This window comes from Nonomuraea sp. NPDC005730 (assembly GCF_040630865.1).
GTDB lineage: Bacteria > Actinomycetota > Actinomycetes > Streptosporangiales > Streptosporangiaceae > Nonomuraea.
Map to the genome: position 1 here is coordinate 489,495 of NZ_JBEXYK010000001.1, position 54,606 is coordinate 544,100.

Here is a 54,606-nt window from a genome sequence, read left to right on the forward strand (position 1 = left end):
GCAGGGGCGCGCCGCTCGACCTGCTCTCCCCCCGGGAGCGCGAGGTCCTGGCCCTGATGGCCGAGGGCCGCTCCAACACCGCGATCGCCGCCCGGCTGGTCGTCACCGAAGGGGCGGTGGAGAAACACGTGTCCGGCATCTTCGCCAAGCTGGCCCTCGGGCCGGCGCCCGAGGACCATCGGCGGGTTCTCGCCGTCCTGACGTATCTGGGTCGCTGATACGGCCTGCACCCGGGGTTGGGGATGCGGGCCGTACCCGCTACCTCACGTCCACGAACTCCTGCGGTGACAGGGAGGTGCGCGTCTTGCTCGTGCCGGGCACCTTGACCTGGAAGTAGCCGTCCTTCTTGCCCTTGAACGTCTTGCTGTACTTGCCGGTCGAGGTGGCCTTGGCGTACCCCATGAACTTGTACGACTTGGTGCCCTTGGTCTTGAAGTACACCTCGACGATCTTGTTCTTGTACGCCTTCGTGCCGCGGTAGACCTTGCCGTAGACCTTGAACGCGCGGCCCTTGGTGACCTTGTTCGGGGCCGAGATCGTCACCCTGGTCTTGGCCTTCTTGGACGCGCCGCCGGTCGGGGCGACGACCGAGAACGACGCCTCGCCCTTGAGCGTCTGGCCGCCGCGGGTGGCGTACACCTCAAGGGTCCAGTCGCCCTCAGTGGTGTCGTCGGTGAAGTACGTGACGCCGCGGTAGTAGCTGTCCGACTCCTTGGCCAGCTCGCCGAGGTCGTAGTACTCGCTGGTGGTGTCGCTGATGAGCTTGGCCGAGACCGTGCCCGCGTCCTTCACCGACGCCTCGACCGTGACCTTGGTGTCCCTGCCCTTGACGAGCTGGACGGGGTCGGGAGTGACGTTCGCGCCGGAGATGCCCTGCTTGCCGGAGACCTTGACGGTGAAGGTGCTCGGGCTGTTCCCGCCGCCGGAGCGGGCGACGTTGACGGTGAGCTTCCAGTCGCCCGCCGGGTCGTCCTTGGTGATCGTCCACTTGCCGGTGACCGTCTTCTCGGTCGCCGGCGACGGGGTGGGGGTCGGGGTGGTGGTGGAGGTGCTCGGCGTGAAGTCGAACGACACCGTCCTGGCCGACTTGCCGGGCGGCTCGATGGAGCCGGTCACGCTGGTGACGGTGCCCGGGTTCTTGAGCTTGAGCGTGACGGTGGCGTCGACGTCCTTCTCCAGCGGGACGTACGCGCTCGCCGACGCGTCCCCCGCGAAGTCGTCCGCCAGCGCGTAGGCCGAGGCCGACGCGCCGGTGGCCGAGAGACCGGCGCCTCCGAGGAGAACGGCGGCCCCCGTGGCGGCCGCGAGAAGCAGCCGCACCCTTCTCTTCATCAGTTGGGTGATCCTTTGGCTAAGTCCCATTTGTGGGAAAAGTGATGGTTTGTGCGAAGGAGCCTAGTGTGGCGCGTGTGGCCGCGTCATGAAGATCGCGGGAATGCCCCATGGCCTGGGCAGGTTGCACGATCTGGCACACTGGTAGCTGACCATTTTGCGGTTCCGGTTCACGCCATGCGTGAAGGCGACCCGGCGGCCGCAGCCCGAAAGGACAGCCATGAAGCCCGACATCCACCCCGATTACCACGTGACGCAGGTCTCCTGCTCCTGCGGTAACACGTTCACGACCCGCAGCACCGCGAAGAACGGCGTCATCCACGCCGACGTGTGCTCGGCCTGCCACCCGTTCTACACGGGCAAGCAGAAGATCCTCGACACCGGCGGCCGGGTGGCTCGCTTCGAGAAGCGCTTCGGCAAGAAGGCCACGGGCAAGTAGCTTCACCGACGCCGACCCGGCCGCACCACGTGCGCCGGGTCGGCGTTGTTGGTGAAACGGCATTCAACCCACTGAAGGACCCACGGTGAACCTCGACGAGTTGCTCAAGGAGTATTCCGAGCTGGAGCTGCAGCTTGCCGACCCCGCCGTGCACGCCGACCAGAACAAGGCCCGCACACTCGGCCGGCGCTACAGCCAGCTCACCCCGGTCGTCACCACCTACCGGGAGCTCGACTCCGCCCGCGAGGACCTGACGGCGGCCAAGGAACTGGCCGGCGAGGACGAGGCGTTCGCGGCCGAGGCGGCCGAGATCGAGGAGCGCATCCCGCAGCTTGAGGAGAAGCTCAAGCACCTGCTCATCCCGCGCGATCCCAACGATGACAAGGACATCATCATGGAGATCAAGGCGGGCGAGGGCGGCGAGGAGTCCGCGCTGTTCGCCGGCGACCTGCTGCGGATGTACCTGCGCTACGCCGAGCGCCTCGGCTGGAAGACCGAGATCATCGACACCCAGCCCTCCGACCTCGGCGGCTACAAAGACGTCACGGTCGGCATCAAGGCCAAGGGCGACGAGGGCGTGTGGTCCAGGCTCAAGTTCGAGGGCGGCGTCCACCGCGTGCAGCGGGTGCCCGTCACCGAGTCCCAGGGCCGCATCCACACCAGCGCCGCCGGCGTGCTGATCTACCCGGAGGCGGAGGAGGTCGACGTCCAGATCGACCCCAACGACCTGCGCATCGACGTCTACCGCTCCAGCGGTCCCGGTGGCCAGAGCGTCAACACGACCGACTCGGCGGTGCGCATCACCCACCTGCCCACGGGCGTGGTCGTCTCCTGCCAGAACGAGAAGAGCCAGCTCCAGAACAAGGAGTCGGCGATGCGCATCCTGCGTGCCCGTCTGCTGGCCGTGGCCCAGGAGCAGGCCGACGCCGCGGCGCAGGCCGAGCGCAAGTCGCAGGTGCGGACGGTCGACCGTTCCGAGCGCATCCGCACGTACAACTTTCCCGAGAACCGGATTTCCGACCACCGCGTAGGCTTCAAGGCGTATAACCTCGACCAGGTTCTCGACGGCGAGCTCAACGCCGTCACCCAGGCACTCATCGACGCCGAGATGGCGGAGAAGCTCGCACAACACTCATGACATTTCTGCTGGACGAGATCGCTCTCGCCACCGCCCGGCTCGCCGAGGCAGGTGTGCCTTCGCCGCGCACCGACGCGGAGGAGATCGCGGCGTTCGTCCACGGCGTGCGCAGGAGCGAGCTCCACACGGTCAAGGACTCCGACTTCGACGCGCTGTTCTGGGAGGGCATCGCCCGGCGCGAGGCGCGTGAGCCGCTGCAGCACATCACCGGCCACGCCTACTTCCGCTACCTGGAACTCGCGGTCGGCCCCGGCGTGTTCGTGCCGCGGCCGGAGACCGAGGTCATGGCCGGGTGGGCGATCGAGACCCTGCGCGCCATGGACGTGACGGCGCCGCTCGTCGTCGACCTCGGCACCGGCTCGGGGGCCATCGCGCTGTCGATCGCCCAGGAGGTCGCGCTCGCCGAGGTGCACGCCGTCGAGGTCGACCCCGCGGCCTACACCTGGGCCAAGCGCAACATCTCCGAGCTGGGCCAGGGGCGTACGCACCTGCACCCGGAAGACCTCGCCGAAGCCCTTCCCGAGCTCAACGGCAAGGTCGACCTGGTGATCTCCAACCCGCCGTACATCCCGCCCGGCGCCATCCCGCGCGACCCCGAGGTCCGCGACTACGACCCCTCCAGGGCCCTGTACGGCTCCGGCGACGACGGCCTCGGCGAGGTGCGCGCGGTCGAACGCACCGCCCGCCGCCTGCTGCGACCCGGCGGCTGGGTGGCCGTCGAACACGCCGACGAGCAGGGCAGGGCCGTCTATCTGACCTTCCCCGAGGACAACGGCTGGCGCGACGTCCGCCTGCGCCAGGACCTCACCCGAAGGGACCGCTTCGTCACGGCCAGACTCGGCCAGGACTAGGATGCACGCCGTGGGAAGACGCTTTGACTGCTCCGACCTCGACCAGCGCGCCGAGGGCCTGATCGAGGCCGCCACCGCCGTGCGCCGCGGCGAGCTGGTCGTGCTGCCGACCGACACCGTCTACGGCATCGGCGCCGACGCGTTCATGCCGCCGGCCGTCACCGCGCTGCTCGACGCCAAGGGGCGCGGCCGCGACATGCCGCCGCCCGTGCTCGTGGGCACCGTCAGAGCCGCCACAGCGCTCGTGGACGACCTCGGGCCTTATGGGCAGGATCTCATCGACGCCTTCTGGCCCGGGCCGCTCACGCTGGTCTGCAGGGCCAACAGGGCACTTTCCTGGGACCTGGGCGACACCAAGGGCACGGTCGCCGTCCGCATGCCGCTCCACCCGGTCGCCCTCGACCTGCTCAAGGAGACCGGCCCGATGGCCGTCTCCAGCGCCAACCGCTCCGGCGCCCCCGCGGCGACGACGGCGGAGGAGGCCGAGGAGCAGCTCGGCGACTCGGTCGCGGTCTACCTCGACGGCGGCAAGACCACCGACAACACGCCCTCGACCATCCTCGACCTCACCACGGCGGTGCCCCGGATGTTGCGCCGCGGCGCGATCCCCGTCGAGAAGCTGCGCGGCATCATCGGCTACGTCGCCACCGACGACTGACGTATACCGTCTTCTTATCCCGGCTGCGGCGATGCCACGGCCGCGATTACCGTGAGTCCCGGAACGGCGACACGTCCGGGAGTGGCCCATGGGCAAGTTCGACGGCATGGATCCGCAGCTGGTCCGTGACCTGCTGACCGAGGTCAAGCACGCGTCCTCGACGCTGCGCACGGCCGAGGACCAGGTCAGGGCGGTGCTCAGCCGTGCCGGGCTGTCCGCGCGGAGCACCCACCGTCCGGTGCAGGTGGCCGACTCCGCCGATCACATGGTCAAGGACGTCAACGCCCGGCTGGCCGTACTGGAGAAGCGCGCCGACGGGAAGCTGGGCGACACGTCGAAGACGGGTGGCGGCGGCACGGCCGACGAGCCCAAGGAGTCGCGGGGCACCCGCGGCGACAAGTACGGCAACCCCCGCGCCGACGACCCGCCCAAGCACACGAACCCCGCCACCCCCGAACAGCCCGCCGACCCGAAACCCACCCACCCCTCCAGCCCGAAGGACCACGACCCGAAACCCACCGACCCACCCCCGAAAACCCCCGACACCAAGCCCACGGACCCACCCGCACCGAAAGACCACGATCCCAAGCCGACGGAGCCGCCTGCGTCGAGGGACCACGACCCCAAGCCGACGGACCCGGCGACGCCGAAGGACCCGGACAGCAAGACCGGCGACGGTGCCAAGGCCGACGGGGACGGCAAGGCGTGCGACGGTGCCGACAAGGACACCGGGACCAGCGGAAACGACACCAGGACCGACGATCGGACCGGTGACCGCACGGACGGACGCAGCGACGGCCGGACCGGCGACACCCCGGCCGCCGACGACCCCAAGGCGCCCGACCAGGACAGCAGGCGCGACCGGGGAGCGGAGGCCGACACCGGCACGGCGAACGTCCCCGCGAACGACCAGCCGGATGACCCGCACAAGCCGCAGGTCGTGGTGGTCGACGGCGTGAAGGTCCTCCAGGTCCCCATCGACCCGCCCACGGCCGAACAACTGGAGTCCCTGCTCAAGAACGTCGACAACGTGCAGCCCGCCGACATGCCGACCGTGCGCGCCGATGGCGCCGCGACGGCGACGGGCGGAGGCGAAGGGCTGTCGGTGCCGACAGGAGAGGGCGGCACCGACCCCTCGACGACCACCTCAGGCACCACCGGCCACCACCATGGCACCGCCACCGGCCACCCCTACGGCAGGTCAGAGGGCACGGGCGCCCACTTCGGCACCGCAGGCGACACGACCTCCCACAATGGCACCCAAGGTGACGTGGCCACCCACTCCGGCACCACCGGGGACACCTACCGCAACACCACCGGGGACACAGGCGTCCACCAGGGCACCCCAGGGGACGCGGGCAACGCCCACGGCACCCACACCGACGGCGCCTCCTCCACCGGAACCCGCCCCGACGCCACCACAGGCACCGGCACCCAGCCCATCGGCGACACCGGCCGAGCCGACGGCGCAAATGGCCACACGGACACCGGCACAGGCCGAGCCGACGGCTCCGGCGGTGGCGCGATCAGCGACAACGGCCGCTCCGACGGCGGCGTTACGGACACCGGCCGCACTGACGGCACTGCCTGCGCCGACGACAAGGCCACGAACGGCAACCGCACAGACACGGGCACCGCCGACGGCAGCCGTGATGCCGGCAGTGGCAGCGGCGACGGGCGTGCTGATGGGGGCGCGGATGGTGGGCGTGCCGGCGTAGGGACCGGTGGTGGCGGGGGCGATGCGGGTCGCGCTGATGGCGGCGCGGTGAACGGTGGTCGTGACGTCGGTGGCGGGTACGGCGAGGGCGGGCGTGCCGATGTAGGGACCGGTGGTGGCGGGGGCGATGCGGGTCGCGCTGACGGCGGTGCGGCGGACGCCGGTCGCGCTGATGGTGGGGCTGGGGACGCCGGTCGCGCTGATGGTGGTGTCGCGGGCGATGGTCGGGTCGGTGCAGACGGGGGTGGGGCTGGGCGTGGTGACGGTTCTGGTGGGGTGCGGATTCCGCCTACGGCGCCTGGGGGAGGGGCCGCCGTATCTGGTGGAGGAGACGTATCGGCTGGTAGTGGCGATGCCGGGGGGCACGGCGCGGCCGTCTACAGCACCGGGGGGCATGGTGTCGGGAGTCATGGCGATGGTGGGGGACAGGGTTCGGAAGGCGGGAGCGCCGGTGGAGGGTGGGTGAGTGAGGGGGACGGAGTTGTGGCTGTGGATGTGTCCACGGCCGGACCGGAGGCGATCAGGACTCTGATCGACAACGTTCGGGACGTTCAGCCGCTCGACATGCCCTCCGTGGAGGTTCCGCCCGGTGAGTACGGCAAGGGTGACTGGGCGCCCAGGGACATCAGGCCGGACGGTCCATCGGGTGAGGTCGATCCCGGGACGCCGGGAAGGAGCGTGTGATGTACGTCGACCCGCCCGCCCCCAAGCCCAGGAGCAGGGACGAGATGCCGCCCGTCACCGCCGCGGGCCCACTGGACAACCAGCCGCTGGCCTACGAGTTCAACCCCGACTACGAACGTCTCGTCACCGCCTGGAACACCGTCCTGCCCATGCTGGAGAAGCTCAGCACGGCCCTCGACAAGGCGTACTCGCTGGCCAAGAGCCCGCAGACCTGGGACGCGCCGGTCGGCGATCGTTATGTGCAGGACATCCGGGAATGGCGGTCCAAGCTGGCCCTCTACCGTCACGCCGTGCTCACCGCGATCAGTGACGAGGCCGACGACACCCCGAGATGGATCCCCAGCCAGACCGGCGCACCCCACGCCTTCCCCTGAGCTGCGCGGTCGCGGTCTGGCCTTCGCAGGCGACCGCTCTCATGGCCCCCTGACCGTCACGGACCTCCTGCCCTCGCAAGCGACCACCCTCGCAAGCGACCACCCTTGCGGGACAGCTATCTGGGCAAATCGGACATGCGGTCGTACAGTGGAGAAATGGGTGGGGAGCCGTACTACGGGCCCGACTTCGGGCGGTTGCGGCGGCAGGATCCGGAGCTGGCGCAGGTGCTGCTCGACGAGCTCGAACGGGAACGCGCCGGCATCCAGCTGATCGCCGGCGAGAACTTCACCTCCCCCGCGGTCATGGCCGCCCTGGGTTCCACCCTCACCAACAAGTACGCCGAGGGCTACCCCGGCAGGCGCTACTACGGTGGCTGCGAGGTCGTCGACCGGGCCGAACGCCTGGCGGTGGAGCGGGCGCGCAGGCTGTTCGGGGCCGAGCACGTCAACGTCCAGCCGCATTCCGGCGCCAGCGCCAACCTGGCCGCCTACGCCGCCCTGCTCCAGCCCGGCGACACCATGCTCGCCATGGCGCTCCCGCACGGCGGCCACCTCACGCACGGCTCGAAGATGAACTTCTCGGGACGATGGTTCGACGTCGCCTCCTACGGCGTGCGGCGCGACACCGAACTCATCGACCACGACGAGGTGCGGGACCTGGCGCTGCGACACCGGCCCAAGGTCATCGTGTGCGGCGCGACGGCGTACCCGAGGCTGATCGACTTCTCGGTCTTCCGCGGCATCGCCGACGAGGTGGGCGCATGGTTGCTGGCCGACGTGGCGCACCCGATCGGGCTGATGGCGGGCGGGGTGATCCCCTCGGCGGTGCCGTACGCGGACGTCGTGACGCTGACCACGCACAAGGTGCTGCGCGGGCCGCGCGGCGGCGCGATCCTGTGCACGGAGGAGCTGGCCGCCAAGATCGACCGGGCGGTGTTCCCGTTCGTGCAGGGCGGGCCGCTGATGCACGCGGTGGCGGCCAAGGCGGTGGCGTTCGGGGAGGCGCTGCGGCCGGAGTTCGCCGAGTACGCGGGGCGCGTCGTCGCCAACGCCCGCACGCTCGCCGACGCGCTGGACGGGGAGGGCATGCGTCCGGTCACGGGCGGCACGGACACCCACCTGGCCCTGATCGACCTGCGTGAGCTGGGCGTCTCGGGCGCCGAGGCCGAACGGCGCTGCGCGGCCGCCGGCATCACGCTCAACCGCAACGTCATCCCGTACGATCCGGAGCCGGCGGCCGTCACCTCCGGGATACGGGTGGGCACGGCGTGCGTGACCACGCAGGGCATGGGCCCGCGGGAGATGAAAGAGGTGGGGAGTCTGCTGTCGACGGCCGTGCGCGACCCGGCCGTCGCGCCCGAGGTCAGGGAAAGAGTGGCGGCGCTTCTCGCCATCCATCAGCCATATCTCAGCGAATATTAAGCTGGTCTGTGTCGGTTTCCGGTCACAGCTGGCCGGAGCATCCGGGAAACTAGGTCCGTGCGCGAATACCTGTTCATGGCGCTCATCTCGGCAGCGGTGACGTATCTGCTGGTGCCGCTGGTGCGGCGCTTCGCCATCCGCATCGGCGCCATGCCCGAGGTCCGTGAGCGCGACGTGCACACCACGCCGACGCCGAGGCTCGGCGGCCTGGCCATGTACGGCGGCCTGGTGGTCGGCCTGCTGGTCGCCAGCCAGCTGAAACACACCGGCGAGGCGCTGTCGGAGTCCGACGGCAGGGCGGTCACCGCGTTGATCGTCGCGGGCGGCCTGATCACGCTCACCGGCTTCCTCGACGACTGGTGGGGCATGGACGCCTTCATCAAGCTCGGCGGGCAGATCGCGGCGGCGGGCGTGCTGGTCTACTTCGACCTGCGGCTGCTCTACATCCCGCTGCCGAAGGACTGGGGCGGCTCCACCAGCCTCGACTACACGCTGAGCACGATCATCACCATCATGGTCGTGGTCGTCACCATCAACGCCGTGAACTTCGTCGACGGGCTCGACGGGCTCGCGGCCGGCATCGTGTGCATCGCCGCCATGGCCACGTGGGCGTACTCGATCCTGCTGGCCCAGAGCATGAGCGTGGGGAACATCACCACCACGGCGGCCATCGCGGCCGTGCTCATCGGCACGTGCCTGGGCTTCCTGCCGCACAACTTCCATCCAGCCAAGATCTTCATGGGCGACACCGGGGCGATGCTGATCGGGCTGGTGCTCGCCTCCTCGATCGTCACGGTGACACCGCTCGACCCGGCCGCCATCGAGGACATGAACAAGGTCCCAGTGCTGCTGCCGCTGATGCTGCCGGCGGCGGTGCTGGTCCTGCCGCTGATCGACCTGATCACCGCCGTGGTCCGGCGCACGTCCCACGGCATGTCGCCGTTCGCGCCCGACCGCGGTCACCTGCACCACCGGCTGCTGGACATCGGCCACTCGCACCGCCGTTCGGTGCTGATCATGTACGCGTGGGCGTTCCTGTTCGCCTTCGGCATGGTGGCGATGTCGCGCGAGGGCGTGCCGGTGCTGCTGTTCGTCGTGGTCATCGTGCTGGCGCTGGCGGTGCTCGTGCTGATGGCGGCGCCGCGGTGGCGGGGGAGGGGCGGCGCGCACGCCGCCACGCGCGACAAGCAGCCCGACGACGACGGCCCGCCCACCGGCCCGATGCCGCCGATCGGCCCGGACACCCAGGTCAGGCGGCAGATGCCGCCGCAGGGCGGCCCTTCGGCGCAGGAACGCGCGAGTGCCGAGGGCAAACCGGTCATTCCTGCATTTCCGAGCCGTCCGTGATCGGGAACTAGAAACGGCAGGTAAAAGCGGTCTTCCGTGAGCTTGTGATATCTTTCACGAGCAGGGACCTCCGGACGCACATGTTCTGGAGGTAGCAAACGCTCGCTTGACAACATGCTGATGGAGCACCGATGCAGGCCAACGACGTGCGCGTACTCAAGAGCGCCGCTGTTCCGACCTTCGCGGTCGGGGTGGTCGCGGTCATCGTGGCGTTCCTCCTGGCGGGCGGCAAGGGAGCGCTCGGCGCGGCCCTCGGCACCTTGCTCGTCGGGGTTTTCTTCAGCATCAGCGTGGTAGCGGTCTCCTATGCCGCCCGCGTCTCCCCGCAGATGATGGCGATCGCGGCCATGGTCAGCTACCTCGTCAAGGTCATCGCCATCATGGTGGTGCTCTCCGCCTTCCGTGAGACCACCGTCTGGAACACCCAGGCCTTCGCGTGGTCCGTGGTCGTGTGCACGCTCGTCTGGACCGGATTCGAGGTCCGCGCGTTCATGAAGACCAAGATGCTCTACGTCGACCCCGAAGCCTCGGTCCCCGGAAAGGGTGACTCATGAGGCAGGTAAAGGGATGGGGTCCGATATGACTAGTCCTCTACTCGCCTGCTATCGTCGGGGCCGCGATGAGCGCACAGGAACGCCGACCGGAACACGACGGTCGCGACTTCTCCGATGCCATGTGGTCAGTCCCCAGCTATCTGCTCGCCGGGATGGCGGTCTATGGCGGTCTCGGGTGGTTGCTGGACCGGTGGCTCGACATGTCCGCGTTCTTCCCCATAGGCGTGGTCCTTGGGGTCGTGCTCGGCGGCTATGCGGTCTACCGGAAGTTCGGTCGCTAACCCGACGCAGCGATCGCCTCGCTGAGGAAACCCTTGTGATCCACTACGACGTTGAAGGGAACGCCGCGTGATTGCGCTGACGGTCCTCGCCCCCGAAGACAACTTCCGGGCGCCATCGCCCGATGAGCTGTTCAATTCGTTCACGCCGATCATCCCTGGGGTGAGCTGGTTCACCAAGCCGGTGCTGCTGGCGATCCTCAGCGCGCTCGCGGTGATCGCCGTGTGCTGGGTGGCCTTCGCCAAGCCGAAGCTCGTGCCGAGGGGCACCCAGAACGTCGTCGAGTACGGCTACATGTTCGTCCGTGACCAGATCGCCCGGCCGTTCCTCGGCAAGGACGCCGATCGGTGGATGGGCCTGCTGGTCACGCTCTTCTTCCTGGTCCTGTTCTGGAACATCCTCGGTGTGATCCCGCTCGCGCAGTTCCCGGTCGCCTCGCACATCGCGTTCCCGGCCGTGCTCGCGCTCTCGATCTACGCGATCAAGGTCTACCTGGGCGTCAAGCACCAGGGCGGCATCGGCTACTTCAAGAACATGATGTTCCCGCCCGGCCTGCCCAAGCCCATCTACTTCCTCCTGGCGCCGATCGAGTTCCTCTCGAACATGATCATCGCACCGTTCACGCACGCGGTCCGACTGTTCGCGAACATGTTCGCCGGTCACATGCTGCTCGCGTTCTTCAGCATGGTCGGCTTCTGGTTCCTGTTCGAGAAGCTGACGCCCTTGGGTGCTCCCGTCGGCGTGGTGGGCGTGCTCATGACGATCCTCCTTACCGGGTTCGAGATGTTCATCCAGTTCCTGCAGGCGTTCCTGTTCGCGATGCTGGCGGCGATGTACATCGGCGGCGCGCTGCACCCGGATCACTGAGAACCACATACCGGAATATCCATGACCGGTGGGACTCCCTTCACCGGCCGTCCAGTAAAGGAAATAGCAATGAGCGTTCTCGCTGAGGTCTCCGGCAACGTCACCGCCATCGGTTACGGTCTCGCCGCCATCGGCCCCGGCATCGGCGTCGGCATCATCTTCGGTCAGGGCGTGCAGGCCATCGCGCGTCAGCCCGAAGCGTACGGCCTGATCCGCCAGAACATGCTCCTCGGCTTCGTCCTCACCGAGGCCCTCGCCCTGATCGGTCTGGTCGCGCCCTTCATCTTCCAGGGCATCAAGTAGACCGGAAGAATTCTGACGAAAGGCTGCACCCATGATTAAGGCAGCTACGCTCCTCGCGCAGGAGGAAGGTGCGAACCCGCTCCTTCCGCACACGTTCGAGCTCGTCGTCGGTATCTTCTCGTTCCTCGTCGTTCTCCTCGTCGTCGGCAAGATTCTCGTACCGCGTATCCAGAAGACGCTGGCCGAGCGGACCGACGCGATCGAGGGTGGCATCAAGAGGGCCGAGGAGGCCCAGGCCGAGGCGCAGAACCTGCAGCGGCAGTACGCGCAGCAGCTCGAGGAGGCCCGCCGCGAGGCCGGCCGGCTCCGCGAAGAGGCTCGCGAGCAGGCCGCACAGATCAAGGCGGAGCTCCGCGAGGAGGCGCAGGCCGAGGCCCGTCGTCTCGTCGAGGCCGCGCACGCCCAGATCGAGGCCGACCGCGCCGCCGCGTTCGCGCAGCTCCGCACGGAGATCGGCCGTCTGTCCACCGAGCTGGCCGGCCGCATCGTCGGCGAGTCCCTCGAGGACGAGGTCCGCCAGAGCCGGATCGTGGACAGGTTCCTCGACGAGCTCGAGAGCAGCAACGCGCAGGCGGTGCGCTAATGAGAGGTCTGAGCAGGACCTCGTTGGCAGAGGTCGAGGAGCGCTTCAACGCGGTCGCGGGCAGCGCCGACCTTGGCGCGCTCTCCGACGAGCTGTTCGCCGTCGCGGATCTGCTCGACCGCGAGCACGGCCTGCGCCGCGCGTTGTCCGACCCGGCCAGGCCCGCCGAGCAGAAGGCGGGCACCATCCGCACCCTGCTCGGCGGCAAGGTCTCCGAGGCGGCCATCGCCACGACCGAGGCCGCGGTCTCGGTCCGCTGGTCGCGCGCGGGTGACCTGGCCGACTCGCTCGAACGGCTCGGCGTCGTCGCCGCCGCCGCCGAGGCGGAGGGCCAGTCCAGGCTCGACGACGTGGAGGACGAGCTCTTCCGCTTCGGCCGCATCGTCGCCGCAAACCCCGACCTCCGACGTGCGCTCGCCGACGCGGCCGCGCCCGCGGAGGGCAAGCGGCAGCTGCTGGGCGACCTGCTCGGTGGCAAGGTCGCCCCCACCAGCCAGCGCCTGATCACGCAGCTGGCGGTGCACCCGCGAGGGCGTAGCCTGGAGACGGGCTTGGAGGGGTTCGGCCAGTTCGTGGCCCAGCAGCGCCAGCGCCTGGTGGCGGTCGTGCGCAGCGCGGTCGAGCTGTCCGACGCGCAGAAGCAGCGACTGGCCGACTGGCTGCGCACCTCCTACGGTCGCGACGTGCACCTGAACGTCGAGGTGGACAAGCGAGTGCTCGGTGGGTTCTCGGTCCGCATCGGCGACGAGATCATCGACACCACGATCGTGGGACGAATTGAAGAAGTCCGCCGCCGGTTGGCCGGCTGAGGCGCAGTGAGCGCCGAATGAATAGGGAGACAGAGTAGAGATGGCGGAGCTTACGATCCGGCCGGACGAGATCCGGGACGCGCTTGAGCGCTTCGTCCAGGCGTACGAACCGGAAGGCGCCGCGCGCGAGGAGATCGGGACCGTCGTCGACGCCGGCGACGGCATTGCCCATGTCTCCGGCCTTCCCTCGGCGATGGCGAACGAGCTGCTCGAGTTCGAGGACGGCACGCGCGGCCTGGCCCTGAACCTCGACCCCCGAGAGATCGGCGTCGTGGTCCTGGGCGACTTCAGCAACATCGAGGAGGGCCAGACGGTCCGCAGGACGGGCGAGGTCCTGTCCGTGCCCGTCGGCGACAACTTCCTCGGCCGAGTGGTGGACCCGCTCGGCAACCCCCTCGACGGCAAGGGCGCGATCGAGGCCGAGGGCCTGCGCGCCCTCGAACTGCAGGCCCCCTCGGTCGTTCAGCGGCAGCCGGTGAAGCAGCCGCTGCAGACCGGCATCAAGGCGATCGACGCCATGACGCCGATCGGCCGCGGCCAGCGCCAGCTGATCATCGGTGACCGTGGCACGGGCAAGACCGCCGTCGCCGTGGACACGATCATCAACCAGCGCGACAACTGGCTCTCGGGCGACCCCGAGAAGCAGGTGCGCTGCGTCTACGTCGCGGTCGGCCAGAAGGGCTCGACGATCGCCCAGGTGCGCTCCCGTCTCGAAGAGGCCGGCGCCCTGGAGTACACCACGATCGTCGCCGCCCCGGCCTCCGACCCGGCCGGTTACAAGTACATCTCCCCTTACACCGGTTCGGCCATCGGCCAGCACTGGATGTACCAGGGCAAGCACGTCCTCATCATCTTCGACGACCTCACCAAGCAGGCCGACGCCTACCGCGCCGTCTCGCTGCTGCTTCGCCGCCCGCCGGGCCGCGAGGCGTTCCCCGGTGACGTCTTCTACCTCCACTCCCGCCTGCTGGAGCGCTGCGCCAAGCTCTCCAACGACATGGGCGGCGGCTCGATGACCGGTCTTCCGATCATCGAGACGAAGGGCAACGACGTGTCGGCGTTCATCCCGACCAACGTCATCTCCATCACCGACGGCCAGTGCTTCCTGGAGACCGACTACTTCAACGCCGGTATCCGTCCCGCCATCAACGTCGGTATCTCGGTCTCCCGAGTCGGTGGCTCGGCGCAGATCAAGGCGATGCGCAAGGTGGCCGGCACGCTGCGTCTGTCGCTGTCGCAGTATCGCGACCTGGAGGCCTTCGCGGCCTTCGCCTCCGACCTGGACGCGGCCTCCCGCGCCCAGCTGGAGCGCGGTCAGCGCCTGACCGAGCTGCTCATCCAGCCGCAGTACTCGCCGTTCCCCGTGGAGCGTCAGGTCGTGTCGGTGTGGGCGGGCACGACGGGTGAGCTCGACGAGGTTCCGGTCGAGGACATCCGCCGCTTCGAGCAGGAGTTCCTCGACTACCTGCAGAGCAGCCACAAGGGCATCTTCGACAGCATCCGCGAGACCAACGAGCTGTCCGACGACGCGGTGACCAGCCTCAAGGACGCCGTCACGGAGTTCAAGAAGGGCTTCACCACCTCTTCGGGCGAGCTCCTGGTCAAGGACGAGCCGGTGGCGCCGCTCGAGGCCGACGAGGTCGGCCAGGAGAAGATCAAGAAGGTCGTCCGTCCGGCGACGGAGAAGTAGCTCATGGGTGCCCAGCTAAGGCTGCTGCGGCGGCGGATCAAGTCGGTCAAGTCGACCGCCAAGATCACGCGCGCCCAGGAGCTCATCGCCTCCTCGCGGATCGTGAAGGCGCAGATGCGGATGCAGGCGGCGCTGCCGTACGAGCGTGAGATCACTCGCGCCGTCACCGGCGTCGTCAGCAACGCGGCCAGCGTCGACCATCCGTTGACCGTGGCGAAGGAGAACCCCGCCAAGGCGGGCGTCCTCATCGTCACCAGCGACAGCGGGTTCTGTGGCGGCTTCAACGCCAACGTCCTGCGCGAGGCCGAGGCCCTGCGCGGGCTGCTGGAGAGCCGTGGCCTGACGGTGGTGCCGTTCGTCACCGGCCGGAAGGGTGTCACCTGGCACACCTTCCGCAACCGTACGATGGGCGGCCAGTGGGTCGGCTTCTCCAGGAAGCCGGCCTACGCCGACGCCAAGGAGATCGCGCAGACGCTGATCGACTCCTTCAAGGAAGAGGCGGGGATCGACGAGATCCACATCGTCTCGACCGAGTTCGTCTCGATGCTGACCCAGAACGTCGTGGTCAAGCGCGTGCTGCCGCTGGAGGTCGAGGAGACCGAGGCGACGGCCGGCGAGACGATCCCGCCGTACTTCGAGTTCGAGCCCACCGCGGGCGACGTGCTCGAATCGCTGCTGCCGCGCTATGTGGAGTCCCGCATCTTCACGGCGCTGCTGCAGTCGGCTGCTTCGGAGGAGGCCGCGCGCCGCCGCGCCATGAAGTCCGCCACGGACAACGCCAACGAGCTGATCCGCGTGTTCACCATGCAGATGAACCAGGCTCGCCAGGCCGAGATCACCCAGGAAATCAGCGAGATCGTCGGTGGCGCCAACGCGCTGGCTGACGCCGCAGCGGGGAAAGAGTGAAATGACTGCAGAGGCTGTTGAGACTGTTGAGCCCACGTCGGCCGGTGCCGGTCGTGTGGCCAGCGTCAAGGGGCCCGTCGTCGACGTGGAGTTCCCCGTCGAGGCGATGCCCGACATCTACAACGCGCTCAACGTCGAGGTGACCCTCGGCGGCGAGACCAAGACCCTGACCATGGAGGTCGCCCAGCACCTGGGTGACAACGTGGTCCGCGCCATCTCCATGCAGCCCACCGACGGCCTGGTCCGCGGTACGGCCGTCACCGACTCGGGCCACCCGATCTCGGTGCCCGTCGGCGACATCGTCAAGGGCCACGTGTGGAACACGCTCGGCGAGTCGCTCGACGTGCCGACCGCTTCGCTCCAGATCACCGAGAAGTGGGGCATCCACCGGCCGTCCCCGCCCTTCGACCAGCTCGAGTCCCGTACCGAGATGCTGGTCACGGGTATCAAGGTCATCGACCTGCTCACCCCGTACGTGCAGGGTGGCAAGATCGGCCTGTTCGGTGGCGCCGGTGTGGGCAAGACGGTTCTCATCCAGGAGATGATCCGCCGTGTCGCCCGCAACTTCGGTGGCACCTCGGTGTTCGCCGGCGTCGGCGAGCGCACCCGTGAGGGCAACGACCTCTGGCTGGAGATGGAGGAGGCGGACGTCCTCAAGGACACCGCTCTCGTCTTCGGCCAGATGGACGAGCCGCCGGGCACCCGTCTGCGGGTGGCCCTGTCCGCGCTGACGATGGCGGAGTACTTCCGCGACGTGCAGAAGCAGGACGTGCTGCTGTTCATCGACAACATCTTCCGCTTCACGCAGGCGGGCTCGGAGGTCTCCACCCTCCTCGGCCGCATGCCGTCCGCGGTGGGTTACCAGCCGACGCTGGCCGACGAGATGGGTGTGCTCCAGGAGCGCATCACCTCGACGCGCGGTCACTCGATCACCTCCATGCAGGCGATCTACGTGCCCGCCGACGACATCACCGACCCGGCCCCGCACAACGCGTTCGCGCACCTCGACGCGCAGACCGTTCTGTCCCGGCCGATCTCGGAGAAGGGCATCTACCCCGCGGTGGACCCGCTCGACTCCACCTCCCGGATCCTCGACCCGCAGGTCGTGGGCGAGGAGCACTACCGGGTGGCCCAGGAGACCAAGCGGATCCTGCAGAAGTACCGCGAGCTCCAGGACATCATCGCGATCCTCGGTATCGACGAGCTGTCCGAAGAGGACAAGGTCACCGTGCAGCGGGCCCGCCGGATCGAGCGGTTCCTGTCGCACCCGATGTACGCCGCCGAGGCGTTCACCGGCCAGCCGGGCGAGAACGTCCCGCTGGACGAGACGATCGCCTCCTTCAAGGGCCTGTGCGCCGGCGAGTACGACCACCTGCCCGAGCAGGCGTTCTTCATGGTCGGCGGCATCGACCAGGCCGTGGCCAAGGCCAAGGAACTCGAGCGTCGCTGATCGCCCTACGGTAGTGGCACGGGTGGGAGAGCCCGTGCCGCTACCTGATCGGAAAGGAACCTGCTGAAGTGGCGAAGCTACGCGTAGGGGTTGTCTCACCCGAGCGTGAGATCTGGTCGGGCGAGGCCGACATGGTGATCGCCAAGACCGTTGACGGCGAGATCGGTATCATGCCGCAACACGCACCCGTGCTCGGCGTCCTCGTCGAGGGCGGCGTGCTGCGCGTCAAGCGGGAAGGTGAGCCCGAGCTCGTCGCGGCCGTTCACGGAGGGTTCATCTCCGTGGCCGACGATGAGGTGTCGGTGCTCGCCGAGGTCGCCGAGCTCGGTTCCGAGGTCGACGTCGCGGCCGCCCGAGACGCTCTCGACCGGGCTCAGGCCTCGATCGAGGCCAACCAGGAGGACGCCGACGCGGCGATCGAGGCCAAGCGGGCCAGGGCCCGGCTGCGCGCGGCGGGCGAAGAGGTTTAATACATACAACGGGATTCAGGGGGGCGGCCATGGTGGCGACGGTTTCGGTTTTGTTGTTGCTGCTGGTCGTCCTCGTGGTCCTGCGAGGGGTGACGCTCGCCCGTTCGCGCGGCAGCGTACCCTGTCGGCTGAAAGTGGGCAGCCGAGGGTGGCAGAGCGGGGTGGCCCGCTACGCCGACGGTGAGCTCCACTGGATTCCGCTCATGGGCGTCCGACTGAGGCCGCGCCACGCGATCGCGAGGCGCGGCCTCGTCGTTTCCGCCCGGCGTGAGATCGACGGCGGCCTCTACGCCGTCGACTGCGGCGGCACGACGCACGGGCTGTCACTGGCGATGAGCGCCGACGCCCTCACCGGCTTCCTCGCCTGGCTGGAGTCGGCGCCGCCCAGCGCGTACCTCGACGTCGCCTAGCGGGTGCCGCCGGGCTTCCAGAGGATCTCGTTGCCGCCGTGGGCGACCCGGCAGACGATGAAGAGCAGGTCGGACAGCCTGTTGAGGTATTTGGCGGTCAGCGGGTTGACGTCGTCGTGGGCCTCGAGCGCCGCCCACGTGGTGCGCTCGGCCCTGCGTACGGTCACCCGGGCCAGGTGCAGCGCGGCCGTGGCCGGGTCGCCGCCGGGCAGGATGAAGCTGCGCAGCGGCTGGAGCTCGGCGTTGAGCCGGTCGCACTGCTCCTCCAGCCGGTCGATGTAGGACTGCTCCACCCGCAGCGGCGGGAACTCCGGCTCCGCCACCACCGGTGTGGCCAGGTCGGCCCCCACGTCGAACAGCTCGTTCTGGATGCGCACGAGGAGCGCCACGAGGTCGGCGGACAGGGTGCCGTGGGACAGGGCCAGGCCCAGGCAGGCGTTGGCCTCCTCGACGTCGGCGTAGGCGGCCAGCCGGGTGTCGGTCTTGGCCGCGCGGCTCATGTCGCTCAGGTTCGTGGTGCCGTCGTCGCCCGTACGGGTGTAAATGCGGGAGAGGACGACGGGCTTGTCCTTGTCGGCACGCGTCATGAACCCAGCGTAATGACAAATGTCATCCGAACGGGACGCGCTTTCCATGTCACGTCCATGATTTCCACGACTACCAGGGCGAACGCCGCCAAAGCCACAATCTACCCATGACGAGAGAGAGGACCTGATGCTCGAGATCAGCGAGCTGCGCAAGCGCTTCGCGGGCGGTCCCGACAACCCCGGCGGCAAGGTCGCCCTGGACGGGATCAGCTTCACGGTACGTCCGGGCGAGATGTACGGCTTCGTGGGCGCGAACGGTGCGGGCAAGACGACGACGATGCGCATCGTCATGGGCGTGCTCCAGGCCGACTCCGGCGCGGTGCGCTGGCGGGACCGGGCGCTGGGCTACGACGACCGCACGCGGTTCGGTTACATGCCCGAGGAACGCGGGCTGTACCAGAAGATGCGGGTCGCCGAGCAGATCGAGTACTTCGGCCGGCTGCACGGGCTCGCCCCCGCGGCGGCGAAGAAGGCCGCCGACGAGCTCATCGAGCGGCTGGGGCTGACCGAGCGCAGGGGCGACGCGGTGCAGACGTTGTCGCTGGGCAACCAGCAGCGCGTGCAGCTGGCCGTGGCGCTGGTGCACGACCCCGAGGCGCTGGTCCTGGACGAGCCGTTCTCGGGGCTCGACCCTCTCGCCGTGGACGCCCTGGCCGGGGCGCTCCAGGAACGTTGCAGGAGCGGCGTACCGGTGATCTTCTCCAGCCACCAGCTCGACCTGGTGGAGCGGCTGTGCGACTCGGTGGGCATCGTCTCCGGCGGCCGGATGGTCGCGACGGGCACGGTGGCCGAGCTGCGCGCCGCCGAGGGCGACACGTTGCGCGTGGAGGTCCGCGACCCCGCCCCGGGCTGGGCCGATGGCCTGCCGGGCACGGTGACCGTCCACGGCGACCTGCACACCCTGCGGACGACCGAGGGCGACGACCAGGAGATCCTGCGCCGCGCCATGAAGGCCGGCCGCGTCGAGCACTTCGGGGTCGAGCAGCCGACCCTCACCGAGATCTTCAAGGAGGCCGTGGCGTGAACGGACTGATGCTGGTCGCCCGCCGCGAGATCGTCACACAGGTGCGTACGAAGACGTTCCTCGTCGGCCTGCTGGTGACCGCGCTGCTGGTGGCGGCCGTCTCCTTCGCGCCCAAGATCATGGGCGGGAACGACTCGTACACGCTGGGCACGGTCAACTCCCAGCAGCTCCCGCTGAAGGCCGCCGCGCCGGACGCCGAGTTCGAGTGGCGCTCGTTCCCCGACGAGGCCGCGGCCAAGAAGGCCGTGCTGGCCGGTGACGTGGACGCGGTGCTGGTCCACGGCGACAAGGTGCTCACCGACGGCGAGATCGACAGCAAGCTCGGCGTGCTCATGCAGAGCACCAACCGGGAGATGCGGCTCGGCGCGGCCGGGGTGACGATCCCGCCGCTGCAGGTGGTCTCCGTGGGCGTGGACACCCGCTACCAGGCGGCGAAGACCGGTATCGCCGTGGTGCTGGTGCTCGTCCTGTTCATGCTGCTCATGGGCCAGGTCATGATGGTGGCCATGGGCGTGGTGGAGGAGAAGGGCAGCAGGATCGTGGAGATCCTGCTCGCGGCGGTGCGCCCGTGGCAGCTGCTCGGCGGCAAGATCGTCGGACTGGGCGTGCTCGGGCTGATCAACCTGCTCACCATCCTCGCCGTCGGCCTGGTCGCCACGTCGGTGTCGGGGTTCGCCTCCGACTTCCCGCCGGGTCTGCCGGGGCTGGTGGTCGCCGTCCTGGTCTGGTTCGTGCTCGGGTACGCGTTCTTCGCCACGCTCGCGGCCGCGTTCGCCTCGCTGGTCTCCCGCCAGGAGGAGGTGAGCAGCGTGATGTCGCCGCTGACCATGCTCATCATGGCCACGTACTTCGTGGCCTTCTACGCCACCAACGATCCCACGGGCACGCTGGCCACGGTGATGTCCTACATCCCGCCGTTCTCGTCGATGATCATGCCGGTCCGCATGGCGGCGGCCGACGTGCCGATGTGGCAGGTGGCGGCGTCCATGGCGGCGATGGCCGTGGCGGTGCTGGCGGTGTTGTCGTTCGGCGCCAAGGTCTACGAGCGGGCGGTGCTGCGCACGGGCGCCCGGCTGAAGCTCGGCGACGTGCTGCGCGCGGGCTAGATGGACGCGATCACGCGGGCGCGGCGGCTGACCCGCCGGATGCTGAACTCGACGCTCGTGATCATGTGGATCTTCCTGATCGCGTCGACGGTGTTCAGCCTCGGCTCGGGGGCGGCAGGCCCACCGCGCCTCGTGTTCGCGACGATCGCGGCGCTCGGCTTCACCTGGCTCTACGTACGCGTCGTCGCCGCGGTCATGGAGCGCCGGTATCCCACGAGGGAGGTCGTGTGGACCGGCGCTCTGGCGTTCCTGGCGGCGGTGCTCGGCGGGGCCGACCCGATGGGCTGGGGGTTCGTGCCCATGGTCTGGCTGTCCGTGGTGGTGATCGGGCTGCCCGCGCGCAGGGCGCTGGCGCTGGGCGCGGCGACGTGCGCGGCGTGCGTCGGGCTCGGCGGGCTGTCCGTGCTGAGCGGGACGGGCCTGCTGGCGCTGAGCGGTGACTCCTTCCTCGTCTCGCTGCTCGTCATCGCCGCCCTCGACGTCGTGTGGGCCGCGGCGCTGCCCTGCACGAACAGGATGTGGGCCTGGATCTGGTCGCTGGCCGTGCAGGCCCACGAGGGCCGCGAGGCACACACCCGGCTGGCGCTGGCCGAGGAGCGGCTGCGCTTCGCCAGGGACCTGCACGACCTCGTCGGCCACCAGCTCTCCGCCATCGCCGTCAAGACCGAGCTGGCCGTACGCCTGGCCGACGCCGACGGCAAGGCCGCCAGGGACGAGATGGCGGAGGTGAACACGCTGACCCGCAAGGCCCTGCGTGAGCTGCGCCAGGCCGTGCGCGGCTACCGCGAACTTGACTTGACCGCTGAGCTGAATAGCGTGAAGGGAGTGCTCGAAGCGGCCGGCGTCCGCTGCGAGGTGCGCCTGCCGCACCGCGAGCTGCCCCAGGGCGTCGCGCCGGTGTTCGCCTACGCGGTGCGTGAGGCGGTCACGAACGTGCTGAAGCACAGCGACGCGACCTTCTGCGACATCACGCTGCGATTCACCGACCAGGAGGCGGAACTGGCGGTGCGCAACGACGGCGTGGCCCGCAGGCAGGCCGACGACCTGGGCAGCGGGCTGACCGGCATGGGTGAGCGGATGGCCGCCGTGGGCGGGCGCATGACGGCCCGTCCCACCGGCGACGGACAGTTCCTGCTGACGGCTGTCGTGTCACTCCCGATAGATGGGTAGGGGAGGAGAAGCGGGGGTTTCGATCCCGGCGACCACACGCCGTGTGCGTGATTGAGGAGGTGGCATGCGCGTCCGGCGCAATCCACGAGGCCAGACGGTGCGGATCGGCGCCCGGCTCGACGCCGGCACGTCGGCCGGCGTGCGCGAGCGGCTGCACGCCGCGCTCGACGCCGGCGAGGGCGACCTCATCCTCGACCTCTCCAAGCTGGAGATGATCGACGCCACCGGGCTCGGGGTGCTGGTCGGAGCGCATCGGCGCGCGATCAGCGTGCAACGCCGCCTCGTTCTTCGGGGGGTGCCCCCGCGGATCATGCGGATCCTGGCGGTGACCCGGCTGAATCGGGTCCTGCACGTCGAGGTTCCCGCGGCCGCGGTGGCCTGAGGTCACATATCGGGGCCGGGCGCCGATCAGCCGTCGCCCGTGCCCTTTCACGAGCCGAATATAGAGGGAATGTAGATTTCGGCTGGACCTCTATCACGGGCGTGGCCACTCGGAAAGAACTGTGAAAGTGATTATTCTGTGACCACATCACTGCGGGTAATCGGCGGGTCACGACGGACTGAGGCTGCGGATGAAGATGTGCACCGCCACCTCGACCAGATCGTCGATGTCCGGCTGCTGGTCGGCCAGTATCCATTCGATCAGCAGCTCTTGCAGGGCGCCAATTACGCCAAGTGCCACCAGCCGCCGATTCAGTGAGCGGGCCTGCGGGAAATCCGCCGACGCCTCCTCCACGAGCCGGGCGAAGGAGTCCACCGCCCGCTGACGCGAGGCTGTCAGGACGTCACCCGACCTGCGGACCTCCAGGTGCATGATGCGGGCCCGCCGCCAGTCGGCGGCGGCGAACTCGATATAGGCGCGAATCCCCGCCTTGACTCTTCCGTCAAGCGTGCCCGGCGCCTCCTGTAACGCTTTGGCCACAACCGCGAGGCTTTCCTCCACGCACCGCTCGTGCAGCGCCTGGAGCAACTCCTCCCGGCCGCCGAAACATTCGTAGAAGGCGCGGTTGGAGATCCGCGCCTCCGAGCACAATCTTTCGATGGTCGTCGCCGCGAAACCTGGTTTCGCGTATAGCGTGTAGGCGGCCGTCATCAGCCGCTCGCGTCTGTCCGCCAGCCTTTGCTCAGCCGACATTCCCCGGTAAGACCGGTTCACATTCCACCCGTCCAACATGATCGTGGCCCCCAGAGCACACAATTATGGACGGATGATCGGATTTGGGAAAGAGCGCGATGATTATCTTTTACGTCGTCCGTGCAAGAACGTGACAAGCCTGATCAGTCGCTCAAGCTCGTCGGACCCCCTCCTGAACGAGGTCAGGTTCATGCCGGGCAGGGCGAAGCGCTGGCGGGAGACCGCCTTCGGCCTGGTGAACTCGCGTAGACCGTCGGCTCCGTGGATGCGGCCGAACCCCGAGTCGCCGATCCCGCCGAACGGCAGCGCGGGCACCCCGGCGAAGGAGATGACCGAGTTGACGGCGGTCATCCCGGTACGCATCGCGCGTGCGAGCTGCGTCGCCCGGCGGGCGTTCCGCGAGAAGATCGTGCCCGCCAGCCCGTACGCCGAGGCGTTGGCCAGCTCCAGCGCCTCCTGCGCGTCGCGGGTGCGCCGGACGGTGATCGTCGGCCCGAACGTCTCCTCGCGCACGGCCGGGGAGTCCTCGGGCACGTCCGCCACGATGACCGGGTCGACGAACGGCGCCCGTACCGAGCCGGGGCCGCCGGTCACCACTGTTCCGGACTTGGTGGCGTCGTCGATGTGCCGCCGGATGATGTCGATCTGGGCGGGCATGGTGATCGGGCCGTAGTCCTGGCCGGCCCTGACCCGGGCGGCGCGCTCCGACAACTCCCGCATGAACGGCTCGTACACCGCGTCCACCACGTAGACCCGCTCGACGCCCGCGCAGGTCTGGCCCGCGTTCGACATCGCGCCCCACAGGCAGGCGTCGGCCGCGGCGGGCAGGTCGGCGTCGGCGTCCACGATGAAGGCGTCCTTGCCGCCGCACTCGGCCACGATCGGCGTGAGGTTCTCCGCGCACGCCGCCATGACCCGCTTGGCGGTGGCGGTCGAGCCGGTGAAGGCCACCTTCCGCACCCGGGGGTCGGCGGCCAGCGCCGCGCCGGTCTCGCCGAGCCCGGTCACCGTCTGCAGCACCGGCTGCTCGGGCACCGACTCGGCGAACAGCTCCGCCAGCCGCACGCCCACGCCAGGGGTGAGCTCGCTGGGCTTGAACACGACCGCGTTGCCGGCGGCCAGCGCGTACGCGATGGACCCCATGGGGGTGAACACCGGGTAGTTCCACGGGCCGATCACGCCGACCACGCCGAGCGGCAGGTACTCCAGGGTGGCGGCCAGGTTGAGGCCCAGCATGCCGGTCGCCACGCGGCGGCGGCCCAGCACCTTGGCGGCGTTGCGGGCCGCCCAGTCGAGATGCGTGACGGCCAGCACGATCTCCAGCGTGGCGTCGCCCACGGGCTTGCCGGTCTCCTCGTGCACCAGCGCGGCCAGCTCCCGCAGGCGCCGCGTGATGACCGCCTTGTAGTCGAGCAGGCGGCGCCTGCGCTCGCCCGCGGGCAGGGCCGCCCACCACTCCGCGGCCGTCTCTGCCCTGGCCACGGCCTCGTGCACGGCCTGGGCGTCGTTCTTGGGGTGACTGCCGACGACCTCGCCGGTAGCCGGGTTCAGTGAGTCGAACGTCAGCGTGGTCATGGCGTCACGATAAACCGGTAAGCCGTCGCTTACTAGCTCCGGGGTGGGCGCAGCATCCCCCACACCGGCGGCCCGTCCGGCAGCGTGAACCGGTCGGTGACCGCGAACCCGAACCGCTCGTAGAAGGGCACGTTCGACTCCTTGCTGCTCTCCAGGTAGACGGGCAGGCCGCCGCACCTGGCCAGGCCCGCGCGCAGCAGCGCGCCGCCCACGCCGGTGCCCTGGAGCTCGGGCACGGTGCCGAGCTGGGCCAGGTACCAGTAGGGGCCGCCGGGCTTGTGCCGGGCGAACTCCTCCTCCAGCAGCAGGCCCTGGCGCACCCGGTCACCCATGGCCGCCAGCAGGCCGGGCACGGCCGCCTCCGCGTCGGGCCGGTGGCCCGGTGGGTCCCACAGCGCGACCCCCGCCACGGCGCCGCCCCCGCTGAGCGCCGTGTCGGTGAATGCGTGCATGTGCCGGGCGATCGTGGCGAACATCCCCGCCGCGCCGCGGCCGCCGGGCAGCAGCCACCCGACCACCGGATCGTCGTGGAAGGCCCTGGCCAGCGCCCCGCCTGCGGCGTCGAAGTCGCCGGACGGCCTGATCTCCACCGGTCAGCCCTCCGCGAACCACGAGCCGTGGAAGCCCGCCGGCACCCGCCTGGGCAGCCGCACCGACGCGACGTCGGACAGGTCGCTCGCGTCCAGCACCAGCAGCTCGGACGACTCCCCGGAGGTGACGATCGACAGCAGCCACCCCTCGTCCTCGCCCGTGGCGCCCTCGGCCGGCACGAACACGGCCTCGCCGGTGGCGCCGCCGGTCTTCCTGACCTGGGCGGAGCCGTCGCGCAGGTCGTACTTGACGACGGCGTCGGCGCCCACCGTGTAGAGGTGGCGGCTGGGCCGGCCGAGCAGGTCCTCGTTGAACGTGGGGAACTCCACGCCGCGGTCGTCCAGCGCCTCCTCCGTCGCCGTGCCGGTGGCCGGGTCGAGGGTCCAGCGGTGCAGGGCGGCCGCGCCGGCGGCGCCCGCGTGCCGGGCCGGGTCGGCGGTGCCGCCGATCTGCTTCCAGACGGCGGACCACGCGCCGGGGGAGTAGCGGGCGGCGTTCAGGACGACGCGCCCCCGCTCGTCCTCCCAGGCGTTGCCGACATGGAACACGTAGCAGGGGTCGACGTCGAACCAGCGGGTCGGGCCGCCCGTCCGGGGGGTGACGCCGATCCTGGCGCCGTAGTCGTCCTCCCAGGCGTACGGCATGCCGCGGCGGTTCAGGTCGAACACCACCGGCAGGTCCAGCCAGAGCAGGTGATGTTCGGTGACGGCGAAGTCGTGCATCATCGTCGGCCCCGGCACCTCGATCTCCCTGCTCTCCACCAGCTCGCCGGCGGCCGAGAGCCGGTGGTAGGTGAGGAACGGCGGGAAGTACCCGTAGCCGAAGAAGTGCAGCTCGCCGGTGAGCGGGTCGTGCTTGGGGTGGGCGGTCATCGCGGTGGCCAGCCGTCCGCCGAAGTCGCACGGGCCCACGGTGGCCAGCTCGGGCGTCACCTCGTGCGGCAGGCCGTTCTCCACCAGCGCCAGGATGCGTCCGGCGTGCCGGACGACGTGCGTGTTGGCGGTCACGGCGGCGAGGTCGACGCCGGTGTCGGAGACGAACGGCGCGTCGTCGGTGAACTTGCTGGTCCGCACCCACCGGTTGCGGTACCACTCGGCCCGCCCGTCCCGCAGCCGGACGCCGTGCAGCATGCCGTGCCCGGCGAACCAGTGGCCGGGATCCTCGCCCGGCCGTGGATTGGGCCCGTTGCGGAAGTAGCGCCCGGTCAGCTCGGCGGGCAGCGCGCCCGTGACCTCCAGGTCGCGCGCCTCGATCTCGTCGGGTACGGGCGCCAGGTCGCCGCTGAGGTACGCGGGAACGTCCATGAACACTCCAATCTCGATATGTCGAAACTAGAACGTCCATGATAGACGTGTCAATACAGGAACGTCAGGCCATGGGAAGTCCCGGCCCGCAACGAGGCCGGGAGCGCTAGAAGAGGGTCGGGTTCTCCGGCTCGATGCCCCGCAGGGCGGCGTAGTCGAGGGTGACGCAGTCGATGCCCCGGTCGGTGGCCAGCACGCGCGCCTGCGGCTTGATCTCCTGGGCCGCGAACACCCCGCGCACCGGCGCGAGCAGCGGATCGCGGTTGAGCAGCTCCAGATAGCGGGTGAGCTGCTCGACACCGTCGATCTCGCCGCGCCGCTTGATCTCGATGGCCACCGTGGCGCCCAGCGCGTCGCGGCACAGGATGTCGACCGGCCCGATGGCCGTCATGTACTCGCGGCGGATCAGCGAGTAGCCCTCGCCCAGGGTCGTGATGTGCTCGGCCAGCAGCTCCTGGAGGTGGGCCTCGACGCCGTCCTTGATCAGGCCGGGGTCGACGCCCAGCTCGTGGCTGGAGTCGTGGATGATCTCCGCCATGGTCAGGACCAGCTTCTCGCCGGTCTTGCCGTGGGTGACCGTCCAGGTCTCGCCGTCCTCCTTGAGCTTGCACGGCGGATTCATCCAGTTGAGCGGTTTGAAGGCGCGGTCGTCGGCGTGAATGCTGACGCTCCCGTCCGCCTTGATGAGGACGAGCCTCGGCGCCATCGGCAGATGAGCCGTGAGCCGTCCGATGTAATCCACGCTGCACCGCGCGATGACCAGCCGCATGACGGTCCACCTTAGCGGCTCTGGAAAACTGGTCGCATGGCGTTTGAAACGGTGGGAGTTGTCGGGCTCGGCACGATGGGCGCCGGGATCGCCGAGGTCTTCGCGCGTGCCGGGCTTCGGGTGATCGGTGTCGAGGCCGACGCCGAGGCGCTGGCCAGAGGGCGCGGGCACGTCGAGCGCTCCACGGCCAGGGCGGCCGACCGGGGCAAGCTGACGGCCGCGCAGCGGGCCGAGATCCTGGGGCGCATCACGCTGACCACCTCGCGCGAGGACCTGCGCGAGGCCGACCTCGTGATCGAGGCGATCCCCGAGGTGCTCGACCTCAAGATCTCGCTGTTCCGGGACCTCGACCGCGTCTGCAAGCCCGAGACGGTGCTGGCCACCAACACCTCCTCGCTGCCGGTCACCGCCGTCGCCGCCGCCACGGGCCGTCCCGAGCGCGTGGTCGGCATGCACTTCTTCAACCCGGCGCCGGTGATGCGGCTGGTCGAGGTGGTGGGCACGGTGGTGACCGCGCCGGGGGTGGTCTCGGAGATCTGCGAGCTGGCCGGGCGGCTGGGCAAGACCGCCGTACCGGCGGGCGACCGGGCCGGGTTCGTGGTCAACCGGCTGCTGCTGCCCTATCTGAACCACGCCGCCGTCCTGCTGGAGCTGGGCATCGCCACGCGCGACGGCATCGACGACGCGATGCGGCTGGGCGTGGGGCTGCCGATGGGGCCGTTCGCGCTGCTCGACCTGATCGGGCTCGACACCGCGTACGAGGTGATGGAGGTGCTGTTCGACGAGACGCGCGACCGCCGGCACGCGCCCTCGCCGCTGCTGCGCGAGCTGGTCACCGCCGGGCGGCTCGGCCGCAAGAGCGGCCACGGTTTCTACGGGCCGCAGGAGCCGCCCAAGGAGCCGGAGAAGTCCACGGTCATCACGTTCGGCATCGACGGGCCCGACGTCCACGGGCTCGGCGAGCGGTTGTCGGCCTCCGGGTTCGGGCCGTCCGACGCGCCCGACACCGTGCTGCGCTGCACCGACCGCCCGGTGATCGAGCACGCCGTGCGCCTGTCCGACCCCACCAGGATGGTCGGCGTGCACGTCGTCGGCGACAAGGTGGCCGAGCTGGCCGGCACCGCGCTCACCTCGCCCGGGGCCGCCAAGGCGGCGCGCGACCTGATGCGGGTCGCCGGTCTGGTGCCCGTCTCGTGCAAGGACCGGGCCGGGTTCGTGGCCGACGCCCTGCTGTTCCCCTACCTCAACGACGCCGTCCGCATGTACGACGCCGGATACGCCTCCATCGCCGACATCGACGCCGCCATGCGGCTGGGCTGCGGCTACCCGGACGGCCCGTTCGAGATGCTGCGCTACCTCGGCCTGGCCAGGGTCCGCGACGGCCTCAGGGCCCTCTACGCCGAGTACCGCGAGCCCGCCTTCGCCCCCGCCCCCCTGCTCGACCAGCTCGTCACGGCCGGTGTGAGCGAGTTCCCCCGCTCATGAGCCCCCGCCGCGCCCGCCGGAGGGACGACTCCCGCCCTCTCGGCCTTCCCACCGGCAACGACAAGGTGGAGGAATGGCCGGACGGCGACTGGAAGGTGCGCATGCTCACGGGCGCGTCCTCGACCAAGACCTACCGCTGCCCCGGCTGCGACCAGGAGATCCTGGGCGGCAGGCCGCACCTGGTCGCCTGGCCCGACTGGCCGGGCGGCGACGAGGAGCGCCGCCACTGGCATCCGGCCTGCTGGCGCAAGAGACTCGACCGCGGCCCCGGCCGCAGCCGCTACTAGGAGGACCCCCGTGGAGATTCGCGCGGCCACCGTGCTGCCCGCCAGGCGTGAACCGATCGAGCTGCAGACGGGCGACGGCCTGACCCTGGTCGGCGAGCTGGCCCGGCCCCTCGACCGGCCGCCCGTGGCGACCCTGGTGACCCTGCACCCGCTGCCCACCCACGGCGGGTTCATGGACAGCCACGTCTACAAGAAGGCCGCCAACCGGCTGCCCGCGCTCGCCGACCTCGCCGTGCTGCGCTTCAACACGCGCGGCACCAGCTCCGAACGCGGCACCTCCGGGGGCGCGTTCGACGGCGGCGAGGGCGAGCGGTTCGACGTGGCGGCGGCGCTGGAGTACGCCGAGTTCAACGACCTGCCGCGGGTGTGGGTGGTGGGCTGGTCCTTCGGCACCGAGCTGACCCTGAAGTGGGCCCACGACCCCCTGGTCGAGGGGGCGATCCTGCTCTCGCCGCCGCTTCACAGGGCCACCGACGACGACCTCGACGCGTGGGGCCGGTTCGGCCGGCCGCTGGTGGCGCTGGTGCCCGAGTTCGACGACTACCTGCGTCCAGAGGAGGCCCGGCGGCGCTTCGCCAGGGTGCCGCAGGCCGAGGTCATCGGGGTCGACGGCGCCAAGCACCTGTGGGTGGGCGAGCCCTACGTCCGGATCGTGCTGAACGAGATCGTCCGGCGGGTCAACCCGGAGGCGTACCCGCTGCCGACGGACATCTGACGGTCACTTCCAGCCCGCCCTGCGGCCGCGCGACCACCTCCAGCGTGCCGTGATGGGCCTGGACGACGGCGGCGACGATCGACAGGCCGAGCCCCAGCCCGTCGCCGACCGCCCGGCGGCCGCCCGCCAGCCGCTGGAACGGCTGGAGCAGCGTCGCGACCCGGTCGGGCGGGATCACCGGGCCGCTGTTGGCGACGCTGAGCGTGGCCAGGCCCGCCCGCACGTCCGTGGCCACCGAGATCCAGCCGTCCGGCACGTTGTGCCGCGCCGCGTTGTCCAGCAGGTTCGCGACCAGGCGTTCGAGCAGGGCGCGGTCGCCGGAGGCGGGCGCCGGCCGCAGCGCCGCCTCGACGCGCAGCGGTGAGTCCGGCCGCCGGTCGAGCGCCTGACCGGCGACGGCGGCCAGGTCCAGCGGCTCCCGGTGGTCCAGCCCCTGCTGGCTCCTGGCCAGGACGAGCAGCGCCTCGATGAGCCGTTCCTGGTGCCGGCCGGCCGCCAGCAGGCGGTCGAGGACGTGGCGCAGCTCGGCGGCGCCGGCGCCGGGGTCGGCCAGCGCGACCTCGGCCATGGCGCGTTGCAGGGTCAGCGGGGTGCGCAGCTCGTGGGAGGCGTTGGCCACGAACCGCCGTTGCGCGGTGAAGGCGGCCTCCAGCCGGTCGAGGAGGTCGTCGAAGGTGTCGGCCAGCTCCTTCAGCTCGTCGTCCGGGCCGGAGGCGGCCAGCCGCCGGTCGAGCCGGTCGGCCGTGATGCGCCGGACGGTCGCCGTCATGTCCCGCAACGGACGCAGCACCCGCCCGGCCGTCAACCGGCCCAGCAACACCGACGCGAACGCCATGACCACGAGGGCGATCACCGAGTTGACCAGCAGCCTGCGCAGTCCGGCCGCCTGCTGCTCGGCCAGGTACGCCACGTCCACCCGCGGCTCGGGCAGGACCTGGCCGGGCCCCCCGGGCAGCACGGGCGCGGCCGGCGCGGCCGGGACCGGCGAGTGCGCGACCAGCAGGTAGATCAGGGCGACCAGCAGCAGGCCGGCGGCCAGGAACAGGCCGCTGTAGAGCAGCGTCAGCCGCAGCCGTACGGTCCGCCGCACGCCGGGACACCCCCGTCCGGGTCCGGTGCCCGGCCCGCGGGACGGGCGGGATCGGCCATCCGGTACCCGGCCTGCGGAACGGTCTCGATCAGCGGCGGATCGCCGAGCTTGCGGCGCAACCGGCTGACCGTGACCTTCACGGTCTGGGTGAACGGGTCGGCGAACTCGTCCCATCCGCGTTCGAGCAGCTGCTCGGCCGAGACCACCGCGCCGCCCGCCGACAGCAGCAACTCCAGCACCGCGAACTCCTTCGGGCTGAGCGCCAGCCGGCGCCCGTCGCGGGTGGCCACCCGCGTGGCTGGGTCGAGCCGCAGCCCGCCGTGGACCAGCACCGCGGGCAGCGCCGGACGCGCCCGCCTGGCCAGCGCCCGGATCCTCGCCACCAGCTCGGCGAACGCGAACGGCTTGGGCAGGTAGTCGTCGGCCCCGATGCCCAGCCCGCTCACCCGGTCGTCGATGGTCCCGGCGGCGGTGAGCATCAGCACACGCGCCGGATGGCCGCCGGCGGCCAGGCTCCGGCACACGTCGTCGCCGTGCAGGCCGGGCAGGTCGCGGTCGAGCACGACCACGTCGTAGTCGTTGACGGACGCGCGGTCCAGCCCGGCGTGCCCGTCCAGCGCCACGTCGACGGCCATGCCCTCGCGGCGCAGGCCGGCGGCCACGGTGTGGGCGAGCTCCTCGTGGTCTTCGACGATCAGCACCCTCATGGTCCGCCCAGCATGCCCAGAGCGGGGTTACAGCGGGGTAACCGCCGTCGTTCCCGGGCGGTAACCGGGGGCGGGGTTCGCTGTGAGTGTCGGACGAAACGGAGGAGTCATCATGAAGGGTTCGACCATCAGGCGGGTGGTCCTGGCCGCCCTGGTCTTCGCCGCCGTGGCGGGCGGGGCGGGGGCGTCGTACGGGGAGACCGGGCCGGGCGACGGCGGGAAGGCGTTCATCGCCTGCGTGCGCGCGCACGGGCTGCCGGACTTTCCCGGGGTCACCGTCTCCGAGGACGGGCTGATCAACCTCAGCATCGACGGCGAGCGGGTGGACGCGCTGTCGGAGAGGTACGGGGCGGCGGTCAGGGCGTGCGAGTCGCTGCTGCCGCGCGGGGCGCGGCTGCCGGTCGCACCGCAGGCCCCGGCCGCGCCCGCGGCGCCCGTCCTGTCGTGATTTGGGGCGGTACGGGCATGGCGCGGGCCGGGCAAGGTTTGTAGAATCTTGTTCGGTTCCGAGCGAGGAGGCACTGTGGGCGCGTTCGACCTGTCCGGCAGGACGGCTCTGGTCACCGGGGCGTCGAAGGGCATCGGGCGGGCCATCGCGCTCGCCTACGCCGCGGCGGGCGCCGACGTCGCCCTGGTCAGCAGGTCGGCCGAGACCCTCGCCGAGGTCGCCAAGGAGGTCCAGGCGCTCGGCAGGCGGGTCGTCGTGATCCCGGCCGACCTCACCGACCGCGCGGCCGCCGCCGCGGCCGTCGCCGCCTCGATCGACGGGCTCGGGCACCTCGACGTCGTCGTCAACAACGCCGGCGGCTCCAACTTCCTGGTCGAGTTCAAGGACCTGCGCCTGTCCGGCTGGGACAAGCTGATGCGGCTCAACCTCGACTCCGCCATGGCCGTCTGCCACGCCGTCGCGCCCCACCTGCTGGGCCGCGGCTCCGGCTCGGTGATCAACGTGGCCTCGGTGGCGGCGCGCGGCGCTCCGCTGCTCGCCCCGTACGCCGCCGCCAAGGCCGGGCTGGTGGCCCTGACCAAGACGCTGGCGGCCGAGTGGGCGCCCGCGGGCGTCCGGGTGAACGCCCTGTGCCCCGGCTGGACGGCCACCGACCTCAACCGCAACCTGTGGGAGGACGAGGCCGCCGCCGCGGCCACGGTCGCGGGCGTGCCCATGCGGCGGTGGGGCACGCCGGAGGAGATGGCCCAGCCGGCCGTGTTCCTGGCGGGGGAGGCGTCGGCGTACATGACCGGGCAGGTGCTGTTCGTCGACGGCGGGGCCACCGCGATCGGCTGAGCCCTCGTGTGCCGGCGGCCTCAGGCGGTCCCGGGCTCGCCCGGCGGCTCGAACACGAGGACGACGTACGTCTCGAAGGACCGGCTGCCGTTGCCCGCCACGCGGCCGGCGCCCATCCTGGTGGTGCCCGCCCGGACGAGCCGGCCGAAGTCGCCGGTGACCTCCGGCCGGCCGTGGCCGCCCGCCCGGTCGTGCCAGGCGGCGACGGCGTCCCCGGCGGTGGCGTCCCCGGCGTGCCAGAAGAGGCTCTCGCCGGTGCCCGCGCGCAGGCCGTCGTGCCCGGCGCTCAGGCCCTCGTGCTCGGAGCGCGAGGCGGCCCTGGACCTGGCGTACTCGACCAGCAGCGGGTCCATCGTGAGCGGGGGCGCGTGGTGCTTGGCCCGGTGGGCGTTGACCTCGTTCAACGCCTCCTGCAGGAAGGCGTTGTTGGTGGCGTCGGGGAGGGCGGGACGGGTTCCGGCCATCGCTATCACCTCGCCAGGATTGTGCGTGCTGGAACCACCGCAGGGCAATGTCCGGAAGCGGCCGGGCTTATCGCGGTATACCGGCATAGGTCAATAAGTGAATGTCTACGTGAACCGGGCTACCGTGTGGTCCGTGCAGCTCTACACGAGATCGGCCGGGAGCGGACTCCCGGTTGTGCTGCTTCACGCGTTCCCGCTGTCGTCGGCGATGTGGCTGGCCCAGCGCGAAGGGCTGTCGACGGTCTGCCGGGTCATCACCCCCGACCTGCGCGGGTTCGGCGGCTCCCGGCTGGGCGACGACGAGCCCTCCCTCGATCTGATGGCCGACGACGTCGCCAGGCTGCTCGACGACGAGGGCATCGACCGGGCGGTGGTCGGCGGGTTGTCGATGGGCGGCTACGTGACCATGGCGTTCTGCCGCCGGCATCCCGACCGGGTGCTGGGCGTGGTCCTGGCCGACACCAAGGCCGCCCCCGACCAGCCCGCCGCCAGGGACAACAGGGAACGCATCGCGCGCGCCGTGCTGGAGGAGGGGAGCGAGGTGCTGGTCAGCGAGGTGCTGCCGGCGCTCATCGGGCCCACGACCAAGGAACGCAGGGCCATGGTCTTCGGCCGGGTCAAGGGCCTGGTGCAGTCGGCCCCGCCGGGGGCCGTGGCCTGGGCGCAACGGGCCATGGCCGCGCGTCCCGACTCCTTCGGCACGCTGGGCGAGCTCAAGGTGCCCCTGCTGATCGTCGTGGGGGAGGAGGACGAGCTGTCACCGCCCGCCGACGCCGAGGCCATGGCGCGGGCCGCGCCCGAGGGCAGGCTGGAGGTCATCCCGAAGGCCGGTCACCTGAGCGCGGTCGAGCAGCCGGAGGCGTTCAACGCGACGGTGACCGAGTTCCTCAGGACCGAGCTTGGCGGGGCAGCACGATCTCCCGGATGATCAGCGCGATGGCGGCGGCCACCGGGATCGCCAGCAACGCTCCGACGATGCCGAGCAGGGCGCCGCCGAACAGCGCGGCGATCACCGTCACGGCGGGCGTCACGTCCACCGAGCGCTTCATCACCCTGGGGTAGATGAAGTAGTTCTCGACCTGCTGGTAGACCACGAAGAAGATGGCGCAGGCGATGCCGGCCGGCAGCGACTGCAGCAGCGCGACCCCGGTGACGAGCACCGCCCCGATCGTGGCGCCCACCAGTGGGATCAGGTCGGTCAGGGCCACGACGAGGGCGAGCGCGAGCGCGTACTGCACCCCGGCGATCGACAGGAAGATCCAGGTCAGCACGCCCGCGATGACCGAGATGAGCACGTTGCCCGCGACGTAGCCGCCGATGCCGGTGAGGATCTGCTCGGTGATGGCCGACGTACGCGGCCGGCGCGAGGCCGGGACGAGCTTGAGCAGGTACTCCTTGATCGTGTGCAGCGAGCCGAGGAAGTACAGCATGAGCACCAGCAGCGTCACCGTGGTGAACACGCCGTTGAGCACCACCAGCCCCGCGCCCATGATGCCGCTGGCCAGCGCGGGCCCGAGCGTGCTGGTCACGAACTGGCGCACCTGCGCCAGCACGTGGTACTCGGCCTCGATCTGGCGGACCGTCGGATGGTTGCTCAGGTCGGTGATGTAGCCGGGCACGGCCGCGATGAACTCCGACAACTGCTGGCTGACCGGCGGCACCACGGCCAGGCCGAACAGCGCGAACGCCACGACCACCCCGGTGAACACGATCGAGATCGCCGGCCGCCTGCCCAGGCCGCGCCGCTGCAACGCCTCGACCGCCGGGTTGAGGCCCACGGCCAGGAACATCGCCACGACGATGAGGATGATCGTGCTGAGCGACTTCTCGATCATCTGGGCGAGCGCGATGGCGGTCAGCACGCCCAGCCCGCCCACCAGCCCGAACAGGAACGGCCCGCGGGCGAACGGCTTGCCCGGCAGCCCGTACGGCGCCGCCTCCTCGGTGGCCCCGGACTCCTGCGGCGCCTCGGCCTCCTCGGCGGTCCTGGGCTCGGTTTCTGCGGACACGGCGGGCTCCTAGGGGGGACGGGAGGTGTCGGTGAAACAGAAAGAGAGCCTAGCGACCCAAGGTCACCAGGCTCTCTTCCAACCGTTCGCTGCCCCCGTGTGCGGTCTCCCGTCTAGCCCGCCGTCACTCCTGCCACCATTCCGCGTCGTCCTCGCTCTTGGCCTCGACCTTGGGAGCGGGCGTCGTGGGCGGCGCGACCGGCTCGGCGGCCGGCGCGGCGATGGCCGGCTTGGCCGGGGCCGCGGCGACCGCGGGCTCCGGCTCCAGGCCCGGCAGGGCGGCGCCGCCGAGCAGCTGGCGCAGCTGGGCCAGGTGGCTGGTGATGCTGTCGCGCTGCCTGGTCAGCTCGTCGACCTGGCGCTGCATCGTGGTGCGGGTGCGCTCGGCGTCGTTCTTCGCCTCGGTGACGATCGTCTCGGCGCTGGACTTGGCCTCCGCCATTACCGTCTCGGAGCTCTTGCGGGCGTTCGCGACCAGCTGCTTGGCGTGCAGGTCGGCCTCGCGGCGGGTCTGCTCGGCCTGCTGGGTGGCCTTCGTGGCGCGCGACTCGGCCGTGGCGGCCCGCTGCTCGGCCTCGGCGACCATCTTCTGGGTGTTGGCCTGGGCGGTGGCGTGGCGCTCGGCCTCCTGGCGCTCGGCCTCCTCCCGGCGGGAGGCGAGCTGGATCTCGAACTCCGCCTCGTCCTGGGCCCGCTTGGCCTCCGACTCCTCCAGCACCCGCTGAGCCTGCGCGCGCATCTCGTCGGCCTGCCGCTTGGCGGTGGTCAGCACCTCGTCGCGCTCGCGCTTGGTCGAGGCGCGCAGCTGCGCCACCTCGCGCTCGGTGGTGGTGCGGAGCTTGGCGATCTCGCGCTCGGCGTCGGCCCGCTTCTCGGCCACCTCGTGGTCGGCGGTGGCCCGCAGCTTGGCGGCCTCGCGCTCGGTGGTGTTGGTCAGCTCGTCGGCCTCGCGGCGGGCGGTGGAGCGGATCTCCTCGGCGTCCCGCTCGGCGGTGGAGCGCATGTCGTCGCTCTCCCGCGTGGCCTGGGCCCGCTTCTCGGCGGCCTCGGCCTCGGCGGCGGCCCGCAGGTCGGCGGCCTCGACCTTGGCGGCGGCCTTGATCTCGTTGGCCTCGGTCCGGGCGGCCTGCACGAGCTCGGTGGCCTGCTCCTCGGCCAGGCGCAGCAACTGCTCGATGCGGGCGCCGAGACCGGAGTACGTCGGACGCTCCTGCTCCTGCAGCTGGCGCTGGGAGTCGGACAGATCGCGCTGCAGGTTGGTGACCTGCTCCCTGGACTGGCGTAGCTCCAGGTCGAGCTGCTTGAGGTGGTCGTGTACCTGGTGCCGGTCGTAGCCCCTGAGCACGACGTCGAACTCGCGTGCCGGGGCGTCCTCGAAGAAGTTGTTGAGCTGGGCGTCGATGTCGGACTGCATGGAGGCTCGATCCTGGGTTGTCGAGACGGCTACACGGGCCGGACGGGGGGTTCGGGGCAGCCGAGCCAGGAGCCTGTGCCTCGCGGCAGGCTCCCTGTCCGGTGGGAAGCCAGCGTACTCCGCTGGTGCCACCTTCGGGCCCCGTCCAGCTTTCTGCGTGACTAGTTACTTATGAACGATATTTCCGTTTGTTAGCGCGAGGCCGCTTGGACCAACTCGGTGAGCATTCCTCCCACATCTTTGGGGTGCAGGAACGCGATCTGCGACCCCATCGAACCGTGACGCGGACGTTCGTCCAGCACCCTCACGCCCTTCTCGTTGATCTTAGTCATGGCCTCGGCGACGTCGGAAACCCCAAATGCCACATGGTGGACACCTTCGCCCCGTTTGGCGAGGAATTTTCCTACGGGCGAGTCGTCGGAGAGCGGTTCCAGCAGCTGGATGTAGGAGCCCCCGCCTTCGCCGTCGGCGATGTGCAGCATCGCCTCCTTGACGCCCTGCGCCTCGTTGACCTCGCGGGCCACGACGGTCAGCTCGAAAGTCTCCGAGAAGAAGGCGATCTTCTCCTCCAGGTCGTGGCAGGCGATCCCGATGTGGTCGATGCGCATGAACATTGTGTGGCCTACCTCCATAGCGGGCGAGCTCCTACTCGTGGGTATGGTGTCAAAGAACCCCTCGTGAGCACAGGAGGCCGCCGCCAATGTCCAGTTCCGTCATCGTCGCCGGAGCTCGTACCCCCATCGGCAAGTTGCTCGGCGCCCTGTCCGGGCTGTCCGGCGTAGAGCTGGGCGGTATCGCCATCAAGGCCGCCCTGGAACGTGCCGGAGTGGCCCCCGAGGCCGTCGAGTACGTGATCATGGGCCAGGTGCTCCAGGCGGGCGCGGGCCAGATCCCCTCCCGCCAGGCCGCGGTCAAGGCCGGCATCCCGATGACCGTGCCCTCGCTGACCGTCAACAAGGTCTGCCTGTCGGGCCTCGACGCCATCGCCCTGGCCGACCAGCTCATCCGCGCCGGCGAGTTCGACATCGTGGTCGCGGGCGGCATGGAGTCCATGACCAACGCCCCCCACCTGCTGCCGGGCCTGCGCAAGGGCGTCAAGTACGGCGGCTCCGACGTCGTCGACTCCATGGCCCACGACGGCCTGTTCTGCGCCTTCGACCAGTGCGCGATGGGCGAGTCGACCGAGCGGCACAACGCCCGGCTCGGCATCGCCCGCGACGAGCAGGACGCCCTGTCGGCCCGCTCCCACCAGCTCGCCGCCGCCGCCACCAAGAACGGCGTCTTCGAGGAGGAGATCGTCCCGGTCGAGATCCCGCAGCGCCGCGGCGAGCCGGTGGTCGTCCGGGAGGACGAGGGCATCCGCGGTGACACCACCGCGCAGACGTTGGCCAAGCTGCGCCCGGCCTTCGCCGCCGACGGCACCATCACCGCCGGGTCGGCCTCGCAGATCTCCGACGGCGCGTGCGCCGTGGTGGTCATGTCGAAGGCCAAGGCGGAGGAGCTCGGGCTGCCGTGGCTGGCGGAGATCGGCCGGCACGGCAACGTGGCCGGGCCCGACGCGTCCCTGCAGTCGCAGCCGGCCAACGCCATCAAGCACGCGCTGTCCAAGCAGGGGCTGACCACGGACGATCTCGACCTGATCGAGATCAACGAGGCCTTCGCGAGCGTGGTCCTGCAGTCGGCCAAGGAACTCGGCGTGCCGCTGGACAAGGTGAACGTCAACGGCGGCGGCATCGCGCTGGGGCACCCGATCGGGGCATCGGGGGCGCGGATCGTGCTGACGCTGGCGTACGAGCTGAAGCGGCGGGGCGGCGGCCTGGGGGCGGCCGGGCTGTGCGGCGGGGGCGGGCAGGGCGACGCGCTCGTCATCCGCGTGCCCTGACCCGTCCTGGCCCACCCGTTCGTCCTGATCGGGTGGGCCTACGGCGTTTACCGCGCCGGCCGGGCCACCGCCACCCCTGTGCACGGTCGCCGGTCAGGGCGCGGTCAATGAGCCGCGCCCTTGCCCGTGTGCCGCCCGCCCGCCGGGACCAGCTCGCACACGCCGTCGGTGCAGGTGCGCTGCATGCGTCCCATCGAGACGAGCTGCACCAGCGCCATCACCCAGCACGCCGGGCACCCGCGCAGGGCGATCGCGCCGACGACGGCGAGCACCAGGCTGACCGGCCCGGTCCACGGGATCAGCGCGACCGAGGCGATCAGCGCGCCGAAGCCCAGCGCGCCGCGGGCCAGGTGACGGGGCAGTGACGTCCCCGCGGTGGGCTCAGTCATGGAGGGCTCCTTGGGACAGCAGGCCGTGCACGGTTGCACGGGCGCGGTGCAGGCGGGACTTCATCGCGGGCACGCTCAGCCCGAGGGCGTCGGCGACCATGCGGCCGCTGAGCCCCTGGACGTCCCGCATGATGAGCACCCGCCGCTGGTCGGCGGGGAGTGCCGCGATGGCCTCGGCCACCCGCGCGGCCTCCAGCCGTTCGAACATCTCCTCCTCGGCCGACTGCGCGGCGGCCGAGGAGGGCGCGGGCGGCCCGGGGCGCAGCATCAGGCGGGCCCGCCTGATGCATTCGTTGCGGATGATCCGGAACATCCACGAGGCCAGCGCTCCGGACGCGCGCAGGGTGCCGATCTTGCGGTACAGGACGATCAGCGCCTCCTGGGCGGCGTCCTCGGCGTCCTCCGGCGTGGCGCACAGCGTGTGGGCGAAGCGCCGCACGTGCGGGTGGGCGCCCGACACCAGCGCGGCGATCGAGTCGGCGTCGCCGGCCCGGGCCGCGTTGATCAGCTGCTCGTCCGACCACGCGCGCCCGCCGCCGGGCGGCTCCGGGGCCACCTGGCCGGGCCCGGCGGGCCCGGCCAGGCGCTGCGGGTCAGCCACGTTCCTTGCTCCTTCGCCGCAGTACGACCACGCACGTGCAGATCAGTACGGCCGCAGCCCCGGCCGCGATGGCAATCACCATGATGGTCTCCCATTGTCTCGTTCCGTTGTACGGACATGAGAGGCACCGACCCCCGAAAAGGATTCAGGGGACGCGGGTGAAGTCGGCCGTCCAGTTCGTCTCCCAGGTCGTCCCCCCGTCGGGGGAGAACCGCTGCTCCCAGCGGCACGACTCGCCGGTGATGTCCGACCAGACGTAGGCCACCTGGATCGGCCTGCCGTCGTACACGTCGTCGCAGGTGAACAGGCCGACACCGGTGTCGTCGAAGCGGCCCACGACGGGCGGCAGGGACATGCCGGTGGTGCTGCCGGCCCAGTAGAGCGCCCACGTGTCGGCCGCCTTGTCGTACAGGCGTAAGGTCACCCCGGCGGAGCCCTCGCCGGGGAAGGTGACCTCGTCGATGTTGCCCGCGCCGTCCAGGACGCTCCAGCACCTGGTGTGGCCGGTGAACTCGTACCATTCGTCGCTGCCGGCGAGCGCCTTGCGCAGCCGCCGCTGCCGTGAGGTCCAGGTGCCGACGAAGAAGTCGAAGCTGTTGTCCATGCCCGGACGGTATGGGCCGATCCCTGACATCTTCCGTCAGTGTCCTCCGGGCGCCGTACGAGCCCCCGCGACGTACGGCGTAAACGCGCGACACCCCGGTCCCACCAGGAACGGGACCGGGGTGTCGCTGACGCTGCGCTCGGGCCGGCCAGGAATCCGGCGCCGGACGCGCCCCCCTAAGGGGGCATCTCAGCCCGGCCGCGAGGGAGGTTGCGGCCGGGCTGCTTGTGGGCGGTCATGAAGCCAGGAACTTGGCGAAGACCGAGCGGTGGCGACGCTCGGAACGCTGTCCCTTCAGCGCTTCCCGTACGCGCCGCTGCTCGGCGGCGGCCTGACGGAGTTCGGCGGCGTGGTGCTGCATGACGGAGTACTCGAGTTCGGCGTTCATCCGATGCTCCTGCTGGTCGTGTTCCTTGTTCCCTGCACTCTTGAGACTCCTCCTAAGGCCCCTCCCGCCACATCGGGCGGATGTCCTATCTGCCGGGGTCGGGGCAGGTAGGGAGGTACTTAGGCAGACGCGCCCATGGACTAAGGACGCCTCGGCATACCTAGGCGGGAACGCGGACGGACTGCGTCACCCGAGGTGGAGCGGTCCGTGGGCAGGGTAAGGAAGCCCGTCAGGGCTCGTCGGTGAACTTCACGGTCACCTTGGCGAACCCGAGCGACTTGAGCATGCCGGTGAGCATCGACTTGGTGTTGGCGTCGGCCCGCGCCCGCAGGTCGCTGGCCACGGCCGCCTCGGTGATCTTCTTCTCCGCCAGCAGGTAGAGCTCGCGCTGGTCGCCCGGGGAGCCCGACAGGAAGTCCTGGACGCGGTCGAGCAGGCCGCGCTGCTGGGCGAACACGTACGAGCGGCTGTTGTCCAGGTTGGGCTTCTCCAGTTGGGCGCGCGGGAGCCGGACGGTGGCCTCGGTGCGCTCCTTGTTCACGGTCACCGCGCCCGCCCCCATGGCCGAGAAGTCGACGTAGGCGTCGACGCCGCCCGCGCCCACGAACAGCGTGCGGGTGCCCTTGACCGCGTCGGGCAGGAAGTTGGCGTCCTTCTCCAGGTCGACGACGACCTGGAAGGTGCCCGTGGCCGCCTCGAACCGGCTGAGGTCCTTGATGGACTGCAGCAGCACCGGCTGGCTGCGGTCGACGGTCTGCTCTCCGAACGGGTTGAGCCAGGTCCAGGCCAGCCGGCCGCCCACCACGAGCAGGACCGCCAGGACGAGGAGCCCCGCCGCATATCGCCACCTGCGCCGCCGCCGGGGAGCCAGCTCCGGCGGCGTCGTCTGGGAAGTCGTCATGGGGCATGACTACCCGCTCGGCGATCATCAGTGCCACCCGTAGGGTGACATCTTCGTCCTCAGCGGGAGGTGCTCGGGGTGCCGGGGTCGGGATAGACCGGGTAGACGTGGCTGCTCTCGGGCGTGGCGCCGGTGGGGGGCGTGATGACGGCGGTGGGGGCCGGACCGCCGCCGAAGTGCGTGCTGGACAGCCGGCACGCCTGGAAGTCGCTGTAGAACATGCGCAGCCACTCCCTGCGCTGGTGCTCGTCGAGGCCGGAGAACCAGGACGCGGCGTACTGGTGCTCGGGCAGCGGCCCGCCGGGCAGCGGCTCGCCGCGCAGCCAGGCCATCACGATCTCCCGGTAGCCGTCGGCCGGCGTGCCGGGGCAGCGGGCGGCCAGCGCGTCGATGTACTCGTAGGCCGCCTCCTCGGCGAACCCCGCCGACAGGTCGGGCACGTGGATCGGCGCCAGGCCGTTGGAGGGCTTCAGCGGCTCGTCCAGCGGCCGCTGCTCCACCCGCGTGAACGCGGCCGGCGTGCCGGCCAGGCGCGAGGCGATCTGCGTGAACACCGCGCCCAGCTCGGTCTGCCCGGCCCGCATCCCGGGGTGCAGGCAGACCGTGATCGGCCACTCCTGGCAGGCGTAGGCGATGTCCTCGGCCGCGGCCGGCTTGGGGTGGGCCAGCATCCGCGACACGCCCATGCCCGCCGCCAGCACGGCCAGCAGCGCGCACGCCAGCACCAGGGCCTGCCTGGTCACCAGCGCCGCCCAGCCGAGCAGCAGCGCGCAGGTGATGCCGAGCAGCCAGATCGTCTGGTCGAAGAACGGCGCCCCGCCCAGCCCCTGGAACAGGTCGTACGGCTCGCCCGTGCCCGGCACCAGCCGGTCGGCCAGCCCCCGGTCGTCGGCCAGCCAGGAGAAGGCGACGTAGCAGGCCAGCCCCGCGATCGGCGGCGTGAGCGCCTTGGGCACGACCCAGCCGGCCACCCACCCGATCACCGCGTAGAGCGCCAGGCCCGCCATGCCCATGCCCAGGCCGGACAGGCTGAGCCGCCCCGCCTGGTCGGTGAGCACGGTCTTGACCGCCAGCACCAGCACCGTCGCGCCGAACGAGCCCAGCACCACCACCACGATCGCCAGCGGCGCCTTGAGCGCCCGCCACGTCGTGAGCGACCGCCCGCGCAGGGCGCGCCGCTTGCGCAACGCCACCCAGGCGGCGAACGCGGCCGCCACCGGCCCGGTCATCCGCAACGAGCCGATGACCGCGGCCAGGATGTTCTCCCACGCGTCGACGCCGGGTATCAGGACGTTCCACGCCGCGACCAGGCCGAGAGCGAGCAGCACCGCCACTGTCACGGCCGCGCTGTGCTTCAGCTCCTCGCGTGTAACGCCCGAGTGCTCACGCACCCTGTATCCCGTTGATGTTCACCAAGCACCCCCCGTGCCCTCGGCAAAGCGGAAGAATGCCAGCCCAGACCCGTCCCCACGGCAGATGGACTTGGCTTCCGCGTCACCTTACGTGAGAGAACCATAACGGAGCGTGATGATTGACGGTCGGATTCTTGGTCAAGCGGTGAAGCCTGTCGCTCCAGGTAGCCCGACGAAACCGGGACGAGAGGCACGCTACCGTAGCGCTGTGTCCCAGCCGAAGCCGCTCAATCTGCCGTTCGATCCCATCGACCGCGCCGCGGAGAGCTGGCGTGCCCGCTTCGGGCCTTCCTCCGCGATGGCCGCGGTCACCTCGATCATGAGAGCACAGCAGATCCTGCTATCGCAGCTCGACTCCCTGCTGAAACCCCACGACCTCACCTTCGCCCGCTACGAGGCCCTGGTCCTGCTGACCTTCAGCCACACCGGCTCGCTGCCGCTGTGGAAGATCGGCGAACGGCTCATGGTCCACCCCACCAGCGTCACGAACACGGTGGACAGGCTGGAGAAGTCCGGGTTCGTCCGCCGCCTGCCCAACCCCCGCGACGGCCGCGGCGTGCTCGCCGAGATCACCGGCAAGGGCAGGGAGGTCGTGCGCCGGGCCACCGACGACCTGATGGCCGCCGAGTTCGGCCTCACGATGTACGCCGAGGACGAACTCCGCCAGATCTTCGACCAGCTCCGCACGCTGAGGGTGGCGGCTGGTGACTTCGCGGGCCCGTCCATGCGGCAAGATGAGGAGCATGGCGGACTTCTCTAGGCCCGGGTCGCTCTACGGAGCTGTGGACCTGGGCGCGCGCAAACAGGCACTGGAGGCCCAGGTCCGGCGGGAGGCCGCCGGTCCCCAGGGGGCCACCTCGGCCTCGGTCGTCGACGTGACCGAGGAGACGTTCACGACGGACGTCATCGACCGGTCGATGACCGTGCCGGTGGTGCTCGACCTGTGGTCGCCGCGGGCGCCCGGCAGCGCCCAGCTCAGCCCCGTGCTGGAGAAGGTGATCGGTGACCTGGGCGGCCGGGCCGTGCTGGCCAAGGTCAACGTCGACGCCAGCCCCCAGATCGCGCAGGCGCTGCGGGTGCAGGCCGTGCCGACCGTGCTGGCCATCTTCCAGGGGCAGGCGGTCACCGGCTTCCAGCAGGTGCTGCCCGAGCAGGAGGTGCGCCGCTGGCTCGACGAGCTGATGGGCGCGGTCGAGCAGTTCTACCAGGCCAACCCCGACGCCCGGCCGCCGGCGGCCGAGGAGGGGCCGGAGGCGCCCGCCGGGCCGCCCGCCGACCCCGACCTGGTGGCGGCCGAGCAGGCCATCGACGCCGGCGACCTCGACGCGGCCGAGGCGGCCTACCAGCGCCTGCTGGCCCGCGTCCCCGGCGACGAGGACGCCAAGATGGGCCTGGCGGGCGTCGGCCTGATCAAGCGCACCTCCGCGGCCGACCCGGCCGACGTGCAGCGGCGCCTCCAGGACCCGTCCGACGTCGACGCGCAGCTCCTGGCCGCCGACCTGGAGATGCTCTCCGGCGCGGTCGACGAGGCGTTCGAGCGCGTCGTGGCCGTGGTCAAGCGCACGTCGGGCGACGACCGCGACCGGGCCAGAAAGCACTTGCTCGGACTTTTCGACGCGTTGCCGTCAGACGACCCATCTTTGGCAAAAGCGCGTAGAGCATTGGCGAGTGCCCTGTTCTAACCTGGAGGTATGCGGGTCGTCACGATCTCCGCGGCCTACGGCACGGCCGGCAGCCACATCGGCCCGGCCGTCGCCGAACGGCTCGGCGTGCCCTTCGTCGACCGTGCCATCCCCAGCGCCGTGGCCAAGGAACTCGGCTGCACGCTGGAGGAGGCGCTGGCCCATGACGACCGCGCCGAGCACGGGCTCGGCAGGCTGCTGTCGGGCGCCATCCGGCTGCCCACGGTCACCTTCGGCGGCGTGGACATGTACGTCCCCGGTGCGATGCCGCTGCCGCCCGAGGAGTTCGTCCGGCGCACCGAGCGCATGATGAAGGAGATGGCCCTGGCCCAGGGAGGCGTCTTCCTGGGCCGCGCCGGCGCCCTGGTGCTGGCCGACCTTCCCGGCGCTCTGCACGTCAGGCTCGACGCGCCGCTCAAACGCCGGGTCCGCCAGACGGCCACGCTGAGCGGCACGAGCGAGCGCGAGGCGCGGGCCGTCATCGAGGACAACGACCGGGCCAGGACGGCCTACGTCCGCCACTTCTACCGGGCGGATCCGGGCGATCCGTGCCACTATCACCTTGTGCTCGACAGCACGACGATTCCCGTTCCCGCGTGTGTCGATCTCATCGTCACCGCAGCGACGGCACTGGGTTGACCTGATGCCCCCTATCCTTGGATGACTTCTTGGTCAGTCCCGAAGGAGCGATTGACGTGGCGACCGTCCCGAGTGTGTCGTACTCCATAACCGTGCGTCTCGAGGTGCCCGCAGGCGGCAAGGCCGTGAGCCAGCTCACCCACGCCGTTGAGTCGGCCGGAGGCGTGGTGACCGCCCTCGACGTCACCAACGCGGGCCACGAGAAGCTGCGCATCGACGTCACCTGTGCCGCCCGCGACACCGACCACGCGCAGGCCATCGTCGACCAGCTGGAGGCGGTCGAGGGCGTCGTCATCCACAAGGTCTCCGACCGCACCTTCCTCATGCACCTCGGCGGCAAGATCGAGATGAAGTCGAAGGTGCCGCTGCGCAACCGCGACGAGCTGTCCATGGCCTACACCCCGGGCGTGGCGCGCGTGTCGATGGCCATCGCCAGGAACAAGGAGGACGCGCGGCGCCTGACGATCAAGCGCAACTCGGTGGCCGTGGTCACCGACGGGTCGGCGGTGCTGGGGCTGGGCAACATCGGGCCGGAGGCCGCGCTGCCGGTCATGGAGGGCAAGGCGGCCCTGTTCAAGCGGTTCGCCGGCATCGACGCCTGGCCGATCTGCCTCGACACCCAGGACGTCGACGAGATCGTCCGCACGGTGCAGCTCATCGCGCCCGGGTTCGGCGGCATCAACCTGGAGGACATCGGCGCGCCGCGCTGCTTCGAGGTCGAGCGCCGGCTGCGCGAGCTGCTGGACATCCCCGTCTTCCACGACGACCAGCACGGCACGGCGATCTGCGTGCTGGCGGCGCTGACCAACGCGCTGCGCGTGGTGAACAAGTCCATCGAGAACGTCAAGATCACGATGGCCGGCGCCGGCGCGGCCGGGAACGCGGTGCTGCGGCTGCTGCTGGCGGCGGGTGCCCGCAACGTGGTCGTCTGCGACTACCTGGGCGCCGTGCACAAGGGCCGCGACGACCTCGACGACTCCCTGCGCTGGATCGCCGAGCACACCAACGCCGACGGCTACGCGGGCGACCTGCGCGGCGCGGTCAAGGACGCCGACGTGTTCGTGGGCGTGTCCGCGCCCGGCATCCTGACCGGCGACGACATCGCGACGATGGCCAAGGACTCCGTGGTGTTCGCGCTGGCCAACCCCGAGCCCGAGGTCTCGCCCGACGACGCGCGCGAGCACGCCGCCGTGGTGGCGACCGGCCGCTCCGACTACCCCAACCAGATCAACAACGTGCTGGCCTTCCCGGGGGTGTTCCGCGGGCTGCTCGACGCGCAGGCCGGCGGGGTGACCCAGGAGATGCTGCTGGCCGCGGCGGGCGCGCTGGCGGCCGTGGTGACACCGGAGGAGCTGGGCCCCAACTACATCGTGCCGAGCGTCTTCCACCCCGACGTGGCGACGGCGGTGGCCGCCGCGGTCCGCGAAAGCGCCGGCGGCCGAGCCCGAGGCTTCACCGAGGCGTGATCCAGCGGGGCCGATCCAAGGCAGGGTCGGCCCCCGCACCCAGACGGCCCACAGAGCGCACCGTCACGGCGGCGCGCCGGTGAAGGGTCAGAGGGCGTGACATGGAGGGCCATCAGCCGAAGTACGGCGGGTGGCTCGACCACGCGAAGCCGTAAAAGACGAAAAGCGCGAACGGGCCGTGCGGACAGAAGGCTCGAAGCCGTGAGAACGAAGATGCCTACCGGGTGACGGCGGGGATCAGGCGGTAGCTTTCCTGGAAGACCAGGTTGTGGGCGTCGGCGGCGGCGATGGCGCGCAGGGTGGTCAGCTGGCCCGCCGCGTCGGAGTGGTCGAAGACGTTCAGCGGCCAGTCGCCGACCGTGTTGCCGCGCAGGTGCGGGTGGTGGAAGTCGGCGCCGTAGTGGGCCACGATCGCGATCGGCAGGATGTCCTTGTCGCGCTGCTCCGGCCACGTGAGCGACCACATGGCGTTGAGGCCGCCCTCCTGAGACCTGGTGAGCCCGCTGGCCACCACCTGCCCCGTGCCGAGGAGCAGGTCGGCGTTGTACTCGTCCAGCGTCGCCCGCGCCACGGGGTCGAGCAGCTCGACCGCCGTGGCGAACAGGCGTTCCTTGTCCTCCCGCGCGGTGACGCCGCCGTGGACGCCGTCGCGCAGGTCGGTGAAATGCCTGATCAGAGCCTCGTTCATGGCAGTGCGCATGCCTACCCCCTTCCCCCGGGACGGGGGCGACACCCCGTGCGGCGGCGATCCGCCGCACGGGAACGCGCGGGTCAGGCGGCGAACGGCGCCGGACGCCGGTCGCGGATGCTCAGTTCGTAGATCTTCTCGTAGCCCATGGCCATGCCGAGCGCGTCGAAGTTGCGCTTGACGTGCATGCGGCAGTCGGCCGGGTGCAGGCCGCCCGCGGCCGCGACGGCCTCGGCCAGGTCGGCGGGGTCGTCGCAGACGTAGCCGGTGATGCCGTCGACGAGGACCTCGCCCACGGCGCCGCCGCGCAGCGCGACCACTGGGGTGCCGCTCGCCATGGCCTCGATCATGACCATGCCGAACGCCTCCTCCCGGCGGCTGGGGAAGAGCAGGCAGTGGGCGTCGGCCAGCAGCTCGCGCTTGCGCGGGCCGTCGGCCTCGCCGACATAGACGGCGTCGTCGCCGAGCCGGGGACGGATGTGGCTGTCGAAGTACTCGAGCTCGGACGGCTCGTTCAGCCGGCCGGCGAGCAGGATGCGCCGGCCGGCCTGCCGCGCGGCGTCGATGGCCAGGTGGGCGCCCTTACCGGGGCTGAACCGGCCGAGGAAGAGCGCGTAGTCCTCCTTGTGCTCGCGGAAGGGGAAGCTCTTCAGGTCCACGCCGTTGTGCACGGTGCCCAGCCAGTTGAGGTCGGGAGCCTGCATACGCTGGAACGTCGAGGTGGACACCAGGCCGACGGAGTCGCCGAGCCGGCGGTAGCGCTCGGCCTGCTCGCCCGAGGCCGGGCCGTGCACGGTCGTCACCGTCGGGATCCGGGGGTTCAGGGCGGTCACCGAGCCCGCCGGGGAGTGGTCGTGGACGACGTCCACGTCCAGGTCCGCCGGCCGGACGTCGGGGACCGCCGTCCCAGGGACGGGTTCGTCCAGCGGGTGGGAAGGCGGCTGGGTGTAGGCGGCCAGGACGTGCGGTGAAGTGCCCGACCGGCCGGCGCCGATCAGGGTGACCTGGTGGCCCAGTCTGAGCAGGGACCGCGTGAGGTCGTCCATCATGACCTTGACGCCGCCGTACGAGCGGGGCGGGTTCTCGAACCTCGGGGGAGCCACCATCGCGATGTGCAGCCGGGACTTGGCGGACATGACGTCACCTCCATAGGGGCGGCAGAAGAGGGTGTTCAGCCGGTAGGCGCTCCGACGCCTCGATGCGGCCGGGGGGCCTCGGCGACGGATGCGACTTCTCGGATTCCCCGTACCGGCCGCTTCGAACCTGTGATCTGCGGTGACGTTCGTCGCAGCCGCGGCGGCGGGGCGCCGCCGCGGCCCGGGTGGCGGTCAGGCGAGGAGCTGCTCGATGCGGGTGCGGACGTCGGGCGTGTCGAGGCCGCGCACGGTGAGCGTGGTGCGGCGGCGCACGACGTCGTCGACGGTGGCCGCCCATTCGTGGTCGCGGGCGTAGACGGCCTGGGCCCAGATGTCGGGCCCGTCGGGGTGGATGCGCTCGCCGAGCGACGGGTCGTCGCGGATGAGCCGGGCCACGTCGAAGGCGATCGTGCCGTAGTGGGTGGCCAGGTTGCGGGCGACCAGCGGGTCCATGCGGGCGCCCGGCTCGCGTTCGGTCCACAGGCGCATGGCGACGGCGTCCGGGCTGGCCAGGCCCGGCAGGGGCACGGCGGGCAGGATGTCGGCCAGGTCGTCGCCGAGCGGCCGGCCCGGCAGGCGGGAGAGGGTCTCCAGGACGTGCCTGCCGATGTGCCGGTAGGTGGTCCACTTGCCGCCCGCGACCGACAACATGCCGCCCGCGCCCCTGGTCACCACGGTCTCCCGCTTGGCGGCCGACACCTGCCCGGGGCCGCCGGGCAGCACGCGCAGCCCGGCGAAGGCGTAGGTGATGTCCTCGCGGCGGAGCTGGCAGTCGCGTACGGCGTGACCGGCCTCGTCGAGGATCTGGGCGATGTCGGCGTCGGTGGCGCGCACGTCGGCCGGGTCGCCCTCGTACGCCTCGTCGGTGGTGCCGAGCAGCAGGTGGTCCTCCCACGGGATGGCGAAGGAGACCCGGTACTTGTCGATCGGCGTGGTCAGCGCGGCCTTCCACGGGTCGTGGCGGCGCATGACGAGGTGGGCGCCCTTGGAGAGCCGGATGCTCGGCGCGGCGTGCGGGTCCTCCATCCGGCGCAGGTGGTCCACCCACGGGCCGGTGGCGTTGAGGACGAGCCGGGCGTCCACCCCGAACTCGGTGCCGTCGAGGCGGTCGCGCAGCTCGGCCCCCGTCACGTTGCCGGTTACGTTGCCGCCCGACTTGCGCAGCCCGACGACCTCGGCGTGGTTGAGCACGACCGCGCCCGCGTCGACGGCCGCGCGCACGGTCATGACGGCGACGCGGCTGTCGTTCATCTGGTGGTCGCCGTAGACGGCGGCGGCGCGCAGCCCCTCGCTGCGCAGCGCGGGGACGCGGGTCATGGCCTGGTGCGGCGTGATGACCTTGCCCATGCCGTCGCCGAACACCGACAGCGCGGAGTACAGGAAGACGCCGGCGCCGAGCTTGGCCGCGCCGTGCGGGCCGCCCTTGTAGATCGGCACCAGGAAGCTGAGCGGTTTGACCAGGTGGGGCGCGATGTCGGCGGCCAGGGCGCGGCGTTCGCGGTGGTTCTCGGCGACCAGCTTGACGTTGCCGGTCTGCAGGTAGCGCAGGCCGCCGTGGACCAGCTTGGACGACGCGCTGGAGGTGGCCCCGGCGAAGTCGCCCGCCTCGACCATCGCCACCCGCAGCCCGGCCTGCGCGGCCATCCAGGTGACGGAGGTGCCGAGGATGCCGCCGCCGATCACCAGCAGGTCGTACGTGGCGCGGGAGAGCTCGTGCCGGATCTCGGCCCGGTCGGCGCCGATGGCGATGTTCATGACGTGCTCCAGTCCTACTGTTCGACCCAGTCGAGGGTGCGGGCCACGGCCTTCTTCCAATTGCGGTACTCCCGCGCGCGGACCTGTTCGTCGATCTCCGGCCGCCACTCCGACGCCTTGTGCCAGTTGGCGCGCAGGCTGTCGAGGTCGGGCCAGTAACCGGTGGCCAGGCCGGCGGCGTACGCGGCGCCGAGCGCGGTGGTCTCGGCGACCATCGGCCTGATCACGGGGACGGCCAGCACGTCGGCCAGCGTCTGCATGAGCAGGTTGTCGGCCGTCATGCCGCCGTCGGCGCGCAGCGTGGTCAGGTCGAGTCCGGAGTCGGCGTTCATCGCGTCGACGACCTCGCGGGTCTGCCAGGCGGTGGCCTCCAGGACGGCCCGCGCGATGTGGCCCTTGGTGACGAACCCGGTCAGCCCGGCGATCACACCGCGGGCGTCGGAGCGCCAGTGGGGCGCGAACAGCCCCGAGAAGGCCGGGACGAAGTAGCAGCCGCCGTTGTCGTCGACGGTCTTGGCCAGCGTCTCGATCTCGGCGGCGCTGGAGATCAGGCCCAGGTTGTCGCGCAGCCACTGCACCAGCGAGCCGGTGACGGCGATCGCGCCCTCCAGCGCGTACGTGGCCGGGCCGTCGCCGATCTGGTAGCCGACGGTGGTCAGCAGGCCGTGCCGGGAGACGACGGGCTCCTGGCCGGTGTTCATCAGCAGGAAGCTGCCCGAGCCGTAGGTGCTCTTGGTCTCGCCGGGCTCGAAGCAGGTCTGGCCGAACAGCGCGGCCTGCTGGTCGCCGAGCGCGGAGGCCACCGGCACGCCGGCCGCGGTGTGGCCGTAGACCTCGGCGGACGGGCGGATCTCCGGCAGCATCGCGCGCGGCACGCCGAGGGCGGCGAGCAGGTCGTCGTCCCAGCTCAGCGTGTGGATGTTCATCAGCATCGTGCGGCTGGCGTTGGTCACGTCGGTCAGGTGGCGGCCGGTCAGGTTCCACAGCAGCCAGCTGTCCATCGTGCCGAACAGCACCTCGCCGCGCTCGGCCCGCTCGCGCAGGTCGTACGCGTCGAGCAGCCAGCGGATCTTCGGCCCGGAGAAGTAGGTGGTCAGCGGCAGGCCGGCCTTCTCCTTGAACAGCCCCTCGTGCTCGGCGAGCGTGCGGGTGAGCGCGTCGGTCCTGGTGTCCTGCCACACGATCGCGGGGCATACGGGACGCCCGGTCTCCCGGTCCCACAGGACGGTGGTCTCGCGCTGGTTGGTGATGCCCAGCGCGGCGATGTCGAGCCCCTCGGTGGCCTCGGCCATGACGGTCTGGACCGACTGCCAGATCTCCTCGGCGTCGTGCTCGACCCAGCCCGGCTTGGGGAAGATCTGGCGGTGCTCGCGCTGGGCGACGGTGACGATGTTGCCGGCCTGGTCGAAGACGATGCACCGGCTGGACGTGGTGCCCTGGTCGATGGCTGCGATGTAGTGCGGTCGAGGCACGAGGTTCCTCGCTTGGGGGTCGGGGTTCGACATTGTCGAACGATGTGAGCGATGTTACGTGTTTGCCCCGGTGTTGTTCAACCGGTCATCTGGCCAGATCGCGAGTGATCGCGCGGGCGGCGTCGCGGACGTAGGAGACGTACTCCATGGTCAGGGCGCCGTCGGCGGTCAGCCGTTCGACCGCGCCCCGGATGCCGATGGCGCCCACCACGAGGCCGCGCGGGTCCTTGATCGGGGCGGCGATGGCGACCTCGCCCTCGGTGAGCTCCTCCATCTCGGCCGCCCACCCCCTGGCCCGGACCTGCTCCAGCTCCTCCTCCAGCTTGGCGGCGTCGACCAGCGTCCGGTCGGTGTACGCCGGCAGCGGGGGGGCCGCGAGCGACTCCCCGTACGGGTCGTAGGCGAGCAGCACCTTGCCGAGCGCGCTGGCGTGCGTCGGCAGGTAGGTGCCGACCTGGAGGGTCTGCATGCTGTCGTCGGGGCGGAACACGTGGTGAATCACCAGCACGTGCCCCTCGTGCAGGGTGCCGATCCAGGCGCTCTCCCTGCTCCGCCCGGCCAGGGCGTCGGCCCAGTTGATCGAGCGGGTGCGCAGCTCGTTGACGTCGAGGTAGCTGCTGCCCAGGTGGAGCAGCGTGGCCCCGAGCCGGTACTTGCCGGTCGCGGCGTCCTGCTCGACGAAGCCGACGCGGACCAGCGTGCGCAGGATGCCGTGGAGCGTGCCCTTGGGCAGGCCCAGCGCCCTGGCCAGCTCTGCCACGCCGAGCTGGCGGGGGCCCGATGCGAGCAGTCGCAGGATCGCGGCCGCCCGTTCCACCGATTGAATCGTCTCTCCCACGGCGGCCACCCTAGCGCAGATCAGTTCGACATTGCCGAACGCTTGCGGGAAATCAGCACTCCGCCGAACGTCAGCACGGCGTTGACGAGCACCGCCACGATCACCCCCTGGAGCACGGTGCCCATCGCGGCCGTGGCCACGGCGCTCATGACCGGGATGCCCATGGTGATGCCGACCTGCTGGGTCATCGTCGCCAGCCCGGTGGCCAGGCCCTGCTCGGAGTCCGGCAGCCCCGACGTCGCCGTCACCATGAACCCGACGATCGCCACCATGTTCCCGATCCCGCCCGCGAACGTGGCCGCCAGCAGCAGCCAGATCCATCCGGGGCCGGTGCCCAGCAGCGCCAGCGACGCCGTCGCGACGGCCTGGAGCCCGAACCCGGCCGCCAGCGCCCGGCCCCTGCCGAGCCGGCCGAGGACCCGGGGCGCGAACACGCCCCCGAGCACGGTGCCGAGCCCCAGCACCCCGAACGCCAGCCCGGTCGCCAGGGCCGAGTAGCCGAGCACCTTCTGCAGGTAGAGGGTCATGAGGAAGACGAGGGACGTCTCCGTGGCGAAGGCGATCAGGCCGGCCGTTGCCCCAGGTGACGTTGGGCCTGGCCAGGATCGAGACGGGCACCAGGGGCGCGGCGGCGCGGCGCTCGACGTACCAGAAGGCGACGAGCAGGGCGGCCCCGGCGGCGAGCGCGCCGAGGCCGAGGGCGTCGGCGAAGCCGTGCTCGCCGGCCCTGGTCAGGCCGAAGACCAGCGCGAGCAGGCCGGCGGTCACGCTCACCGCGCCGGGCAGGTCCATCCCGGGCCGCTCGGCGGGACGGCTCTCCTGCAGCACCACGGGCGCGGCGACGACCACGGCCAGCGCGACGGGCACGTTGACGAAGAACGCCCACCGCCAGCTCAGCAGCTCGGTCAGCAGCCCGCCGAGGATCGCGCCCGAGGTGAACCCGGCCGACATCAGCGCGCCGTTCAGGCCGAGCGCCCTGGCCCGCAGCGGCCCCTCGGGGAACGACGTGGTCAGCAGCGCGAGCCCGGCGGGCGTGACGACGGCCGTGGCCAGGCCCTGGGCGACCCGGGCGACCAGCAGCATGCCCGGCGAGACGGCCAGGCCGCCGGCCAGCGAGGAGACACCCAGCAGCACCATGCCGGCCAGGAACAGCCGGCGCCGCCCCAACAGGTCGGCGATCCTGCCGAACAGCAACGTGAACCCGGCGGCGGCCAGCGCGAACGCCGTGGCCACCCACTGGAGGTCGGCCAGCGCGAAGCCGAGACCTGAACCGATCACCGGCAGCGCCACGTTCAGAATGGAGAAGTCCACGGCGAGCATGAACTGGGACCCCAGCAGGAGCACCAGAACCAGCCGTTGCGCGGACGTCATGCGATCGGATCGGGGCCGATCGGCGAGTACGGTCATGCCATCCCCCTAATGGGACGTGAGTTCCGTTAAGATGCGGCACGACGATAGCACGAAAGGGGCATTAATGGAACAAGAGTCCCGTTTGGCGGGGACTGTGCGGCCAGGGGGCCGCACCGCGCGCGTGCGCGCGGCCGTGCTGGAGGCCACTCAGGACGAGCTGGTCGAGCACGGCTTCCATGGGCTGACCATGGACCAGGTGGCGGCCAGGGCCGGCGTGGGCAAGACCACGGTCTACCGGCGCTGGGGCAGCAGGGCCGGGCTGGTGACGGACCTGATGACCGAGCTGGCCGAGCAGTCGTCACCGCACGCCGACACGGGATCCATCGAGGGCGACCTGCTGGCC

At 70.7% G+C, this 54,606-nt stretch carries 60 protein-coding genes and 2 pseudogenes (2 of these 62 running past the window's edge); 36 read left to right on the forward strand and 26 right to left on the reverse strand.

Annotated features, from left to right (window positions below; genetic code table 11):
- A protein-coding gene (locus ABZ444_RS02245; protein ID WP_357991440.1) for a response regulator transcription factor crosses the window boundary here: on the forward strand, window positions 1–218 show its 3' portion. The gene continues 418 nt to the left of window position 1, outside the view; the window shows 218 of its 636 coding nt (coding positions 419–636); its start codon lies beyond the left edge, outside the window; it ends in the stop codon at window positions 216–218.
- Between the two features lie 40 nt (window positions 219–258).
- Here the strand turns inward: ABZ444_RS02245 and ABZ444_RS02250 are convergent, their stop codons facing one another.
- On the reverse strand, window positions 259–1,332 hold the full coding sequence (locus ABZ444_RS02250; RefSeq protein ID WP_357991443.1) for a hypothetical protein: 1,074 nt from the start codon (window positions 1,330–1,332) through the stop codon (window positions 259–261).
- 220 nt (window positions 1,333–1,552) lie between these two features.
- Between ABZ444_RS02250 and rpmE the strand changes: the two genes are divergently transcribed.
- From rpmE to ABZ444_RS02345, 19 genes are all read left to right on the forward strand, one after another.
- Window positions 1,553–1,771 (forward strand): 50S ribosomal protein L31, encoded by a 219-nt coding sequence (rpmE, locus tag ABZ444_RS02255; RefSeq protein WP_352320396.1) that lies wholly within the window; start codon window positions 1,553–1,555, stop codon window positions 1,769–1,771.
- 85 nt (window positions 1,772–1,856) lie between these two features.
- Window positions 1,857–2,909, forward strand: a complete 1,053-nt coding sequence (gene prfA / locus ABZ444_RS02260) for a peptide chain release factor 1 (protein ID WP_357991445.1) — start codon at window positions 1,857–1,859, stop codon at window positions 2,907–2,909.
- Window positions 2,906–3,760, forward strand: coding sequence for a peptide chain release factor N(5)-glutamine methyltransferase (prmC, locus tag ABZ444_RS02265; protein WP_352320399.1), 855 nt, complete (start codon window positions 2,906–2,908; stop codon window positions 3,758–3,760). Before prfA ends, prmC begins: the two co-directional genes overlap by 4 nt.
- Window position 3,761: 1 nt before the next feature.
- Entirely contained in the window at window positions 3,762–4,418 is a 657-nt protein-coding gene (locus tag ABZ444_RS02270; protein WP_357971048.1) for an L-threonylcarbamoyladenylate synthase, read from the forward strand.
- An 88-nt stretch (window positions 4,419–4,506) separates the two neighbouring features.
- Complete coding sequence (locus ABZ444_RS02275) at window positions 4,507–6,819, forward strand: hypothetical protein (protein ID WP_357991447.1); 2,313 nt, start codon at window positions 4,507–4,509, stop codon at window positions 6,817–6,819.
- Window positions 6,819–7,193, forward strand: a complete 375-nt coding sequence (locus ABZ444_RS02280; protein WP_357991450.1) for a hypothetical protein — start codon at window positions 6,819–6,821, stop codon at window positions 7,191–7,193. The genes ABZ444_RS02275 and ABZ444_RS02280 overlap by 1 nt, the downstream gene beginning before the upstream one ends.
- A gap of 156 nt (window positions 7,194–7,349) precedes the next feature.
- Window positions 7,350–8,615 (forward strand): serine hydroxymethyltransferase, encoded by a 1,266-nt coding sequence (glyA, locus tag ABZ444_RS02285; protein WP_357991452.1) that lies wholly within the window; start codon window positions 7,350–7,352, stop codon window positions 8,613–8,615.
- A 57-nt stretch (window positions 8,616–8,672) separates the two neighbouring features.
- The gene (locus ABZ444_RS02290) at window positions 8,673–9,962 is read left to right on the forward strand and encodes an MraY family glycosyltransferase (RefSeq protein WP_357991455.1); all 1,290 of its coding nucleotides are present in this window, start codon (window positions 8,673–8,675) and stop codon (window positions 9,960–9,962) included.
- A 131-nt stretch (window positions 9,963–10,093) separates the two neighbouring features.
- Window positions 10,094–10,516 (forward strand): hypothetical protein, encoded by a 423-nt coding sequence (locus tag ABZ444_RS02295; RefSeq protein WP_357991458.1) that lies wholly within the window; start codon window positions 10,094–10,096, stop codon window positions 10,514–10,516.
- 65 nt (window positions 10,517–10,581) lie between these two features.
- Window positions 10,582–10,797 carry an AtpZ/AtpI family protein gene (locus tag ABZ444_RS02300; protein WP_229824207.1) on the forward strand — a complete coding sequence of 72 codons (216 nt, stop codon included), beginning with the start codon at window positions 10,582–10,584 and terminating at the stop codon, window positions 10,795–10,797.
- 67 nt (window positions 10,798–10,864) lie between these two features.
- The gene (gene atpB, locus ABZ444_RS02305) at window positions 10,865–11,662 is read left to right on the forward strand and encodes a F0F1 ATP synthase subunit A (RefSeq protein WP_357991461.1); all 798 of its coding nucleotides are present in this window, start codon (window positions 10,865–10,867) and stop codon (window positions 11,660–11,662) included.
- A gap of 69 nt (window positions 11,663–11,731) precedes the next feature.
- On the forward strand, window positions 11,732–11,965 hold the full coding sequence (atpE, locus tag ABZ444_RS02310) for an ATP synthase F0 subunit C (protein WP_036327412.1): 234 nt from the start codon (window positions 11,732–11,734) through the stop codon (window positions 11,963–11,965).
- A 31-nt stretch (window positions 11,966–11,996) separates the two neighbouring features.
- Window positions 11,997–12,548, forward strand: coding sequence for a F0F1 ATP synthase subunit B (locus ABZ444_RS02315; RefSeq protein WP_352320415.1), 552 nt, complete (start codon window positions 11,997–11,999; stop codon window positions 12,546–12,548).
- Complete coding sequence (locus ABZ444_RS02320) at window positions 12,548–13,357, forward strand: F0F1 ATP synthase subunit delta (RefSeq protein WP_357991463.1); 810 nt, start codon at window positions 12,548–12,550, stop codon at window positions 13,355–13,357. The genes ABZ444_RS02315 and ABZ444_RS02320 overlap by 1 nt, the downstream gene beginning before the upstream one ends.
- Window positions 13,358–13,397: 40 nt before the next feature.
- Complete coding sequence (atpA, locus tag ABZ444_RS02325) at window positions 13,398–15,047, forward strand: F0F1 ATP synthase subunit alpha (protein WP_357991466.1); 1,650 nt, start codon at window positions 13,398–13,400, stop codon at window positions 15,045–15,047.
- Window positions 15,048–15,050: 3 nt separating this feature from the next.
- Window positions 15,051–15,953 (forward strand): F0F1 ATP synthase subunit gamma, encoded by a 903-nt coding sequence (locus ABZ444_RS02330; protein ID WP_357991469.1) that lies wholly within the window; start codon window positions 15,051–15,053, stop codon window positions 15,951–15,953.
- 1 nt (window position 15,954) lies between these two features.
- Window positions 15,955–17,403 carry a F0F1 ATP synthase subunit beta gene (atpD, locus tag ABZ444_RS02335; protein WP_357991471.1) on the forward strand — a complete coding sequence of 483 codons (1,449 nt, stop codon included), beginning with the start codon at window positions 15,955–15,957 and terminating at the stop codon, window positions 17,401–17,403.
- 68 nt (window positions 17,404–17,471) lie between these two features.
- Window positions 17,472–17,873, forward strand: a complete 402-nt coding sequence (locus ABZ444_RS02340) for a F0F1 ATP synthase subunit epsilon (protein ID WP_080042501.1) — start codon at window positions 17,472–17,474, stop codon at window positions 17,871–17,873.
- Window positions 17,874–17,902: 29 nt separating this feature from the next.
- Window positions 17,903–18,283, forward strand: coding sequence for a DUF2550 family protein (locus tag ABZ444_RS02345; protein ID WP_357991474.1), 381 nt, complete (start codon window positions 17,903–17,905; stop codon window positions 18,281–18,283).
- Here the strand turns inward: ABZ444_RS02345 and ABZ444_RS02350 are convergent.
- On the reverse strand, window positions 18,280–18,870 hold the full coding sequence (locus ABZ444_RS02350) for a cob(I)yrinic acid a,c-diamide adenosyltransferase (RefSeq protein ID WP_357991476.1): 591 nt from the start codon (window positions 18,868–18,870) through the stop codon (window positions 18,280–18,282). The genes ABZ444_RS02345 and ABZ444_RS02350 overlap by 4 nt on opposite strands.
- 127 nt (window positions 18,871–18,997) lie before the next feature.
- Between ABZ444_RS02350 and ABZ444_RS02355 the strand changes: the two genes are divergently transcribed.
- From ABZ444_RS02355 to ABZ444_RS02370, 4 genes are all read left to right on the forward strand, one after another.
- A complete protein-coding gene (locus ABZ444_RS02355) occupies window positions 18,998–19,894 on the forward strand; it encodes an ATP-binding cassette domain-containing protein (protein ID WP_357991478.1) in 897 nt (298 codons plus the stop codon).
- On the forward strand, window positions 19,891–21,000 hold the full coding sequence (locus ABZ444_RS02360) for an ABC transporter permease (RefSeq protein ID WP_357991481.1): 1,110 nt from the start codon (window positions 19,891–19,893) through the stop codon (window positions 20,998–21,000). The genes ABZ444_RS02355 and ABZ444_RS02360 overlap by 4 nt, the downstream gene beginning before the upstream one ends.
- On the forward strand, window positions 21,001–22,170 hold the full coding sequence (locus ABZ444_RS02365; protein WP_357991484.1) for a histidine kinase: 1,170 nt from the start codon (window positions 21,001–21,003) through the stop codon (window positions 22,168–22,170).
- A 64-nt stretch (window positions 22,171–22,234) separates the two neighbouring features.
- Entirely contained in the window at window positions 22,235–22,552 is a 318-nt protein-coding gene (locus tag ABZ444_RS02370; RefSeq protein WP_352324282.1) for an STAS domain-containing protein, read from the forward strand.
- Between the two features lie 168 nt (window positions 22,553–22,720).
- Here the strand turns inward: ABZ444_RS02370 and ABZ444_RS02375 are convergent, their stop codons facing one another.
- The 5 genes from ABZ444_RS02375 to nucS form a co-directional block, all read right to left on the reverse strand.
- Complete coding sequence (locus ABZ444_RS02375; protein WP_357971065.1) at window positions 22,721–23,263, reverse strand: TetR/AcrR family transcriptional regulator; 543 nt, start codon at window positions 23,261–23,263, stop codon at window positions 22,721–22,723.
- A gap of 144 nt (window positions 23,264–23,407) precedes the next feature.
- Window positions 23,408–24,880, reverse strand: a complete 1,473-nt coding sequence (locus ABZ444_RS02380) for an aldehyde dehydrogenase family protein (protein WP_357991487.1) — start codon at window positions 24,878–24,880, stop codon at window positions 23,408–23,410.
- 32 nt (window positions 24,881–24,912) lie between these two features.
- A complete protein-coding gene (locus ABZ444_RS02385; protein WP_357991490.1) occupies window positions 24,913–25,470 on the reverse strand; it encodes a GNAT family N-acetyltransferase in 558 nt (185 codons plus the stop codon).
- Between the two features lie 3 nt (window positions 25,471–25,473).
- On the reverse strand, window positions 25,474–26,775 hold the full coding sequence (locus ABZ444_RS02390) for a carotenoid oxygenase family protein (protein WP_357991493.1): 1,302 nt from the start codon (window positions 26,773–26,775) through the stop codon (window positions 25,474–25,476).
- 106 nt (window positions 26,776–26,881) lie between these two features.
- Window positions 26,882–27,544 carry an endonuclease NucS gene (nucS, locus tag ABZ444_RS02395; RefSeq protein WP_357971069.1) on the reverse strand — a complete coding sequence of 221 codons (663 nt, stop codon included), beginning with the start codon at window positions 27,542–27,544 and terminating at the stop codon, window positions 26,882–26,884.
- A gap of 36 nt (window positions 27,545–27,580) precedes the next feature.
- Here nucS and ABZ444_RS02400 point away from each other — a divergent pair, with 36 nt between their 5' ends.
- Genes ABZ444_RS02400 through ABZ444_RS02410 form a run of 3 tightly spaced genes read left to right on the forward strand, consistent with a single transcriptional unit; the run spans window position 27,581 to window position 30,031 of the window.
- Window positions 27,581–29,029 carry a 3-hydroxybutyryl-CoA dehydrogenase gene (locus ABZ444_RS02400; protein ID WP_357991496.1) on the forward strand — a complete coding sequence of 483 codons (1,449 nt, stop codon included), beginning with the start codon at window positions 27,581–27,583 and terminating at the stop codon, window positions 29,027–29,029.
- Window positions 29,026–29,316 carry an ATP/GTP-binding protein gene (locus ABZ444_RS02405; protein WP_357971071.1) on the forward strand — a complete coding sequence of 97 codons (291 nt, stop codon included), beginning with the start codon at window positions 29,026–29,028 and terminating at the stop codon, window positions 29,314–29,316. The genes ABZ444_RS02400 and ABZ444_RS02405 overlap by 4 nt, the downstream gene beginning before the upstream one ends.
- 10 nt (window positions 29,317–29,326) lie before the next feature.
- Window positions 29,327–30,031 carry an alpha/beta hydrolase gene (locus ABZ444_RS02410; RefSeq protein ID WP_357971072.1) on the forward strand — a complete coding sequence of 235 codons (705 nt, stop codon included), beginning with the start codon at window positions 29,327–29,329 and terminating at the stop codon, window positions 30,029–30,031.
- Here ABZ444_RS02410 and ABZ444_RS02415 read toward each other — a convergent pair.
- Both ABZ444_RS02415 and ABZ444_RS02420 read right to left on the reverse strand, forming a co-directional pair.
- Window positions 29,994–31,121, reverse strand: coding sequence for an ATP-binding protein (locus ABZ444_RS02415; RefSeq protein WP_357991499.1), 1,128 nt, complete (start codon window positions 31,119–31,121; stop codon window positions 29,994–29,996). The two genes, ABZ444_RS02410 and ABZ444_RS02415, sit on opposite strands and share 38 nt — an antisense overlap.
- Before the next feature lie 56 nt (window positions 31,122–31,177).
- Window positions 31,178–31,828: pseudogene (locus tag ABZ444_RS02420) on the reverse strand (response regulator transcription factor); the annotation flags it as partial.
- A gap of 112 nt (window positions 31,829–31,940) precedes the next feature.
- On the opposite strand from ABZ444_RS02420, the gene ABZ444_RS02425 reads away from it, so the two are divergent.
- Window positions 31,941–32,276 carry a hypothetical protein gene (locus ABZ444_RS02425; protein WP_357991502.1) on the forward strand — a complete coding sequence of 112 codons (336 nt, stop codon included), beginning with the start codon at window positions 31,941–31,943 and terminating at the stop codon, window positions 32,274–32,276.
- 75 nt (window positions 32,277–32,351) lie between these two features.
- Window positions 32,352–33,113, forward strand: a complete 762-nt coding sequence (locus ABZ444_RS02430; RefSeq protein ID WP_357991505.1) for an SDR family NAD(P)-dependent oxidoreductase — start codon at window positions 32,352–32,354, stop codon at window positions 33,111–33,113.
- Between the two features lie 20 nt (window positions 33,114–33,133).
- Here the strand turns inward: ABZ444_RS02430 and ABZ444_RS02435 are convergent, their stop codons facing one another.
- Window positions 33,134–33,577: a CAP domain-containing protein gene (locus ABZ444_RS02435; protein WP_357991508.1), complete on the reverse strand. Its 444-nt coding sequence runs from the start codon at window positions 33,575–33,577 to the stop codon at window positions 33,134–33,136.
- Between the two features lie 175 nt (window positions 33,578–33,752).
- On the opposite strand from ABZ444_RS02435, the gene ABZ444_RS02440 reads away from it, so the two are divergent.
- Window positions 33,753–34,505 carry an alpha/beta fold hydrolase gene (locus tag ABZ444_RS02440; protein WP_357991511.1) on the forward strand — a complete coding sequence of 251 codons (753 nt, stop codon included), beginning with the start codon at window positions 33,753–33,755 and terminating at the stop codon, window positions 34,503–34,505.
- On the opposite strand, the gene ABZ444_RS02445 is transcribed toward ABZ444_RS02440, so the two are convergent.
- The 3 genes from ABZ444_RS02445 to mce all read right to left on the reverse strand — a co-directional run bounded on the left by ABZ444_RS02445 (window position 34,465) and on the right by mce (window position 37,614).
- The gene (locus ABZ444_RS02445) at window positions 34,465–35,586 is read right to left on the reverse strand and encodes an AI-2E family transporter (RefSeq protein ID WP_357991514.1); all 1,122 of its coding nucleotides are present in this window, start codon (window positions 35,584–35,586) and stop codon (window positions 34,465–34,467) included. The genes ABZ444_RS02440 and ABZ444_RS02445 overlap by 41 nt on opposite strands.
- Before the next feature lie 124 nt (window positions 35,587–35,710).
- Window positions 35,711–37,000 carry a DivIVA domain-containing protein gene (locus tag ABZ444_RS02450; protein WP_357991516.1) on the reverse strand — a complete coding sequence of 430 codons (1,290 nt, stop codon included), beginning with the start codon at window positions 36,998–37,000 and terminating at the stop codon, window positions 35,711–35,713.
- A 191-nt stretch (window positions 37,001–37,191) separates the two neighbouring features.
- Window positions 37,192–37,614, reverse strand: coding sequence for a methylmalonyl-CoA epimerase (gene mce / locus ABZ444_RS02455; protein ID WP_352350044.1), 423 nt, complete (start codon window positions 37,612–37,614; stop codon window positions 37,192–37,194).
- Between the two features lie 86 nt (window positions 37,615–37,700).
- Here mce and ABZ444_RS02460 point away from each other — a divergent pair, with 86 nt between their 5' ends.
- Entirely contained in the window at window positions 37,701–38,882 is a 1,182-nt protein-coding gene (locus ABZ444_RS02460; protein WP_357991519.1) for an acetyl-CoA C-acetyltransferase, read from the forward strand.
- Window positions 38,883–38,986: 104 nt separating this feature from the next.
- Here ABZ444_RS02460 and ABZ444_RS02465 read toward each other — a convergent pair whose 3' ends face one another.
- From ABZ444_RS02465 to ABZ444_RS02490, 6 genes are all read right to left on the reverse strand, one after another.
- Window positions 38,987–39,271, reverse strand: coding sequence for a hypothetical protein (locus tag ABZ444_RS02465; protein ID WP_357991522.1), 285 nt, complete (start codon window positions 39,269–39,271; stop codon window positions 38,987–38,989).
- The gene (locus ABZ444_RS02470; RefSeq protein ID WP_357991525.1) at window positions 39,264–39,872 is read right to left on the reverse strand and encodes a sigma-70 family RNA polymerase sigma factor; all 609 of its coding nucleotides are present in this window, start codon (window positions 39,870–39,872) and stop codon (window positions 39,264–39,266) included. The genes ABZ444_RS02465 and ABZ444_RS02470 overlap by 8 nt, the downstream gene beginning before the upstream one ends.
- Window positions 39,873–40,017: 145 nt before the next feature.
- The gene (locus ABZ444_RS02475; protein WP_357991528.1) at window positions 40,018–40,476 is read right to left on the reverse strand and encodes a hypothetical protein; all 459 of its coding nucleotides are present in this window, start codon (window positions 40,474–40,476) and stop codon (window positions 40,018–40,020) included.
- Between the two features lie 235 nt (window positions 40,477–40,711).
- Window positions 40,712–40,864: a hypothetical protein gene (locus tag ABZ444_RS02480; RefSeq protein WP_189648914.1), complete on the reverse strand. Its 153-nt coding sequence runs from the start codon at window positions 40,862–40,864 to the stop codon at window positions 40,712–40,714.
- Between the two features lie 229 nt (window positions 40,865–41,093).
- Window positions 41,094–41,765, reverse strand: a complete 672-nt coding sequence (locus ABZ444_RS02485; RefSeq protein WP_357991531.1) for a DUF4230 domain-containing protein — start codon at window positions 41,763–41,765, stop codon at window positions 41,094–41,096.
- Window positions 41,766–41,824: 59 nt separating this feature from the next.
- The gene (locus ABZ444_RS02490; protein ID WP_357991533.1) at window positions 41,825–43,156 is read right to left on the reverse strand and encodes a hypothetical protein; all 1,332 of its coding nucleotides are present in this window, start codon (window positions 43,154–43,156) and stop codon (window positions 41,825–41,827) included.
- Between the two features lie 229 nt (window positions 43,157–43,385).
- On the opposite strand from ABZ444_RS02490, the gene ABZ444_RS02495 reads away from it, so the two are divergent.
- Genes ABZ444_RS02495 through ABZ444_RS02510 form a run of 4 tightly spaced genes read left to right on the forward strand, consistent with a single transcriptional unit; the run spans window position 43,386 to window position 46,964 of the window.
- Entirely contained in the window at window positions 43,386–43,937 is a 552-nt protein-coding gene (locus ABZ444_RS02495; RefSeq protein ID WP_357991535.1) for a MarR family transcriptional regulator, read from the forward strand.
- Window positions 43,921–44,859 carry a tetratricopeptide repeat protein gene (locus ABZ444_RS02500; RefSeq protein WP_357991538.1) on the forward strand — a complete coding sequence of 313 codons (939 nt, stop codon included), beginning with the start codon at window positions 43,921–43,923 and terminating at the stop codon, window positions 44,857–44,859. The genes ABZ444_RS02495 and ABZ444_RS02500 overlap by 17 nt, the downstream gene beginning before the upstream one ends.
- 9 nt (window positions 44,860–44,868) lie before the next feature.
- Window positions 44,869–45,498: a cytidylate kinase-like family protein gene (locus ABZ444_RS02505; RefSeq protein WP_357991541.1), complete on the forward strand. Its 630-nt coding sequence runs from the start codon at window positions 44,869–44,871 to the stop codon at window positions 45,496–45,498.
- 56 nt (window positions 45,499–45,554) lie between these two features.
- A complete protein-coding gene (locus tag ABZ444_RS02510; RefSeq protein ID WP_357971089.1) occupies window positions 45,555–46,964 on the forward strand; it encodes an NAD-dependent malic enzyme in 1,410 nt (469 codons plus the stop codon).
- A 217-nt stretch (window positions 46,965–47,181) separates the two neighbouring features.
- Here ABZ444_RS02510 and ABZ444_RS02515 read toward each other — a convergent pair whose 3' ends face one another.
- From ABZ444_RS02515 to ABZ444_RS02545, 7 genes and pseudogenes are all read right to left on the reverse strand, one after another.
- Entirely contained in the window at window positions 47,182–47,664 is a 483-nt protein-coding gene (locus ABZ444_RS02515; RefSeq protein WP_357991544.1) for a hypothetical protein, read from the reverse strand.
- Between the two features lie 71 nt (window positions 47,665–47,735).
- The gene (locus ABZ444_RS02520; RefSeq protein WP_357991547.1) at window positions 47,736–48,788 is read right to left on the reverse strand and encodes a glycosyltransferase family 4 protein; all 1,053 of its coding nucleotides are present in this window, start codon (window positions 48,786–48,788) and stop codon (window positions 47,736–47,738) included.
- A 192-nt stretch (window positions 48,789–48,980) separates the two neighbouring features.
- On the reverse strand, window positions 48,981–50,543 hold the full coding sequence (locus ABZ444_RS02525) for a glycerol-3-phosphate dehydrogenase/oxidase (RefSeq protein WP_357991550.1): 1,563 nt from the start codon (window positions 50,541–50,543) through the stop codon (window positions 48,981–48,983).
- 14 nt (window positions 50,544–50,557) lie between these two features.
- Entirely contained in the window at window positions 50,558–52,048 is a 1,491-nt protein-coding gene (gene glpK / locus ABZ444_RS02530) for a glycerol kinase GlpK (protein ID WP_357991553.1), read from the reverse strand.
- Between the two features lie 52 nt (window positions 52,049–52,100).
- A complete protein-coding gene (locus tag ABZ444_RS02535) occupies window positions 52,101–52,853 on the reverse strand; it encodes an IclR family transcriptional regulator (protein ID WP_352326147.1) in 753 nt (250 codons plus the stop codon).
- Between the two features lie 20 nt (window positions 52,854–52,873).
- The gene (locus ABZ444_RS02540; protein ID WP_357991624.1) at window positions 52,874–53,419 is read right to left on the reverse strand and encodes an MFS transporter; all 546 of its coding nucleotides are present in this window, start codon (window positions 53,417–53,419) and stop codon (window positions 52,874–52,876) included.
- A 271-nt stretch (window positions 53,420–53,690) separates the two neighbouring features.
- Window positions 53,691–54,260, reverse strand: a pseudogene (locus tag ABZ444_RS02545) (MFS transporter); the annotation flags it as partial.
- Between the two features lie 67 nt (window positions 54,261–54,327).
- Between ABZ444_RS02545 and ABZ444_RS02550 the strand changes: the two are divergent.
- Window positions 54,328–54,606, forward strand: the beginning of a protein-coding gene (locus tag ABZ444_RS02550; protein ID WP_357991556.1) for a TetR/AcrR family transcriptional regulator. The gene runs 342 nt beyond the window's last position; the window shows 279 of its 621 coding nt (coding positions 1–279); its start codon is at window positions 54,328–54,330; the stop codon falls past the right edge of the window.

Bases quoted from the DNA above. Each gene is read 5' to 3' on its own strand.
- ABZ444_RS02460 (WP_357991519.1), top strand. From the start codon at position 37,701: ATGTCCAGTTCCGTCATCGTCGCCGGAGCTCGTACCCCCATCGGCAAG.
- ABZ444_RS02520 (WP_357991547.1), bottom strand. From the start codon at position 48,788: ATGTCCGCCAAGTCCCGGCTGCACATCGCGATGGTGGCTCCCCCGAGG.
- ABZ444_RS02485 (WP_357991531.1), bottom strand. From the start codon at position 41,765: ATGACGACTTCCCAGACGACGCCGCCGGAGCTGGCTCCCCGGCGGCGG.
- ABZ444_RS02400 (WP_357991496.1), top strand. From the start codon at position 27,581: ATGGCGTTTGAAACGGTGGGAGTTGTCGGGCTCGGCACGATGGGCGCC.
- ABZ444_RS02350 (WP_357991476.1), bottom strand. From the start codon at position 18,870: ATGACGCGTGCCGACAAGGACAAGCCCGTCGTCCTCTCCCGCATTTAC.
- ABZ444_RS02345 (WP_357991474.1), top strand. From the start codon at position 17,903: ATGGTGGCGACGGTTTCGGTTTTGTTGTTGCTGCTGGTCGTCCTCGTG.
- ABZ444_RS02480 (WP_189648914.1), bottom strand. From the start codon at position 40,864: ATGAACGCCGAACTCGAGTACTCCGTCATGCAGCACCACGCCGCCGAA.
- ABZ444_RS02405 (WP_357971071.1), top strand. From the start codon at position 29,026: ATGAGCCCCCGCCGCGCCCGCCGGAGGGACGACTCCCGCCCTCTCGGC.
- ABZ444_RS02280 (WP_357991450.1), top strand. From the start codon at position 6,819: ATGTACGTCGACCCGCCCGCCCCCAAGCCCAGGAGCAGGGACGAGATG.
- ABZ444_RS02370 (WP_352324282.1), top strand. From the start codon at position 22,235: ATGCGCGTCCGGCGCAATCCACGAGGCCAGACGGTGCGGATCGGCGCC.
- ABZ444_RS02465 (WP_357991522.1), bottom strand. From the start codon at position 39,271: ATGACTGAGCCCACCGCGGGGACGTCACTGCCCCGTCACCTGGCCCGC.
- ABZ444_RS02250 (WP_357991443.1), bottom strand. From the start codon at position 1,332: ATGAAGAGAAGGGTGCGGCTGCTTCTCGCGGCCGCCACGGGGGCCGCC.
- ABZ444_RS02375 (WP_357971065.1), bottom strand. From the start codon at position 23,263: ATGACGGCCGCCTACACGCTATACGCGAAACCAGGTTTCGCGGCGACG.
- ABZ444_RS02500 (WP_357991538.1), top strand. From the start codon at position 43,921: ATGGCGGACTTCTCTAGGCCCGGGTCGCTCTACGGAGCTGTGGACCTG.
- glpK (WP_357991553.1), bottom strand. From the start codon at position 52,048: ATGTCGAACCCCGACCCCCAAGCGAGGAACCTCGTGCCTCGACCGCAC.
- ABZ444_RS02300 (WP_229824207.1), top strand. From the start codon at position 10,582: ATGAGCGCACAGGAACGCCGACCGGAACACGACGGTCGCGACTTCTCC.
- mce (WP_352350044.1), bottom strand. From the start codon at position 37,614: ATGTTCATGCGCATCGACCACATCGGGATCGCCTGCCACGACCTGGAG.
- ABZ444_RS02390 (WP_357991493.1), bottom strand. From the start codon at position 26,775: ATGGACGTTCCCGCGTACCTCAGCGGCGACCTGGCGCCCGTACCCGAC.
- ABZ444_RS02515 (WP_357991544.1), bottom strand. From the start codon at position 47,664: ATGCGCACTGCCATGAACGAGGCTCTGATCAGGCATTTCACCGACCTG.
- atpD (WP_357991471.1), top strand. From the start codon at position 15,955: ATGACTGCAGAGGCTGTTGAGACTGTTGAGCCCACGTCGGCCGGTGCC.
- ABZ444_RS02525 (WP_357991550.1), bottom strand. From the start codon at position 50,543: ATGAACATCGCCATCGGCGCCGACCGGGCCGAGATCCGGCACGAGCTC.
- ABZ444_RS02475 (WP_357991528.1), bottom strand. From the start codon at position 40,476: ATGGACAACAGCTTCGACTTCTTCGTCGGCACCTGGACCTCACGGCAG.
- ABZ444_RS02435 (WP_357991508.1), bottom strand. From the start codon at position 33,577: ATGGCCGGAACCCGTCCCGCCCTCCCCGACGCCACCAACAACGCCTTC.
- ABZ444_RS02320 (WP_357991463.1), top strand. From the start codon at position 12,548: ATGAGAGGTCTGAGCAGGACCTCGTTGGCAGAGGTCGAGGAGCGCTTC.
- ABZ444_RS02330 (WP_357991469.1), top strand. From the start codon at position 15,051: ATGGGTGCCCAGCTAAGGCTGCTGCGGCGGCGGATCAAGTCGGTCAAG.
- ABZ444_RS02450 (WP_357991516.1), bottom strand. From the start codon at position 37,000: ATGCAGTCCGACATCGACGCCCAGCTCAACAACTTCTTCGAGGACGCC.
- ABZ444_RS02315 (WP_352320415.1), top strand. From the start codon at position 11,997: ATGATTAAGGCAGCTACGCTCCTCGCGCAGGAGGAAGGTGCGAACCCG.
- ABZ444_RS02365 (WP_357991484.1), top strand. From the start codon at position 21,001: ATGGACGCGATCACGCGGGCGCGGCGGCTGACCCGCCGGATGCTGAAC.
- glyA (WP_357991452.1), top strand. From the start codon at position 7,350: ATGGGTGGGGAGCCGTACTACGGGCCCGACTTCGGGCGGTTGCGGCGG.
- ABZ444_RS02380 (WP_357991487.1), bottom strand. From the start codon at position 24,880: ATGACCACGCTGACGTTCGACTCACTGAACCCGGCTACCGGCGAGGTC.
- ABZ444_RS02505 (WP_357991541.1), top strand. From the start codon at position 44,869: ATGCGGGTCGTCACGATCTCCGCGGCCTACGGCACGGCCGGCAGCCAC.
- ABZ444_RS02425 (WP_357991502.1), top strand. From the start codon at position 31,941: ATGAAGGGTTCGACCATCAGGCGGGTGGTCCTGGCCGCCCTGGTCTTC.
- ABZ444_RS02275 (WP_357991447.1), top strand. From the start codon at position 4,507: ATGGGCAAGTTCGACGGCATGGATCCGCAGCTGGTCCGTGACCTGCTG.
- atpA (WP_357991466.1), top strand. From the start codon at position 13,398: ATGGCGGAGCTTACGATCCGGCCGGACGAGATCCGGGACGCGCTTGAG.
- ABZ444_RS02355 (WP_357991478.1), top strand. From the start codon at position 18,998: ATGCTCGAGATCAGCGAGCTGCGCAAGCGCTTCGCGGGCGGTCCCGAC.
- ABZ444_RS02295 (WP_357991458.1), top strand. From the start codon at position 10,094: ATGCAGGCCAACGACGTGCGCGTACTCAAGAGCGCCGCTGTTCCGACC.
- ABZ444_RS02270 (WP_357971048.1), top strand. From the start codon at position 3,762: ATGCACGCCGTGGGAAGACGCTTTGACTGCTCCGACCTCGACCAGCGC.
- rpmE (WP_352320396.1), top strand. From the start codon at position 1,553: ATGAAGCCCGACATCCACCCCGATTACCACGTGACGCAGGTCTCCTGC.
- prmC (WP_352320399.1), top strand. From the start codon at position 2,906: ATGACATTTCTGCTGGACGAGATCGCTCTCGCCACCGCCCGGCTCGCC.
- atpE (WP_036327412.1), top strand. From the start codon at position 11,732: ATGAGCGTTCTCGCTGAGGTCTCCGGCAACGTCACCGCCATCGGTTAC.
- nucS (WP_357971069.1), bottom strand. From the start codon at position 27,544: ATGCGGCTGGTCATCGCGCGGTGCAGCGTGGATTACATCGGACGGCTC.